The following is a 57372-nucleotide window of genomic DNA, read 5'->3' as shown; positions in this document are numbered from 1 at the left end:
GACGCCGCTGCCGCGCCGTGCCAGCGCCGGGTCCAGGCTCACGGACACCGTCTCCCGCAGGTCCACCGCCACGAACAGTGTCTCCAGCGGGTGGTAGCCGTCCGCGGTGGGGCTGCCCACGTGGAGGACGAGGTTCGTCTTGGCAGGTGCGCTCGCCGTGACGGTGGGGTGGGTCTCGGCGGCGGTTGCGGCGGCCCCGGTCATGCCCCTTCCTCTGGGTGCTCGTCGGACGTGAACGACGGGGTGGGGGCGTCCAGCGGCGCGGTGGAGGCGAGCGGTGCAGCGGTGCCTTCCGGCGCATCTTCGGGGACGGCGGCGTCGGCCTCGGCGATGCGCGCGAAGTCCGCGACGTCCAGCTTCTCTCCGCGCTCGGTGGGCTCCACCCCCGCTGCGCGCAGCACCCGCTCGGCCCGCGCACCGGAGCCCGCCCAGCCGCTCAGGGCCGCGCGAAGGGTCTTGCGGCGCTGGGCGAACGCGGCGTCGACCACGGCGAACGTGGGTACGCGCAGGCTCTCGTCGGCGGGAGGCTCCCGGCGGTCGAGGCGCACGAGCCCGGACGCGATCTTGGGCGCGGGCCAGAACACGTTCTTGCCGATCACCCCGGCCTTGCGCACGTCCGCGTACCAGGAGGCCTTCACGGACGGCACGCCGTACACGCGGGACCCGGGACCGGCGGCCAGACGGTCCGCGACCTCGTCCTGGACCATCACCAGCCCGTGGCGCACCGTGGGGAACGTCTCCAGGATGTGCAGCAGCACGGGCACGGCCACGTTGTAGGGCAGGTTCGCGACGAGCGCCGTGGGTTCCGGGCCGTCCCCCAGGTCCCGGACGCGGGCGGCATCGGCCTCCACCACCGTCAGACGGTCCGCGGCCTCCGGGAAGAACCGGGCCACGGTCGCGGGCAGCTGCCGGGCCAGGGGCGGGTCGATCTCCACTGCGGTCACGGACGACGCCGCCGCCAGCAGCCCCAGCGTCAGCGACCCCAGCCCGGGCCCCACCTCCAGGACGTGCTCCTCAGGTCCCAGGTGGGCGGCCGCCACGATGCGCCGGATGGTGTTCGGGTCGATCACGAAGTTCTGACCCAGGGTCTTGGTGGGGCGGATGCCCGCCTGCTCGGCGAGTTCCCTGATCTCCGCGGGCCCCAGGAGCGGTCCGTCTGTGCTGTGCTCGGTCACCGGACAATCCTACGGGCAGGGCGGGCGGGGGCGGATCGCGCACTCGGTGAATCTGAGGTGTAGACCTGACCGGATCCGGGCACGAAAAATGGTCAGGTCTACTCCTCAGGTTCCTAAAGGTGCATGCGTGCCCGGCAAGCCTGCTGCGTGCGGGCTCCCCATCCGGTTCCCGCCCGTTCGGGGGAGAGCGGGCGGCGCCTAGCGTGCGGGCATGCGCACTTCGCCCGGCCCTCTCCCGTCCCTTCCCCGACTGCTCACCACCGCCGAATCCGGTGGTCGCTCCGATGTGCTGCGGCGCACCCGAGGAGTCCACCACCTGGCCCTCGGCCTGTGGTGCGTCTGCGAGGAGCCGCCAACACACCTGCAGCAGGCCGTTCTCCTCCGGGAACACCTCTCCCGGGGGCGTCCCCCGCTGCGACTGACCGGTGTCACCGCTCTGCAGCTTCTGGACCTCCCCGTCCCACGCGGGCGCTCGTGGGTTACCGCGCTGCTGCGCGACAGGCCGGCACCACACGGGCCGGAACTGGTCCGTCATCTGGATTCGTTCATCCACCTCGCGTGGGACACGGCCCGGTTCCACTCGCGGCTGCCCCAGCTGCGGATCAGCAGGTCCCACGGGCTACCCACGGTGCTCGGCTCCTGGCTCGCCCACCTCGTGGATCCGGTCGAGGCGCTCGTCGTGGCCGCACCAATGTTGGATCCCTGGGCCATCACGGCAACCTTGGACGCCCTGCTCAGCCGCGGTCCCCTCCCCAGGGCCGTGGTCGCCACGCCGACGTCGACCGCTCCCCCGCCTTCTCGGGCGCCGGTCCACGGGGTGACACGGTCGAGCTCCGGGAACCTCTCGACAGGCGGTCCGTCGAATCCGGCGTCGGAGCGCGGGGAGAGTGCCCCACTGAGCCGACCGCGTCGCTCGGAACCGGTCGTTCCCGTGACGTACACGCCCGAGATCGTCCGCGCCCTGCTGGAGCCGCTGCCGCTCACCTCCCACGGGGTGCGTGCCGTGAGCAGGGCGCTCGGGCGGACCGCGCCCCGCACGTGGTCGCCCATGGAGACGCTGGTGCGCCTGATCGTCGTCGCGGCAGGGTTTCCCGCGCCGGTGATGAACGTCACCGTCCGCACCCCGTACGGCACGCGCCACCTGGACCTGGGGTGGGAGGAGGAGATGGTGGCCGTGGAGTTCAACGGACAGGTCCACTCCACCGACCACGCCGCGTACAAGGACGAGATGCACCGGCTGGAAGTGCTTCGCGACCTGGGCTGGGCGGTGCGGGTGCTCGTGTACGACGACCTCGTCGATCCTCGCCGCCGGGGCGAGTGGCTGACGTGGCTGTCCCGGAGACTCGGCCCACCCCGTCCTCGACGCACCCGCCGCAGCTCGTCACCCCGCGCCCGCACTCGGCCTTCCGCGCGCGATGAATCTGAGGCGTAGACCTGACCGGATCGGGGCATCGAAAATGGGTAGCTCTACACCTCAGATGTCACGGGTTGCCGCAGCCCCGCCGCCCCGCCCCTCAGAACTGCCCGTAGACCCGCTCCGAGTTGTCCCAGATCCGCCGGCACAGCGTCTCCAGGTCCGTCTCCAGCTGCGCGGCCATGCCCCGCACCGTGTAGTTGACCATGTAGGGGGCGTTCGGGCGGCCGCGGAACGGGTGGGGTGTGAGGAAGGGGGCGTCCGTCTCGCACAGCACCAGCGCCGGGTCCGCCACGCGCAGGGCCGCCTGCAGGGGTTTCGCGTTCTTGAACGTCACGGTCCCGGCGAAGGACATGTACCACCCGTTCTGATTGCACACCTCCGCGAGTTCGGGGTTCCCGGAGAAGCAGTGGAACACCGTGCGCTCCGGCGCCCCGGCATCGCGCAGGACGCGCAGCACGTCCGCGTGGGCGTCCCGGTCGTGGATCTGCATGGCCAGCCCGTGGCGCTTGGCGATCTCGATGTGCGCGCGGAAGGACTCCTCCTGCGCGGGGATGCCCTGCTCGGGTGTCTGGGCGCGATCCATGCCGGTCTCGCCGACCACCCGCACCCGGTCCTCGGCGGCCAGTGCGTCGATCTCCCGCAGCGCCTCCTCCAGGGTTCCCGCGAGCGCGAGCTCAGGTGCCTCGTTCGGGTGCAGCGCCACCCCGGCCAGCACCCCGGGCACGGCCTGGGCGGCGGCCACGGCGAAGCGGGAGGACTCGACGTCGCACCCCGCCTGCACCACCCCTGTCACGGAGGCGTCCCGCGCGGTGGCCACGGCGTCCGCCACGGAGACGCGCACGAGCCCGTCCTGCATGTCCAGGTGGGTGTGGTTGTCCACCACCGGGTGCGGCAGCGGCTCGGGCAGCGCCGGGAACACGAGGTTGCGGCGCTGGCCCTGCGGGTCCGTGTGCGCGCGCCGCTCGGTGCCCTCCCCGCTCGCGACGTCGTCCCCGGCGTCCAGCGCGTAGCGCTCCGGGCGGTAGGCCCATGGGGTCTCGCCGGCCACCGCCTCGCGGGGGGCGTCGGTTCGGAACACGGTCTCGGTCAGGGGCGTCTCGATCACCCTCCCACGATAGGCGACCACGCCGACGACGCCGCCCGCGCCCGCCGCGCCGCACTCCCCTCCGCGCGCCGTCACCGCGCCACCACGGAGCGCTGTCACCGCACGCCACATGCCCGGGCAATGCCGCCGAGTCCATGAATTCCTGAGAACATGGTGGAAACACCATCCCCCTGGTACCCCCATGCTCGTGAGACGAGGAAATATGGAGCAGTTCGCCGCCCACACGAAGGCCGTCCTGGACCGCATGAACGCGGTCATCGACGGCAAGTCCGCAGAGACCCGCACGGCCCTCACGGTCCTGCTGGCCGGAGGCCACCTGCTGGTGGAGGACGTCCCGGGTGTGGGCAAGACCATGCTGGCGCGGACGCTGGCGGGGGCGATCGGCGGCACGGTGAGCCGCATCCAGTTCACCCCGGACCTGCTGCCCACGGACATCACGGGCGTCTCGGTGTACGACCAGGTGCGCCGGGAGTTCGAGTTCAAGCCGGGCCCGGTTTTCGCGAACATCGTGATCGGTGACGAGATCAACCGTGCCTCCGCGAAGACGCAGTCCGCGCTGCTGGAGTCGATGGCGGAGGGCCAGGTCACCGCGGACGGCACCACGTACCGTCTGGCCACGCCGTTCATGGTGGTCGCCACGCAGAACCCCGTGGAGATGGACGGCACGTTCCCGCTTCCGGAGGCGCAGCGCGACCGCTTCACCGCCCGGATCTCCATGGGCTACCCGGACGCGGATGCAGAGGTCGCCATGCTCACCGACCACGGCTCCGGCTCCCCGCTGGAGGGCCTCGAGCCGGTGCTGGACATCGACCAGGCCCGCGCGCTCGTCCAGCACGTGGCCTCCCTGCATGTCTCCACCGCCGTGCGCCGCTACATGGTGGCGCTGTGCCAGGCCACCCGCTCGCACCCGCACCTGCGTCTCGGCGCGAGCCCCCGTGCGGCACTCCAGCTGCAGGCCGCGGCCCGCGCCCAGGCCGCGCTCGCGGGGCGCTCCCACGTGCTGCCGGACGACGTCAAGGACGTCGCCGTGGCCGTGCTCTCCCACCGCCTGATCCTCGAGCGCCGCTCCGGCGCGGACAGCGCCCAGGACATCGTCCGCACCATCCTCGACGACGTCCGCGTTCCCACCGAAGACGCGCCTCGCACCCGATGAGGGCCGCCGCTTCGAAGGCGCGGGTGGACTCCCGCGCCAAGTTCACGGTGCGCGGCTGGTGCTTCCTGGCGGCCGCTGTGCTGTGCCTGGCCCTGGCCACGTGGCTCGGGCGCAAGGACGTGCTCGCGCTGTCCCTGTTCCTGGGCATGGTCCCGCTGCTGTCCTCGCTCGCCATGTGGCTCGTGAAGCCACGGGTGCTGCTCAAGCGCTCCGTGGAGCCGCCCCTGGTCACCCTGGGGGACGCGGCGCAGGTCTCCCTGCGGGTGCGACGCCGCTCGGCCTTCCCCTCGCGTTCCCGCTCCTCGGCCGACGACGCCGCCGTCCCCGGCGCCGCCTCGGACGACACCGCGTCGAACGGCACCTCGTCGAACGGCACCTTGGGCGCCCGAGCTGACGGGCCCCTGTCCGCTGGTGCTCGCGCGGATGGCACTCGTGCTGACGGCTCCCTCTCCGATGGCACCTCGGCAGCTGGCACCGCACCGGGCAGCACGTCCGCGACCGGAGATCCCGCCAACGGTGCGGACGCCGCGGGGGGCACCCGTGCGGCGTCGTGGCGGCGCGCCGCATCCGCGGACCGCGCGGCGGTGGACGTCCACGAGAAGGTGGACCCGCTGCTGGGCCGGGACCAGGACTTCTCGGTCCCGGTCTCCGGGGTGCCGGTGGCGTACACGGTGCGGCCGCGGCGTCGCGGGATCCACGAGCTCGGACCCGCCACGGTGCGCGTGAGCGACCCGTTCGGCGTGGTCTCCGAGCTGCTGGACGTGGCCGAGCGGACGTCGCTGCACGTGGCGCCGGACCCGGAGGAGCTCACGGAGCACGGCGCAGCGCTGGCGCACGAGTCCGGCAGCGACCCGTCCCGCCGCGCCCAGCCGCAGCCGGGCCCGGACAACGTGACCACGCGCGAGTACCGCCACGGGGACCCCATGCGCCGGGTGCACTGGGCGGCCTCCGCGAAGCACGGGCAGCTCATGGTCCGCCAGGAGGACCCGCGCAGCACCCGCCGGACCGTGCTGGTCCTGGACACCGTGGAGCAGCACTGGCCCGGCGAGCGCGTGTGGGCCGGCGTGCTGGAGTCCACCGAGGAGTTCGAGTGGGCGGTGGGTGCCGCCGCCTCCGTCCTGGAGCACCTCACCCGCCGCGAGACCGTGGTGTACGCGCTCGACGACCAGGGGCGCGCCCTGCCCCGGGGCGAGTCCGAGACCGCCGAGCTGCGGGACACCGCCGTCACGGACGACACCGCCACCGAGGTGGTCCACGGGCTCTCGCGGGTGACGCTCGTGAAGCGCCCCGAGCCCGGGCTCGCCGAGGACCGGCTGGCCGCGCGGCTGGACCGCGAGGGACTCTCCCACCCCGTGCTGCTGTTCACGGGAAAGCTCTCCCCCGAGGGCGCGCAGCGCTACGTGCGTGCCACGGCGGGCAGCGCGTCGTGCTCCGTGGTGATGGTGGTGGACCCGCCCATTGCGCGCCCGCCAAGCGCGGACGTCTTCGAGGCCGCGGGCTGGTCCGTCGTGCTCGTGACGCGCTGGACGGACGTGGACGCCGCGTGGCTCGCCGTGGTGGGCGGCGGCTCCCTGATGGCACCGCCTCCCCCTGCGCCGGGTGAGCGGCACCTGAGCATGGACGAGATGATGGCGCGCACCCGAGGCAGGACCACCGCATGACACCCCCCGACTCCTCCCCCCGCTCGACGCCCCGTTCGACACCCCGTTCGTCTCCCTGGGGCGACGACGCCGCCGCGGCCGGCTCCCCCTCGGCGTCACCCGCCGCTGGGGGCGCCTCCTCACCCGCAGCGACGTCGGGCCCGCTGTCCCGTCCGCCCCGGCCCCGCGTCATGGAGCTGTGCCTGCTGCTGCTCGGGGCCGTCGCCCTGGGCTGCGTGGGGATGGGAGGCGCGCTCGACGGCGGCTGGTGGATCGCCCCCGTCGCGGCGACCGTGGTCACGGTGCTCGTCGTGACCGGTGCCGCGCGCTGGCTGCGCCTGCCCTCCGCCGTGGTGACGGTGCTGGGCCTGGCCGCTCTGCTGCTCGCGCTGACCGTGGTGCACCTGCACTCCTCGGCGCTGCTCGGCTTCATCCCCGTTCCCGGCACGCTGAGCGCCGCGTCCGAGCTGTGGGGCTCCTCCGGTGACTTCGTGGCCGGCACGGCCGCGCCGTACCCGTTCCACTCCGGCCTCTCGTTCGTGCTGTGCGCCCTGGTGGGACTCGTCACCGTGTTCATGGAGACCGTGCTTGTGGGTCTGCGCATGGCGGGGCTCGCGTGCCTGGGCATCGTCGCCCTGCTGGTGGTCCCGGCGCTGACCCTGCCCGGCAGCGTCACGCCCCTGGGGCTCGCCGCCGCGGTGCTCGCCGCGCTCGCGCTGCTGGCCGGGTCCCGCAGCCTGGGTGCAACACGCGCCCGCCGGATCGCCCCCACGCCCGGCGGCCTGCCCCGTGCGCTGCTGGTGGTCGCCGGTGTGCTGGCCGTGGTGCTCTTCGTGCCCTCGGTGATGCCCGGCTTCTTCAACGGTGCCTTCCCCCAGGGCAGCTCCCTCACCTCCGAGCGGGCCGCCGGCGTGGGCCCCCTGCGGGCCGTGGGCCAGGACCTGCGCTCGCAGGAGCACACGACGCGCTTCAGCTACACCGCCTCGGATGACCGCGCGCAGTACATGCGCCTGCTCACCCTCTCGGACTTCTCCTCGGACGAGTGGTTCCCCACGACGGACGGGCTGGACGAGGACCTCTCCGGGCTCTCGGACGCGTCCCGCAACCCGGTGCCCCGCGGCACCGAGGTCACCACCAAGGTCACCTTCGACCAGTACGACGAGCACTGGCTGCCCGCTCCCTACGCCCCCGTGGGCGTCGCCGGACTGGGCGACGAGGGCTGGGGCTGGAACCCGCAGGACCTCTCCGTCCACAGCGAGTCCACGGGCATGTCCGGGGCGAGCTACACCGTGACGTCGACGACGCCGCAGGCCACGCCCGCGACGCTGCGCCGCGCGTCGTCGGCCTCGTCCGACGACGCCCTGGCGGACTACCTGAAGCTGCCCCGGGACCGCCCGCAGGCCCTCGCCGACGCGGCGCGCGACTTTGCGCGGGGCGCGGGCACCGACTACGACCGCGCGCTGGCCCTCCAGAACCATCTGCGCCGCGACTTCCACTACGACCTCAACGCGCCCCTGGCCCAGGGCTACGACGCCGGCGGGATGGGCTCGCTCGAGAAGTTCATGCAGACGCGCACGGGCTACTCGGGCCACTTCGCCCCCGCCATGGCGCTCATGGCCCGGGAACTGGGCATCCCCGCCCGCGTGGCCGTGGGCTACCTCCCCACCGCCGCCACGGTGGACGCGAACGGCGGCAGCTCCTACACGGTGGGGACCGGGGACGCGCACGCCTGGCCGGAGCTGTACTTCGAGAACGTGGGATGGGTGCGCTTCGAGCCAACCCCCGGCGTGCCCAGCACCCCGGACTACGCACCGGACTCCGGGCAGGACGACTCCGCCGGATCCTCCCCCTCACCGGGCGAGTCCGCCGGAGCCGAACCCTCGGACGCGCAGCCCTCCGACGGTCATTCCCAGGGCTCACAGTCCGCGGACGAGCCGTCGCAGCAGCCCAGCACCCCGGGCGCCGACCAGCAGTCCCCGGACGCCCAGCCGTCCCAGGAGAGTGCGCCCGAGGAGCAGCGGCCCGCTGCGCTGACCATTCCGTGGTGGGTGCTGGCCGGAGGGGCCCTGGTCCTCGTGCTGCTCGTCCTCGCCGCGCTGCCCCGCTGGCTGCGGCGACGTCGTCGGCGTGCGCGGATCGCCGCGCTGCAGGACAAGAGCCTCCCTCCCCAGCGCCGCGCCAACGCCGCCTGGGACGAGTTCCGGGCGCTCGCCGCGGACCACGGCGTCACCGCCCGGCCCTCGGACACGCCCCGGGTGGCCGCGCGACGGCTCTCCGCCGGGATCCCGGCGGCGGCACCGGCCGTGGAAAAGCTGGTCGAGGACGTGGAGACGGCGGGCTACGGTGCTCCGGGCGCGGACTGGACGCCGCAGACCACGCCGGAGGACTTGGCCCGGATCCGGGACGAGTTCCGCCACCGTGCCACACGAGGCAAACGCCTGCGGGCCGCGTGGTGGCCCGCCTCGCTGCGCGGGGGCGCCCGCCGCTGAGTCCACCAGGCGCCCGAGCCCGCTGAGCCCCTCGACCCCACCGAGTTCACCACGCACGCGGGGCTCACCAGGCCACCGAGGCCACCACGCGCTCCGGGCTCACCTGGCCCGCCGAGCCCGGTGCGACGACGCCGCCCGCTCCCCCGCAGAACGCCAGGGAGCGGGCGGCGTCGTGCTCAGCCCTGCTCCGCGCGGGCGGCGATCACCGCGTCGTAGAGCCTGCGGGTGCTGACCCCGTGCTCGGTGGCCACCTGCCGTGCGGCGGCCTTGAGCTTGATGTCCGAGGTGGCCACGAGCTCCTCGACCGCCGCGGTCAGCTGCTCCGGCTCGGGCGCCTGTGCGGGGGCCGCCCCGTGGAGGACCACCACGATCTCCCCGCGGACCTGGTTGCCCTCGGCCCACGCGACGAGACCGTCAAGGTCGTCGCGCAGCACCTCCTCGTGCAGCTTGGTCAGCTCCCGGCACACCGCGGCGCGGCGCTCCCCACCCATGGCGTCCCGCAGCGCGGCGAGCATCTCGGCCAGGCGGTGCGGGGACTCGTAGAACACCATGGTCCGGGGCTCGGCGGCCAGGGCCGCGAGCTGCGCGGCCCGCTCACCCTTCTTGCGGGCCAGGAAGCCCTCGAACGTGAAGCGGTCCGTGGGCAGTCCGGACACGGCGAGCGCCGCGAGGACGGCCGATGGCCCCGGCAGCACGGTCACGGGCAGCCCGGCCTCTGCCGCCGCACGGACGAGGGGGAAGCCGGGGTCGGAGACGGTGGGCATCCCGGCGTCGGAGAGCACGGCCACCGTCTTCCCCGCGCGCACCTCGTCCAGCAGCTCGGCGCTGCGCGCGGACTCGTTGTGCTCGTGGTGGGTGACCACGCGCCCTGCCACACCCACGCCCAGACCGGAGGCCAGGCGGTGCAGCGTGCGCGTGTCCTCCACGGCGAGCACGTCCGCGCTCTGCAGGATCTCCCGCAGCCGAGGGGAGGCGTCGGAGAGGTTGCCGATGGGGGTGCCCACGATGACCAGCGCACCGTGGGCGGAGTCCTGGGCTGGGGCAGATGCTTGCGAAGTCACAGGACCACTGTACGAACCCCGTCCAGTCCGGCGCCCTACCATGGGGTCCGTGCCTTCGACCGCTGCCTCCCCCGCCGCCCGGCCGAGCGCCGGATCCCCCGCGCGCCCGCTGGACGAGCTCCTTCTCCCGGCCGTCACCCGCCTGCCCCGGTACTGGTGGGTCCCGCTCGCGCTCGTGACCCTGCTGGGCGGGGTGCTGCGCTTCACAAGCCTGTCCTCGCCGCACGCCGTGGTCTTCGACGAGACGTACTATCTCAAGGACTCGTACTCGCTGCTGCTGCACGGCACGGAGCAGCAGTGGCCCTCCGGCGCGGACGAGGGGTTCGTCTCCGGCAGCATCCCGGACGTCGAGGGCCACCCCTCCTTCGTGGTGCACCCGCCGCTGGGCAAGTGGCTGATCGCGGTGGGGCTGTGGCTCTTCGGCGGGGACGACCCGTTCGGCTGGCGCTTCTCCGCAGCGCTGATCGGCACGGCGTCGATCGCGCTGGTCTGGTTCGCGGGCTGGCTGCTGTTCCGCTCGGTGAGCCTGGCCACCGTGGCCGGGCTGCTGACCTCCCTGGACGGGCTGCACGTGGTGGAGTCCCGCCTGGCGCTGCTGGACGTCTTCCTGATGTTCTTCCTGCTGCTCGCCTTCGTCTTCGTGCTGCTGGACCGGGACGACGGACGACGCCGCCTGGTGGCGCGGTGCAACGGCTCCGCCCTGGGTCCGTGGCTGGGGGTGCGGTGGTGGCGGGTCGCGGCGGGTGTCGCGTGCGGTGCGGCCGCCGCGGTGAAGTGGAACGCGCTGTTCAGCATCGCGGCGCTCGGGGTGCTGGCCGTGCTGTGGGACATGAACGCCCGCCGGGTGGCGGGTGTCCGCCACTGGTTCACCGGGGCGCTGCTCAAGGACGGCCCGTGGGGCTTCCTCACGATGATCGGCGTGGGTCTGGTGACCTACGTGCTCACGTGGTCCGGATGGTTGCTCACGGACACCGGCTACGACCGCAACTGGGCGGAGCTGAACCCCGGGCAGGGCCCCCAGTGGCTGCCCGCGGCGCTGCGGTCCCTGTGGGAGTACCACGTGGCCGCGTACTCGTTCCACACCGGGCTGGACTCCCACCACACCTACATGGCCGGTCCGGCCAGCTGGCTGTTCATGGAGCGGCCCACGTCCTACTACTACGAGTCCCCCACGGCGGGCACGGACGGGTGCACCGTGGACTCGTGCAGCCAGGCGATCCTCAACCTGGGCAACCCCGCGATCTGGTGGGTGGGCGTCCTCGCGCTGGCGTTCGGGATCTGGCTGTGGGCGGTGCGCCGCGACTGGCGCTTCGGGGCCCTGGTGGGGATCTACGCGGCGGGATACCTGCCGTGGTTCCTGTACCCGGAGCGCACCATGTTCTTCTTCTACGCGCTGTCCTACTTCCCCGCGCTGGTGCTGCTGGTCACCGGCGCCATCGGGGTGCTCACCGGCCGGCTCGCGGTGCCGCGGGGCGGGGCGACGGCGGGCACGCCCGCGGCCGCGACGGACGAGCGGGTGGTGTCCCCCCGCTGGGCGCGGCGCTGGCGCACCGTGACGATCGTGTTCCTGGTGCTCGTGGTGGCGCTGGCCGTGTTCTTCTGGCCCGTGTGGACCGCCCAGACCATCCCGTACGAGCACTGGCGGTGGCGGATGTGGTTCAGGTCCTGGATCTGAGCCGACCCCGGCCGCCCGCCCAGGGAGCCGCCGAGGCAGCGGCCGCGCGGCGTCGTCGTCGGGTCGTGACGAGCATGACCGCGAAGGCACCCACGAGCGTGACCAGCGCGACCGCGATGGCGGCGTCGATCCAGAACTGCGTGGGGTAGAGCCGGATCAGCGTGTCCGAGATACTGAACGTCCACGTGCCGGAGCTGAAGAACAGCGAGTGGAACGCGGCGAAGAAGCTCTGCCACCCCAGCACGGCGGCCACGCACGCCGCCACGAGCAGCAGCACCGTGAGCCACGCGCCCGCGAACCAGGCCGCGGAGGCCGCCCCCGGCGCGCGGCGGTGCAGCCACCAGCCGGCGAGCACGCTCACCACCAGCAGCACGAACGCGCTCAGCAACCCCCACTGCATCACGTGCTGCACGTCGCTCATGTGGGAGACCTCGGCCGGGGTGAACGCCATGCCGCCCTCGGGGCTCACCAGACCGCCCAGGTACTCGGGCGGGGCCAGGTTCATGATGTAGTCCATCCCGTAGGAGCCGAACGTCATCCGCTCCTCGGTGCCCATCCCCCAGTGGTCCGCGGGGAAGCCGGGCCGGTGGTACTCGAGCCACAGGAACACGGGGGTTGCCACGAGACGCGCCCCCAGCCCCAGCAGCAGCACGGGCAGGGACACCACCAGGATGCTCTGCAGGATCCGCTGACCGACGGTGCGACGGGGCCGCGAGGATGCTGGGGTGCCTGCGGGGCGGTCGGCCGACGCAGCAGGTTCCGAGGGCGAGGGCACGGACCCGGAGGTGCTCACCAGTTGCCGTGCCAGTTCTCATCCGCGTAGTGTTGGAACGGGATGTTCCAGTCCCCGAGCCCGTCGTCCGGGTCCGCCTGCGGGTAGTTCGTGTTGACCACTTCCACCATGTCGCCCAGGCGGAACGTGTTGTAGATGTAGCTCGCACCCTCCGGGGGCATGCCCACGCAGCCGTGGGACACGTTCGCCACGCCCAGCACCGGGTACGCGGAGGGCAGCGCCTGGTGCACGAACTCGCCGCTCCACGTCAGCCGGGACACGTTGGACGCGTCGAACGGCGGGTAGTAGTGGGAGTCCCCCGGCTTCAGGTTCAGGGATCCCGCGTTGAACTTGTAGGACGCGGCCTGTTCCAGGATGACCTTCTTGCCCGTGGTGGAGGGCCACTCGGCGTCGCCCAGCGTGACCGGCCAGGTGCCCGTCTCCTTGCCGTCCACGTAGGCCACGAGCGTCTTGGCGTTGTTGTCCACGTAGGCGCGCTGCTCGGGGCCGGTTGTGAAGGACACCGTCTTGTTGCCGTTGCCGATCATGCCGTTGCCGAGGTCCGTGCCCAGGATGTTCGCGCTGACCTTCACGGTGGACCTGGGCGTCCAGGGCTCGCTCGGGCGGAAGCGCAGCTTCTGGTCCGAGTACCAGCGGAACGCGCCGTCCTTGTGCGCGCCCTCCACGGAGATGGCCTTCTCCACGGCGTCCTTGGCGCTCACCGGTTCGGAGAAGTTGAACTCCACGACCTGCCACACGCCGTAGGTCTGCCCGTCCTTGACGTTCATGCTCACGTCCGCCTCGTGGGCCGCGTCCACGGTGCTGAACACGCTCTGCCCGGTGGTGTCCCGGTCCCCGCTGCGCGCCGTGTAGTCCACGGTGTACGTCTCGTCGAACGCCAGCGGCTTCGCGGAGCGCCACTCGGTGCCGTCCTTGCCGATCGCGCCCTCGGCCTTCTCCCCCGAGCTCGACGCCGTCACGGTCACGTCCGTGAGCGTCCCCGCGTCCGTGGTGACCACCACGGGGTCCACGGGGTTGACCATCGAGGCGTCGGCCGTCGGGCTGACCGTCACACCGGGGGCCTTCGCCGACGACGACGCACCCGCGGATCCCGAGGCCTCGGCCCCGCCGTCGTCGCCGGAGTCCGCACCGCACGCGCTCAGGCCCACGGCAGCGAGCAGCCCCACGGAGCCCAGGGCGAGGCGACGGCGCGTCAGGCCGCGCGCGGCGCCGGCCCCGCCGGGCGTGGTGGCGGGGCTGTCAGAGGAGGCGGAGAAGGATGCGCCGGGGCGGGAACCCTCGGGGCTCGTTCCAGAAGAGTGGCGGGAAGCGGTCATGGGTACCTCACTGGGGTGGAACCGGGGGTGATGCCGCGGGACCGGTGCCGGGCGGCCCCGGGTGAGGGCCGGTTCCGGCGGGCGGTCCCGCTCACCCGTGGGTGGGCGGCTGCTACGGCCGCCGCAGGTGCGGGGCCCGCAGCGCCTCCGGGAGGGGCACGGAACGTCCGGACTCGGGCAGGCGCGTGTTTGCGTTCGCAACTGGGCGGGTGTGCCCAGAATACCCGTCCGTACGCGCTGCGGAAACACCGCGTTCGGCGGCACCGCGAGAACCGTCGGCGGCGCGCTGGCCGCCGCGAGCGGCGTCGTCGTCGGCGCCGCGAGGATCGTCGCCGCGTACACCGGGGCGGGAGGCGTCCTCGTCCGAGAGTTCGGGCCGGTAGGAGACGTCGCGGAGCACGCGGGCCCCGGGCGAGGCCGCGCCGGCGGGCCGCGCCGCACCGAGGGACGTGCCACGGGGGCCGCGGCGCACCGCGGGCTCCTCCTCCGGGCGGACGGCCTGGACCACGGCGTCGAGGTCGTCACGGCCCCAGCCGTCCGGGGACTCCAGGCGCACCACCCGCCAGCCACGGGGCGCGGTCAGGGCGTCCGCGTGCACGGGGCAGAGGTCGTAGGCGTGCGGCTCACGGCGCGCCGAGAGCGCACCGATCACCGCCGTCGAGTCGGCGTAGACGTAGGTCAGCGTGCACACGGCGTCGCGGCTGCACGTCTGCCGGGAACAGCTGCGGCGGGGAGCGGGGTCCTGGGCCACGCGACTCACCGGCCCCGGCGGCGCAGCCTGCGCCGCTCGCGCTCGGAGAGCCCGCCCCAGATGCCGAACTTCTCGTCGTTGGTCATGGCGTAGTCCAGGCACTGCCCGCTCACGGGGCAGGCCTCGCACACGCGCTTGGCGTCCCGCGTGGAGCCGCCCTTCTCCGGGAAGAACGCCTCGGGGTCCGTCTGGGCGCACAGGGCATCCGTCTGCCAGGCGAGCTCGCCCTCGGCGTCGCCCTCGCTCACGGAGTACACCCCGGCCACGGCCTGCCACACGGACGCGTCCACGCTCTGGACGTCGTGGACCTCCATGTCGTGCAGTTCCTGGGGGGTGTGGGCGGGGGGCTCGGGCTCGCGGGGCTTCTTGCGGTCGGAGCGCAGGAGCACGTCCCCGGCGACCTCGGGGTGGGCGGCCAGGAAGGCCGAGGCGAGGTCGTCCAGCGTGGTGACGCCGGCGGTGCCGCGGACCTGGTCCACGGGATCCACGAACCAGTCGACGGGAACGGCGCCGTCCGTGGAACCGGAGTCCGAGTCCTCGCATCCGTCGTGGCGGCGGCGTGCGGCCTCTCCCATGTCTGTCCTTCCGTCCCGCGCATTCGTCGTCTCTGTGCCCTCAACCAGCCCGGTTGTCCCGGCCGAGAGCGGGTTCGCGTGACGGGGCGCACCCCTGTCTGCCAGGTGGACCCCCTAATTACACGCGTATAAGTCCCGGGTAGTCAAGCCGAGTATCCTGGGCTTCCCCGGTTCACCGGCGCGCCGCCCGCGCCCCCGGGGCCCGGTCACTTACCCTAAGGAGTTTCTGCGTGGGACGCACACCGAACGATCTCGCGGGGGCCCTCGCAGCGGTCTCCGAGCGGCCCACACCGGCCCTGGTCTGGCGCGACGGCCCCGAGCGCGTGGAGCTCTCGGGGCGCGTCCTCGTCAACTGGGTGGAGAAGTCCGCGGGGCTGCTTGTGGACGAGCTGGATGTCGCCTCCGGGGACACCGTGCGCATCTCCCCCGCACCCCACTGGCGGCTGGTGGTCCTGAGCCTCGCCGCACTTCGCGTGGGTGCGCGCATCGAGTTCGCCGCGGACGCTGACGCCGTCCTGCACGCCCGCCTGGAAGGCCACGACGACGACGCCGTGGCCGGCACAGAGCTCGTCGTCGCCACCCCGGCGCTGGCCTTTGCGTGCTCCGACCCCCTGCCTGGGGACGCCGTGGACTTCTGCGCCGAGGTGCGCGCCCAGCCGGACACCTACACCGGGTTCGAGGAACCGGACCCCTCCGCCGGGGCGCTGCCCTCCGGCGCGACCCACGGGCAGCTGCTGAGCAGGGCCCTGGAAACCGCCTCTCCGGAAGCCGTCGGCACCGTGTTCCTCCCGCTGGACGACGGCTGGGGAGAGACCACGCTGCTGAGCACGCTGGGGATCGTGGCTCGCGGCGGGGCCGTGCTGCTGGCCGCCGGGCCGCAGGATGCCACCGAGGACGTCCTCACCCAGGAACGCGCCACCCAGCTCTGACGGTCCAATGCTGGCTGGTGGCCCCGCAACGGCTCCGTGGCGGGCCGACGCGCCCGGACGCGCAGACGTCCTGTCTGCCTGTCAGCGCGCGGCCGGAGCCGTCACTCAGGAGGCGCGGCGGGCGTCGTCGTCGGGCTCGGAGTCCGTGTCGTCGATGTTCCCGGTGCCCGCCCCGTGCACGGAACCACCGGACGAGCTGCCCTCGTGGGAGCCGCCGCCGTGGCGGGGACGCTGCTGCGTGTCGTGGTCGTGGCGGTGGACCACCGGGATCTGACCGGTGATGAAGGCGAACTCCTGGTCCGGGCTGTCCGCGAAGTCCGGGTCCTGGTCGAGCTTGGTGCTGAACACCCAAAAACGGTAGGCGAAGTAGCGGAAGACGGTGCCCAGGATGGTGCCGATGATCGTGCCGGAGATGAACGAGGCCGTTGCGGAGGTCAGGCCCAGGACGTAGTAGCTCACGCCCAGACAGCCGAGTTCGATGGCCATGCCGATCCCGTTGGCCACCAGGAACTGCACGAGTTCCTTCTTCTTGTCGTCCTGGCGCTTGTCACGGAAAGTCCACAGCCGGTTGGCGACCCACGAGAAGACGATGGCCACCACGGTGGCCACCACCTTGGCCTTGATGTGGCTGTCCGCGAAGTAGGGCGTGTGCATGAGCAGCCACACGAGCGTGGCGTTGATGGCGAACGCAGCGGCCCCCACCAGTCCGAACTTCGCGAGCTCTTTGACGAACAGTTCCCACAGCGCGTGCGCGCGCTCAACCACGGTGTTCAAGGGTTCGGTCTCACTCTGCTCATCGGGGACGGAGGAAGGTTGGGGGGACCGTCTCGTGCGTGCGTCCCACCCGGACGGATGTCGTCGCGCCCGGGACTCACCGTGGGCGCCGGATGAATGAGTGCATCGTACTCCGACATGACTGGACGTCAGCTGTGGCGATAGCCTGGGAGGGTGAATTCTCCTGAGACAGGTCCTGTCATCGGCGTCGTGGGCGGCGGGCAGCTCGCCCGCATGATGGCCCCCGCCGCCACCGCCCTCGGAGTGGAGCTGCGCGTGCTCGCGGAGAGCCCCGAGGTGAGCGCGGTGGCGGCCGTCCGCACCGCTCCCGCGGGCGACTACACCGATCTCGACACCCTGTGCCGCTTCGCCGCGGAGGTGGACGTGCTCACCTTCGACCACGAGCACGTGCCCACTGAGCACCTGAAGGCCCTGGAGGCCCAGGGGGTCGCCGTTCGCCCCGGGCCCGCCGCGCTCGTGCACGCGCAGGACAAGCTCGTGATGCGCCGCGCCGTGGCCGATCTGGGCCTGCCCAACCCCGAGTGGGCGGAGGTCCACACCGCCGAGGACCTCGTGGCCTTCGGCGATCGCGTCGGCTGGCCCGTGATCCTGAAGACCCCGCGCGGCGGCTACGACGGCAAGGGCGTGCTGCGGGTCGAGCGTGCGGAGCAGGCCACGAGCGGCACCGCTGCCGAGTGGTTCGAGCGCTCGGCCGCCGCGGACTCCGAGGAGGGGCTGCTCGCGGAGGAGGCCGTGGCGTTCAGCCGTGAGCTCTCCGCAATGGTCGCCCGCAGGCCGTCCGGCGAAACCGTGGCGTGGCCCGTCGTCGAGTCCATCCAGGTGGCCGGTGTGTGCGACGAGGTGATCGCCCCCGCTCCCGGGCTGGACCCGGAGGTGGCCAGTGCCGCGCAGGCCGCCGCCGTGAAGCTCGCCCATGACCTCGCAGTGACCGGCGTGATGGCCGTGGAGCTCTTCGAGACGCCGGGCACGGAGACCGGGTTCGCCGTGAACGAGCTGGCCATGCGCCCCCACAACTCCGGGCACTGGAGCATGGACGGCTCCGTCACGGGCCAGTTCGAGCAGCACCTGCGGGCCGTGCTCGACTGGCCGCTGGGTGCCACGGACGTGGTGGCCGAGGCAGCCGTGATGAAGAATTTCCTGGGTGGGGACAACCAGGACCTCTTCGCGGCCTACCCCGCCGCGATGAGCGCCGAGCCCCGCGCAAAGATCCACAACTACGGCAAGTCGGTGCGCCCGGGCCGCAAGATCGGCCACGTCAACGTGGTCGGGGACGCCCACGAGCTCACGGCGCTGCGCGAGATCGCCACGCACGCGGCGAGCATCCTGCGCGACGGCGAGGACCGCCACGCCCGGCCCACCGCCGTGGACAGCGGGGGGACGACGACGTGGGGCGCGGTCCCGGCCGCCCAGACTGGCGTACCCCTGGTGGGGCTCGTGATGGGTTCGGACTCGGACTGGGCCACCATGCGCGCGGCCGCCCAGGCCCTCGAGGAACTGGGCGTACCCTACGAGGCGGACGTGGTCTCGGCCCACCGGATGCCGTCCGAGATGCTCGAGTACGGCCGCACCGCCCACGAGCGCGGCCTGCGGGTCATCATTGCCGGTGCCGGCGGTGCCGCCCACCTGCCCGGCATGCTCGCCTCCGTGACCCCCCTGCCGGTGATCGGCGTCCCCGTGGCTCTGAAGACGCTGGACGGCATGGACTCCCTGCTCTCGATCGTGCAGATGCCCGCGGGCGTGCCCGTGGCCACCGTGTCGATCAACGGTGCGCGCAACGCCGGTCTGCTCGCCGCGCGGGTGCTGGGCTCGGCGTCGAGCACCTCCGCGCAGCAGCTGCGGGACCGGTTGCAGCACGTCGCCGCGGAGCTCTCCGAAGCCGCGCACCGCAAGGGCTCCGCCCTCCGGGAGGCCGTGGCCCGCGGCGCGAGCTCCAAGGACTGAGCCGGCGCCGCCGCACCGGGGTGGGCTGTCGGCCCGGATCCAGGTGAGCGGGGCACAATGAGCCACTCGTGTCCCCTCCTCGGCGGGGCCACGGACCGGTGGGCCGCAGCGTCGGCTCCCCGCAACACCGACTTCCCCTTCAGCACGGAGTTGCACGTGAACGGATCAACCGACCACCCGGAGGACGGCCGTCCCCTCCCCTCGGCCACACGCGCCTACGACGAGGTGCCCCCGGCCCGCGGCGCCCACCTCGACGGCGCGCACGTCGGTGGCGCACACCCGGACGGTGCGTTCCCCGACGACGCCGCGCAGGACCTCCCTGCCGAGGGTGCCTCGGCCGTCCGCGATCCCGAGGACGGTCCGCGCCGCGCCCGCACCCGGGTGGGCGAGCCCCTGCGCAGTCCGCGTTTCGCCGCACCCGCCACCCGCACGAAGCGGGCCTGGTGGCTGCTCGGTGCCACGCTGCTGGTGCCCGGCTCCGCCCAGCTCGTGGCGGGCAAGCGGCTGATCGGACGGATCGCCGTAAGGATCACCGCGGTGGTCTGGGCGCTGGTCGTGCTCGCCGTGCTGCTGTGGTTCGTGTGGCGCACCGCCCTGGTGTGGCTGCTGACCAATTCCGTGACCTCTGCCCTGCTGATGTACGGGCTCGTGGCACTGGCAGTCGGCTGGGTGCTGCTGTGGTTCGACACACTGCGCACCATCCGCCCCGGGCTGCTGGGGGACAGTGCCCGGCGCGGCGTCGTCGTCACCACTGTGCTGGCCATGGTCGTCACCGGCGGCGGGCTCGGATACGCGGCTCACCTGGTCTCGGTGGCCCGCGGCGCCGTCTCGGACATCTTCGGCGGGGGCATGCCGTTCTCCGCGTCGGACGGGCGCTACAACATCCTGCTCATGGGCGGGGACGCCGGCGAGGACCGCGAGGGGCGGCGCCCGGACTCCATGACGGTGCTCAGCATCGACGCGTCCTCCGGTGAGACCGTCACCATCTCTTTGCCCCGCAACCTGCAGAACGTCCCCTTCCCGGAGGACTCCCCCCTGCACGGGATCTACCCGGAGGGCTTCAACTGCGGGGACGAGTGCATCATGAACGCCGTCTACACGGACGTGATGCAGAACCACGAGGACCTCTACCCGGACGTCGCCGACCCCGGGGCGCAGGCCACCAAGGAGGCCGCCGAGGGTGTCACGGGCCTGAAGATCCAGGCGTACGCGCTGATCGACATGGACGGCTTCGCGTCCCTCGTGGACGCGCTCGGGGGCATCGACCTCAACGTGGGCGGACGCGTGCCCATGGGCGGCGGCACCAACCTGGACACCGGTGAGAAGAACCCCATCCTGGGGTGGATCGAGCCCGGCGTGCAGCACATGGACGGCTACCACGCCCTCTGGTACGCCCGCTCCCGCGAGGGCGCCACCGACTACGACCGCCAGGCCCGCCAGCGCTGCGTCCAGGCCGCGATGCTCTCGCAGCTGAACCCGGTCACCGTGGCCACCAAGTTCGACGAGCTCGCCAGCTCCGGGCAGCGGATCCTCGAGACGGACATCCCGCAGTCCTCGATCGGCTCCATGGTCACCGTGGCCACCAAGGCCAAGGACCACGAGCTGCAGGCCTACGCGGCCGGCCCGCCCTACTACGACCAGTCCTTCCCCACCTACCCGGACTACGACCAGTTCCGCGCGGACCTCGCTCAGGTCCTCACGAAGGCCAACGGCGACGGCGCCCAGGCGGCTCCGGCGGCCGGCGGCGCGGCGTCGTCGTCCTCCGGGGAGACGAACACCGCAGCGGCGGGCTCCACCGCGGGCGGGGTGTCCGTCGTCGGTGGCGGATCTGTGATCGGTGGAGGTGTTGGGATCGGGACCGCCGCGGTGGTCCCGGCCGCGCTGAAGGTCTCCACCGAGGAGACGCTGTCCCCGAACGGCACGTGCTCCGTCCCCTGACCGGCAGCCCTCACGGGGGCCCGGCCCCCGGGGCCGTCGACTGCGCAGGAAACCGCCCCGGCACGGCGGGCGCGCTCCACCGCGCCCGTGGGCGAGGGAAGGACCGGTGCAGCAGGATCCGTCCGGGGGCATCGGCACAGCAGCATCGGTACAGCGGCATCGGTACAGTGGAGCCGTGGCAAACATCCTGCAGTCCCCCGAGTGGGCCCAGTTCCAGCAGAGCATCGGACACCGCGTGATCCAGGCCGAGGGCCCCGGATGGCGCTACCTGGCGACCGTGGAGGGCGGCCGGACGGGCCGCTACCTCTACTGCCCGTACGGCCCGGAGGCGGACTCCCCCGAAGCCTTCGACCGTGCCCTCGCGGACCTCACCGCCCAGGCGCGGGCCAACCGCTGCTGGTTCGTGCGCGTGGAGCCGATCAACGGGCACACCGTGGACGGCCTGGAGACCGCGGAGGCCTCGCTGCGCCGTCGTGGGATGAAGCGTGCGCCGCGCCAGGTGCAGCCGGGGCACACCCAGCTGATCGACCTGCGCAAGGACACCAAGGACCTGCTCAAGGACATGAAGTCCACCAACCGCAACCTGTACCGCAACATCCACAAGAAGGGCGTGAGCATCGAGCGCTCGCAGGACCCCGCGGACGTGGAGCACCTGCTGCGGTTCCTGGACGACACCGCAAAGCGCCGGAACTTCAACCGGCAGCAGGACGACTACCTGCGCGCCGTCGTCGCCTCCCTGATGCCGGTGGACGCGGCGAGCCTCTACCTGGCGAAGCTCGACGGCGAGCCGATCGCGGCGTCGCTCGTGTACGACTCCGCGGACACCCGCACCTACGCGCACGCCGCGATGGACCAGGAGCACCGCAAGCTCTCCGCGGGCATCCCCCTGGTGGTCACCATGGTCATGGACGCCAAGGAGAAGGGCCTCACGTGGTTCGACCTCTTCGGCACCGCACCGGAGGACGCCGGGCCCGAGCACGAGTGGTACGGGTTCACGTCCTTCAAGAAGTCCTTCGGCGGCGAGCCGGTCTCCTACCCGGGCACCTGGGACCTCCCCGTCTCCCGCGCCGGGTACACGGCGTACAGCGGGGTGCGGGCGGCCCGCGAGGGACTCGGCTCGCTCACGGGCGCGCTGCGCGAACGGGCCGGGAGCCTGCGCGAGCGCTCCGGTGGTCTGCGCCAGCGCGTCGCGGGCCTGGGCAGCCGGGCGACGACGCCGCGCGGGAAGAAGGACGACGTATGACCCGCACGGCGCTGATCACGGGTGCCACCGGAGGGATCGGCCGGGCGTTCACTCGGGCCCTGCACGAGCGCGGGTACGCGCTGATCCTCACCGGGCGCAGCACCGAGAAGCTCGCGGAGCTGTCCCAGGAGGCCACCGGCGGTGCCGCGCAGATCGTCGCGGCGGACCTCGGCACGCAGGACGGCATCGACACCCTCGTGGACGTCCTCGAGTGCAACCCCGTGCACCTGCTGGTCAACAACGCGGGCTTCGGGACGCACGGCGAGTTCGCCGCCCTGGACCTGGACCGTGAGCTGGAGGAGCTCACCGTGAACGTGCGGGCGCTGATGACGCTCACGCACACCGCGCTTCAGTCCATGACGGTCGCCGGCAGCGGTGCCATCGTCAATGTGGCCTCGGTGGCGAGCTTCCAGCCACTGCCGTCCATGGCCACGTACAGCGCGTCCAAGGCGTTCGTGGACCGGTTCTCCCTGGCCGTGGGCGTGGAGGCCCGCAAGCACGGCGTGCAGGTGCTGAGCGTGAACCCGGGACCCGTGGACACGGACTTCTTCCGGGTGGCGAACGCCTCCGCAATCGACCTCGGGCGCTCCGCGAAACCGGAGGACCTCGTGGCCGCCACGCTCACCGCGCTGGAGAAGAAACGGCCCCGCGTCGTCTTTCCCCGGGCCTACCACGGCCTCGAACGAATCACCGGTCTGCTGCCGCAGTCCGTCACGGCTCGCGTCGCCAACCTCGTCTCCGGCAGGGCCTAGCCCCCGCCGGAGTTCACCAGCGGGCGGCGTCCCTGACAGCCGCCCGGCCCTCCGCGAGGGCCCGGCGCAGCAGACCGTCCGCCGCGCGCTGAGTCTCGGGCGCCGTGGTGTCGGTCGTCCCGGCAGCCGGCCCCGTGGCACCGGACTCGGGCTGTCCCCGCCGCTTGCCTCGCCTGGTGCGCTTCGCAGCCTGTACTGGCGCAACCTTTTTGACCGATCTGGTGTGCTTCTTCGCCGCCCTGCTCTCGGCTTTCGCTGCCTTGGCGGCCTTGCGCGACGGGGCGGCACCCGGCTCGGCGACGTCGACGGCGTCGTTCCCGGGCGCAGCTCCGGTGCCAGCGGCCCCGCCATCGGCGAACCCGGCGTCAACGGCCCCGGTCTCAGCGGCCTCGGCCACGGCGTCGTCGCGATCGGCACCAGCAGCGTCGTCGCGTCCCGCGCGCACGGCCTCTTCCTCGGAAGCTGCGGGGGGCGCCGGAATGGACTCGTCCGCGGAACTCGCGGCCTCCGGGAGAATCTCCTCGCGCCGGGCCCGCCGCGAGCGCCGGCCGAGCACGCGGCGTCGCGTCTTCTCGGCGCGGCCCGCGATCTGGAACTCCCCCACCAGGGGGTACTCCCACGTGCCGAGGACCTCGACGTCCTCGGTCGCGAGCTCGCGCAGCACCATGGGCTGGCCGGGCTGGTCCGGATCCCCGGCGAGCACCTTGTGCACGAGCCGCTGCTGGAGCTGGACGAGACCGGTGAGCAGCAGGGCGTCGTCCACCCCGAGCTCCCGGGCACGGTCCGTGAAGCCGAGGCGGTAGATCATGGCGGACTCGCCGGTGTGCACGAACCACAGGTAGCCCAGGGCCTTCTCCGGCCCGTCCTCGGGGCGCTCGGTGGCCACCAGGAACACGGAGTTCTCCCCCACGGCCCTCAGCAGCTCGCGGATGTGCTGGGTGCGCAGACCCACGTGGGAGAGGTCCCGGTCCGAGGCGTTCACGCGCCGGACCCGCACCCCGGAGTCCCGCAGCCCCGCGCGGCAGCGCTGCAGGGTCTCGCTCGACAGCCGCTTGGACAGCTCACCCTCGGTCTCCCCGAGGCGCACCACCAGGTGGCGGGGGCCGGCCTCGCCGCGCCGGGGCTTGTCACGACGTCGGTAGCCCGCCTCCGCGAGCTCGTCGGCAAGTTCCGTGGTGGCGTGGGTGTCGGGGCTGACGCGCAGCACGGCGGCGTCGTGCACCGTGCGGGAGTGCTCCTGGAGCGCGGCCAGCACGGCCACGAGGTCCCGCGGGTTCTTCACGTGCAGGGACTTGGCGTCCACCACCGTGTGGCGGTCCTCCGGGTAGACCAGCAGCTGGCCGTACCCCACGGTCTGGTTGCCGCGGTCCACGGCCACCCGCTGCACGCGGACGTCGTCGCGCGTGAGGGCCTCGGCCTCGCCGATGCCCCACAGGAGGTCCGGGTGCCCGCCCGTGACCCGCACGCGGGCGTCCCAGCTCTGACGGTTCCCGCTGGGGGTCACGTTCAACGTCACGGTGTCTGTCCTCTCCTCATGCCCATGAACACCGCGCCCCAGCTTAGCCGGGTGCGGGCCCCGCCCCGGACGCGCATGCGAACGGCGCGCCCACCCGGAAAGGGCGGACGCGCCGTCGTCGTCGTGGGACGCAGAGGTCACTTCTGGTGGCGCTCGTACTTCTCCCACTTCTTGGCAAGGTGCTCGGCCTCGACCATGCGCACCGTGCCGGAGCGGGAGCGCATCACGATGGACTGGGTGGTGATGGTGCGCCCGCGGTAGCGCACGCCGCGCAGCAGGTCGCCGTCCGTGATGCCGGTGGCGGCGAAGAAGCAGTTGTCGGAGGTGACGAGCTCGTCCGTGGTGAGGATCCGGTCCACGTCCAGCCCGGCGGCGGCGGCCTTCTCGCGCTCCGCCTCGTCCGTGGGCGCCAGGCGGCCCTGGATCACGCCGCCGGTGGCCTTCACGGCGCACGCAGTGACGATGCCCTCCGGGGTGCCGCCGATGCCCATCATGATGTCCACGCCGGTGCCCTCGCGGCACGCGGCGATCGCGCCGGCCACGTCACCGTCCAGGATCATGCGGGTGCGGGCACCTGTCGCGCGGATCTCCTCCACGAGGCCCTGGTGCCGGGGGCGGTCCAGGACGCACACGGTGACCTGGTTGGGCTTCACGCCCTTGGCCTTGGCCACCAGGTGGATGTTCTGCTTCACGGGCAGGCGCAGGTCCACCATGTCCGCGGCCTCCGGGCCCACCACGAGCTTGTCCATGTAGAACACGGCCGAGGGGTCGAACATGGAGCCGCCGTCCGCCACGGCGATCACCGCGAGCGCGTTGTTCATGCCGAGCGCGGTCAGGCGCGTGCCGTCGATGGGGTCCACCGCGACGTCCGAGGCCGGGCCCCTGCCGTCGCCCACCTGTTCGCCGTTGAACAGCATGGGGGCCTCGTCCTTCTCCCCCTCGCCGATCACCACGGTGCCGTTGAAGTCCACGGTGGAGAGGAAGGAGCGCATGGCGTCCACCGCCGCACCGTCCGCGCTGTTCTTGTCACCGGCACCCACCCAGTGGCCGCCCGCGATCGCCGCGGCCTCCGTGACGCGCACCAGTTCGAGCGCCAAGTTGCGGTCCGCTGCATTTCCCGAGCTGCCGTGCTGGGTGTTCTCTGCCACGTTGTTCCTCACCTTCGAGTTTCGGTGCGCCCCGCCACCACCTGGGCCCGGGCGCCACCACGGGTGCCCCCAGCATATCCCCGGGCCTGTCCTGTTGGGCGGGTCCGCGCGGGCACGGCACAATGGAGGACGTGAGTTCTTCTGCTTCCGGGCCCTCCCGCGATCCCCGCCCCGCGCCGTCGACGCCCCCTTCCGGCGCAGCCCCCGACGACGACGCCGCGGCAGCCGGGGCGCAGACGTCCGGCACCGGCGCTGCCGGGGACGCGGGCACCACGGCCGATGCGACGGCGGGCGGCGCCGCCGCGACGGACGACGCGGGCACGAAGGCCACGGACACCCCGGAGGCCGAGCAGCCCACCCCGCAGCTCACCACCAAGCAGGCCTCGCGGATCAACGCCCCGGTGCGCGGCATGGTGATCTCGATGATCGTGCTGCTGCTCCTGCTGCTGCCGTTCCTGTGGTTGCAGCCCCGCCCGGACGCCCAGCCCTACCGGGCGCAGGTGGACGTGGCACAGGAGGCCACCTTCGCCGCGGACCAGGCGTCCTTCACCCCGGCCGCACCGGACCTCGGGGACGGCTGGAGCGCCAACTACGCGCGCTGGGACGAGAAGTCCCAGGACGGTGTGCCGCTGTGGAACGTGGGCTTCCTCTCCCCCGGCTACCACCTGGTGGACATGGCCCAGACCGCCGAGTCCAACCCCACGTGGCTCGCCCAGCGCACCGAGCTGGTGCCCGTGACGGACGAGAAGGAGGTCGCGGGCGTCACCTGGCAGATCCACCACCGGGACGCCTCCGGCAAGCAGGACGCGTTCACCGCGTGGGTGGGCACTCTCAAGGACTCCACGGTGGTGCTCAGCGGCGACGCCCCGGACGCGGACTTCCAGCTCGTGGCGGAAGCACTCTCCCGCTCCTGAGCGCACGGGCCCACTCCGGCCCCGGCACGCCGTCGCCCGGCACGTCGCCCCCACCCCAGCTCCCGTCTCCCCGGTACGCCCCCGCTCCGGCGGGGCTACTCTGTAACTGCGGCGCGCAGTCCCGCGCCGCGTCACCCCTCCTCGAGTCATGGAGTCCCACCGTGAGCACTGAGACAACCAGCGTGGACCACGCACCCCGCACCCCGTCCGAGGCCTGGCGGGCCCTGCAGGAGGGAAACGCCCGGTTCATCTCCGGGGACAAGCTGCACCCCCACCAGGACGCGCAGCGCCGCGAGAGCCTCGCCGAGTCGCAGAAACCGTTCGCCGTGATCTTCGGCTGCTCGGACTCCCGGCTCGCCGCGGAGATCATCTTCGACCTGGGCCTCGGGGACGCGTTCGTGATCCGCACCGCGGGCCAGGTCATCGACAACGCCGTGCTCGGTTCCCTCGAGTTCGCGATCGACGTGCTCGGCACACCGCTGATCATGGTGCTCGGCCACGACTCGTGCGGCGCGGTGACCGCCACAAAGAACTCCGTGGAGTCCGGTGAGCTTCCCACCGGTTTCCAGAGGGACCTGGTGGAGCGCATCACCCCGTCCGTCCTGCAGGCACAGCGCTCCGGGAACGCGGACCTGCAGGACATGGTCGTCGAGCACACCAAGCAGACCGCGGCACGCATGCTGGACCAGTCCACCGTGATCTCCGGTGCTGTCTCCCGCGGTGAGGCCGCCGTCATCGGCGTGTTCTACCACCTTGCGGACGGCAAGGCCGAGCTGGTCTACAGCGACGATCCCCAGATCAGCTAGTCGCCCAGGCGTTCGACGAGCAGGGAATCCCTGCTCGTCGCCGTTGTCCTGAGTACCAGGACCTGCTGCACACGGACCAGACCCGCGAGGACACGTGGCGGCGCGGCGTCGTCCACCTCCCTCCGACCTCACCGGGCGCGGCAGCGCCAGGACTCCGGTCCCGAGGTCGTGCCCGGCCGACGTCGCGGGTCTGACCACGACGTCGTCGCGAGCCCGGATCGCGGGGCGCTTCGTCGGGCGCCGAGGGGCGCGGTGGCCGTAAACTGGCGACATGGCTGAAAACACTGAGTACCGCATCGAGCACGACACCATGGGCGAGGTCCGCGTTCCCAAGAACGCCCTCTACCGCGCGCAGACGCAGCGCGCCGTGGAGAACTTCCCCATCTCGGGCAACACGTTGGAGCGCGAGCACATCAAGGCGCTCGCGCAGGTGAAGAAGGCCGCCGCGACCGCCAACGAGGAGTTGGGTGTGCTGGACGCGCAGCGCGCCCAGGCCATCCGCGACGCCGCGGACGCCGTGGCCGCAGGGGAGCACGACGGCGAGTTCCCCATCGACGTGTTCCAGACCGGTTCGGGCACCTCCTCGAACATGAACACCAACGAGGTCCTGGCCACGCTGGCCTCCCGCGCGCTCGAGTCCGCCGGAGTGGAGGTCCACCCGAACGACCACGTCAACGCGTCGCAGTCCTCCAACGACGTCTTCCCCACCTCCGTGCACGTGGCCGTGACGAACGCGCTGATCAACGACCTCAAGCCGGCCATGGACGTCCTCGCCACCTCCCTGGAGAAGAAGGCGGAGGAGTTCAAGACCGTGGTGAAGTCCGGTCGCACGCACCTCATGGACGCGACCCCTGTGACCCTGGGCCAGGAGTTCAGCGGCTACGCGGCCCAGGTGCGCTACGGCATCGAACGCATCGACGCCTCCCTGCCCCGCGTGGCGGAGGTCCCCCTGGGCGGCACCGCCGTGGGCACCGGCATCAACACCCCGGACGGCTTCTCGGCGCGCGTGATCGAGCTGCTGTCCGCGGAGACCGGCCTTCCGCTGACCGAGGCGCGCAACCACTTCGAGGCGCAGGCCAACCGTGACGGCCTGGTGGAGGCCTCCGGGCAGCTGCGCAACATTGCGTACTCCTACATGAAGTTCATGAACGACATCCGCTGGATGGGCTCCGGGCCCAACACCGGTCTCGGTGAGCTGCACATCCCGGACCTGCAGCCCGGCTCCTCGATCATGCCCGGCAAGGTCAACCCGGTGATCTGCGAGGCGACCATCCAGGTGGCCGCGCAGGTGATTGGCAACGACACCACCGTGGCTCTGTCCTCCACCAACGGTGCGTTCGAGCTGAACGTGGGCATTCCCGTGATGGCCGCGAACCTGTTGGAGTCCATCCGCCTGCTCGCCAACGTGTCCCGCGTGGCCGCGGAGAAGATGGTGGACGGGTTGCAGGCCAACGTGGAGCGCTGCACGTTCCTGGCCGAGGCGTCCCCCTCGATCGTGACCCCGCTGAACAAGGCGATCGGCTACGAGGCCGCCGCAAAGATCGCCAAGCACGCCGTCGCGAACAAGATGACGGTGCGCGAGGCCACCATCGAGCTCGGCTACGTGGACGGCGAGAAGCTCACCGAGGAGCAGCTGGACAAAGCGCTGGACGTCACCACGATGACCGGCAACTACTGAGCTGATCCCGGGCGGCCCGCCGGGCTCGCACGGACCCGGTCCTGAGACGCAGAACTCGGCCACCCGATGTTTCGGGTGGCCGAGTTCCGTTCTGTGATGCTGCGGCCCGGTGGTGATGTGGTCCTGCGGTCCGGGGACCGCGTCGGCGGAGGGTTGTCAGGTCTTCCACCGGGACCACGCCGCCTGGCGCGAGGTGCCGGCGGCACCGGCCACGGCGGACCACGAGGCCGCCTCCGCCACGGAGCGGGCACTAACCCCCAGGTGCTCACCCGCCGCCGCGCTGATCCGCAGCAGGGCCTGGAACGCTTCGGGATCCCCGCGGCCGCTCAGCTGCGCGAGGGCCCGCAGCGCCGCGTCCTCGAGGTCGGACACGGAGGGTTCGGGGCCGGACGGGGCGGGTGTGTGGCTGCTCACGGATCCCATCATGGCACCACCCGCCCCGATCTCGGGAACCGGGGCGAGTGCCGGACTCACCGTCCCTCGAGCACGAGTTCAAGGGTGTCGTCCGGGTCGTCGAAGCCACGGGTCCACGAGACACCGGGCCACACGTACTCGACCGTGCCCAGGTCCGGGCGGTAGTGGGCGGTGAACAGCGTGCCGAACCCGGCCGAGTAGTGGTCCTGGTGCAGGGGATCCCGCAGGAAGCTGTCCCGCGCCTCGGCGGCGCTCACCCCCTGCTCGGCGGATGCGTCCAGGAACTCCAGGCGCTCCACCGAGTGGAACTGCGCGGCCTTCTGCGGGTACTCCGGGGTCTTGCCGCGGTGGTTGGTCGCGGTGCACGCGTCGAAGAACTCGGTGTCCTGCCCCGGGGCCACGAAGGCGGTGAAGCGCTCACCGCTGACGTCCACCACGGTGATGTTGTAGGACATGGACACGGGCAGCCCGCGCAGCAGCTTCCTCGCCTGGGCAGCGGTCTCCGCGACCTCCAGCAGGTAGCGGACCACCAGGGGGATCGCGAAGCCGGGCCCGGAGCCGGGACGCCCGCCGAACGTGAGGGACACGGCCAGACCGGCGTCGTTCATCCCGTCCAGCAGCCCCCACAGGCAGTCGCCCGTGCCGATCACCTTGCGTCCGGTGAACTCGCTCGAGTACACCGTGGCCTCCCACAGCTCCGGCACGTAGTCGTAGTTGCGGGTCAGGGACGTCTCCTCCCCCACCGTCGCCAGCTGCGAGCACGCCGGTGCGAAGGCGGGAAGGTTCCACATGGTCAGGAAGCGCGCTGCGTCGCCGTCACCGCCGGTCTGCGCCACGAGCTCGCGCCATGTGGGCACCAGCTCGGGCATGTGCTCCTCGAGCCTGCCACGGGCTTCCTCGAGGCTCGGGCGGGTGCCGGGACCCGTGAGGTACCACGAGCGGTACGCGGGCCAGGTGGCGTCGAAGAGCGCCTTCCAGCGCGGGCCGGGCGTGGCCTCGTGGATCCCGTAGACCGTCACCGGGTAGGCGCGGGCCGGGGCCTGCCACGTGCTCCAGTCGGTCTCGAACGCCTCGGTTCCATGGTCTTCGGCGCCGCCGACGTCGCCCGCGGCGGGCGTTCGACGGCGCGCACCCCGGGTGGGCAGATCGCCCCAGGCTCCTGGGCTGCCGGTCGCGAGTCGCGCGGAGGCGCGCACCCAGTCCACACGGGCCCAGTCGATGGCAGCCCAGTCGACCCCCGCCCATGCGGTCGGAACGGCGGTGGTGGTTCCCGCGGAGCGGGCGGAGCCGTTGTTGCGGGAGACGTTCTTTGCGGATTCTGTCATGCGTCAAGCAAACATTGACGCCCCGCCCTGCGTCAACCCCGACTTGACGGTGCGCTGCCCCACCAGGGCCTGTCTCGTTCGCCACATAGGTTCCGGGAGCCCCCGGGAACGGGACTAAGCTGGCGGGCAGCGACTTTTTCCACTCCCGCCGCACGGCACGGCCGCGGCGGCCCGCCTCCTGAGGAGAACGCGTGAAACTTGCAGACCAGATCATCCAGCAACTCATCGCCGCGGGCGTCGAGCGCATCTACGGCGTGGTGGGCGACAGCCTGAACCCGATCGTGGATGCGGTCCGCCGCTCGGGGGGCTCCGCCAAGGGCGGCATCGACTGGGTCCACGTGCGCCACGAGGAGGCCGCCGCTTTCGCCGCGAGCGCCGAGGCGCAGGTGACCGGCAAGCTCGCCGTGTGCGCGGGCTCGTGCGGTCCCGGCAACCTGCATCTGATCAACGGCCTCTACGACGCCAACCGCTCCGGTGCCCCTGTGCTGGCGATCGCCTCCCACATCCCCTCCCAGTACATCGGCTCGGGGTACTTCCAGGAGACGCACCCGGACCGGATCTTTACCGAGTGCTCCGTCTACTCGGAGCTCGTGAGCACGGCCAAGCAGTCGCCCTCCGTGGTGGCCTCCGCGATCCAGTTCGCCGTCACGAGCCCGGGCGTGTCTGTGGTGACGCTGCCCGGTGACCTCGCGGACTCGGACATGGCCGCCGACGCCCGTCCCTACTCCGTTCCCGCCCCCAGCTCGATCGTGCCCTCCGACGAGACGATCGCCCGCATGGCCGAGGCCCTGAACTCCGCCAAGAAGGTTGCGATCTTCGCGGGCATCGGCGTGTCTGGCGCGCACGACGAGGTCATCGCGCTCGCGGACACGCTCAACGCTCCCATCGGCCACTCGCTGCGCGGCAAGGACCAGATCCAGTTCGACAACCCGTTCGACGTCGGCATGACCGGGCTGCTGGGCTACGGCGCCGCGGCCGAGGGGCTGCACGACGCGGACGTCATGGTCATGCTGGGCACGGACTTCCCGTACGACCAGTTCCTCCCGGACGTCACCACCATCCAGGTGGACACCAACCCCGCAGTGATTGGACGCCGCACGGGCGTGACCGTGCCGGTGTACGGGGACGTGAAGTCCACGATCCTCAAGCTGCTGCCCGAGCTGCAGCCCAAGAAGGACCGCTCCTTCCTGGACAAGACCCTCGCCAAGCACGACAAGCTGATGAACAAGGCCGTGGGAGCCTACACCCGCAAGGTCGAGAAGATCACCCCCATCCACCCCGAGTACGCCGCGTCCGTGCTGGACCAGGTGGCCGCCCGGGACGCCGTGTTCACTGCTGACACCGGCATGTGCAACGTGTGGACCGCGCGCTACATCAACCCGCTCGGCACCCGCCGCGTCCTGGGCTCCTACCTGCACGGCTCCATGGCCAACGCCCTGCCCCACGCGATCGGCGCGTCCATGGCGGAGCCGGGCCGCCAGGTGATCTCGGTCTCGGGCGACGGCGGGCTGTCCATGCTCATGGGCGAGCTGCTCACGCTCGCCGCGTACGACCTGCCGGTCACCGTGGTGGTCTTCAACAACTCCACGCTCGGCATGGTCAAGCTGGAAATGCTCGTGGACGGGCTGCAGGACTACGGCGTGGACGTCCCCCAGACCGACTACGCGGCGATCGCCCGCGCCGCCGGGCTGCAGGGCATCCGCGTGGAGAAGCCCAAGGATCTCGAGTCGGCGTTCACCACCGCGCTCTCGCACCGTGGCCCGTCGCTCGTGGAGGTCATCACCGACCCCAACGCGCTGTCCATCCCCCCGAAGATCAAGAGCGAGCAGGTCTTCGGCTTCGCCACGGCCATGTCTCGCATCGTGCTCAACCGCGGTGCCGGCGAGGCCGTGTCGATGGCCCGCTCCAACCTGCGCAACATCCCGCGCGGCTGAGCCCGACGCCGTCGCCCGCGCGACGGCTGCGCACCCACGGGGACCCGGTGGCACGACGCCGCCGGGTCCCCGTTGCCGTTGCCGCCCGGGCCGGGGCGCGGGGACCGGGCGCCGCCCACGACCCGGGGCGGTGTGACGCCGGCCATGTAGGATCGCTGGGACAGCGCCCCTGCTCACCCCTGTCAGGACCGGAAGGCGGTACCGCATGACCGTCAAGGACTCCTGGCCTCCCACGGACCCCGAACGGCGGCAGCGCCTCATGGCGCACCTCGCCCACGGCTACTTCGTGGACGGCGTCTCCAAGGTGGGCCTCGGCAAGAAGGCCAACCTCTCCCGCTTCCAGGTGGCCGCCCTGCTGCAGGAGGCACAGGACACAGGGATCGTGCGGATCGAGATCGCCGTCCCCCTCGAGAGCACGGATGCGCAGCTCGCCCGAGCGGCCGGGCTGCAGCGCCTCGTCACGGTGGGAACCACCGAGTGGCCCGCCGACCGGGACGCTCTGGGCCGCGCCGTCGCCCGGGAGATCACACGGGTGCTCCAGGACGGCGACACCCTCGGGATCTCCTGGTCCCGCACCCTCCAGCACGCGGTCAAGCACCTCCCCGAGCTGCCTCACAACGACGTCGTCCAGCTCGCGGGTGCCCTGCGCACCGACGACACCACGGAGGACGAGTCCCCGCGACTGTTCGAGGAGCTCCGCAGCCGCACCGCGTGGCCCCTGTGGGCTCCCCTGGTGGTCGACCAGGCCGCGGCGCTGAAGAAGTCTCTCGAGGTCGACGTCGCCCTGAGACGCGCGGACGCGCTCGACGTCGCGGTGCTGGCCATCGGCGAGTGGTCCCCGGACGGCTCGACCGTGTGGCCGCGGGTCAGTGAGGACCTCGCCCGCGCCGCCCGGGACGCCGGGGCCGTGGCCGAGGTCTCCGGGCACCTGCTGGACGAGGCTGGCCACGAGGTGGACACGCCCGTGGCGGACATGGTCGTCTCGGCCAGTGTGGCGCAGCTGCGCGCGGCCCGCCACAGGATCGGGGTGGCCTCCGGAGCGGAGCGCGCACCGGCCGTTCTGGCCGCCGCGCGGGGCGGGCTGGTGGACCACCTGGTGTGCGACACGGCTCTGCGCGACGAGCTGGGGCGGCTCCTCCACGGCGGTGCACCTCCCCGCGAGCAGTGACCCGCCCCGCGCGGTGATCCGCCCCGGGACTCCCGGTGCCGCACCTCAGCTCGCCCTCCCGGCGTCGCACGGCACCGGTCCTGTCCACGCCAACGAAAGGACGTCATGACCCCCACGGTCGTCGGCATCGACTCCTCCACGCAGTCCTGCAAGGTCCTGGTGGTGGACGCGACCACCGGCCACGCCCTGGCCTCCGGCAGCGCCCCTCACCCGGACGGCACGAGCGTGGACCCCGCGCACTGGCTCAGCGCGCTGCGCACCGCGTGGCGGCGGGCGGGCGTCCCGGAGCGTGACGACGTCCTCGCCGTCTCCGTGGCCGGTCAGCAGCACGGGATGGTGGCGCTGGACGCCGAGGGCGCCCCGGTGCACGACGCGCTGCTGTGGAACGACGTCCGCAGCGCGCCCCAGGCCACCCGCATGCTCGAGGAGCACGGGCCCCGGTGGTGGACGGAACGGGTGGGCATGTCACCCGTCCCGTCCATGACGCTGTCCAAGCTCACGTGGCTCGCGGAGAACGAGCCGGAGGCCGCCTCCCGCGTGGCGCGCGTCATGCTCCCCCACGACTGGCTGACCCTGCAGCTGTGCGGGGAGTGCGTCACAGACCGCTCGGACGCCTCAGGAACGGGCTACTTCGACCCGTCGACCCATCGCTACCGCCCCGAGCTGCTGGAGGAGTACTTCGGTGCGGTGCCCGAGCTGCCCCGGGTGCTCGGTCCCGGTGAGGCCGCGGGCACGCTCGGGGAGCAGTGGGGGTGCGGCGGCGACGTCGTCGTGGGCCCGGGCGCGGGGGACAACGCGGCCGCCGCGCTCGGCCTGGGCCTGCGCGAGGCGGAGGTGGCGGTGTCCGTGGGAACCTCCGGAACCGTGTTCGCGTGCAGCCCCGAGCCGCCGCAGGACCCGACGTCCGTGACCGCCGGCTTCGCGGACGCCACGGGCCGGTTCCTGCCGCTGCTGTGCACGATCAACGCCGCGCGCGTCATGACCACCACCGCAGATCTGCTGGGGGTGGACCTGGAGGAGTTCACCCGCCTCGCGCGGTCCGGTCCCTCGGACGCGGGCGGGCTGACGCTGCTGCCCTACTTCGACGGCGAGCGCACGCCCAATCTGCCCACAGCCACCGGACACCTGGGCGGGATGACCGCGCCTCGCTGACCCGGGAGAACCTCGCCCGGGCGGCCGTGCTCTCCGTGGCCAACTCCCTCGCGGACTGCCTGGACATCCTGCGCGAGGCGCACGTGGCGGTGGATCGTGTGCTGCTCATCGGCGGCGGCGCCCGGTCCGAGGCGCTGTGCGAGGTCCTGCCGGACACGCTCGGCATGCCGGTCACGGTGCCGGAGGCGGGTGAGTACGTGGCGCTGGGTGCCGCGCGGCAGGCGGCCTGGGCGGCCACGGAGGAGCTGCCCGAGTGGTCCCGCTCCGTGAGCCGGGAGCTGTTTCCCGCGGGCGACGTCGGCGTGCAGGAGTTCCGCCGCCGCTACGCCCTCGCCCGGCAGGAAACACAGGCGCAGCTCGGCTGAGCACCCAGAGCACGTCGCTCACCGGTTCACCGGCTCGTCGATTCCTCGGCTCGTCGTTTCCCCGGTGCGTTGATTCCCGGGTTCGTCGGTTACCCGGCCCACGTGTTCGTCGGCTCCCGCGAACCCCTCAGCTCTCGAAGCCCGTGCGCCCCGTGAACTCCAGCGCGGCCCGCAGCCGCTCGGCCTGGTGCTCCGGCATGGGAGGCAGCTCGTCCACCGGGTACCAGTCCACGGCGAGGGACTCGTCGTCCGCGACCCGCGCGTCCCCGGAGAGGTAGCTGCACAGGAACGTGTGGTCCAGGAACTGGCAGCGGTCTCCGTTGGGGAACTGCACCTCCCCGCCGGCCTTGACCCGCACGAGCGCGTCCACGGTGATCTCCACCCCAGTCTCCTCCAGGCACTCGCGCCGGGTGGCCACACCGGGGTCCTCCCCCGGTTCCACGATGCCGGTGATCAGGCCCCAGTTCCCGTTGTCCGCGCGGCGCCCGAGCAGCACACGGCCCTCGTGCAGCACCACGGCGGTGCACCCCGGCAGCCAGAGCAGGTCGTGGCCGATCGAGCGGCGCAGGTGCTGGATGAACTCGGGTGTGGCCACGGGGTGGTCCTCCTGGTCGGTGACGGCGGGGTGCTACAGCCACGCGGAGAGGTTTCCTCCCCCACGGAGAGGACCCTCCCCACGGGGTGGTCGCTCCCCAGGGTACGTGCCCGCCCGTCACGGAAACCCCTCACGGGAAACCCGTCACAGGAACGTGAGGACCCCCAGGCTGCCCACGATCATGAACGGTCCCAGCGGGATCCGGCTGCCCGCCCCGGCCCGCCGGGTGAGCATGAGCACCGCGCAGAAGATCCCTGCAGAGACGAAGGTGACGGCGAGTGCAAGCACGGTGTGGCCCACCGAGGCGAACCCCGTGGCCAGGCCCAGCACCCCCGCGAGCCGCACGTCTCCCATGCCCATGCCGGAGGGATTGATCAGCCGCAACGCCAGGAAGAGTCCGCCCATGAGCACGAGTCCCCACAGCATCCACCACAGCCGCACGGTGTCGTGGACGAGCAGCGCCGAACCCGCCAGCAGCACGGCGGTCACGGGGTAGAGGGGACGCACCACGGCACCGGGCAGGCGGTGTTCGCGGATGTCCGTGGCGGCGAGCCACACTCCTGAGCAGGCGAGCACCAGGACGGCCAGGGCACAGGCCACCGCGGCCAGCTGCGCGCTGGGCGACGTGTCCTTCAGGTGCTCCCCCACGAACCCCCCGATGCCCGACGCAGCGGTCAGCATCATGCGCCCATCCTAGGCACAGCCCCCGCCCCACCGGGAGAGCGCGGCGCAGGCCTGTGGAGAACCACTTCGTAGACTGGGGCCATGAGCACGCCCAGGCAGACCGGAGCCCGCTGGCAGGAGGAAACACCCTGGCAGGAGGAAGCACCCTGGCAGGGTGGAGCGTCCTCGCGCAGCGGGGCACCGTGGCAGCGCGGGGCACCCCCGCACGAGGGGTCCCCCTGGTCCGGGGCACCCGAGGACACGGCCGTGCACGAGGAGTCCTTCGCCGCCCTGTGCCGCTCCTCCCCGTGGCGGTGGGAGACCCTGCGTTTCTCCCTGCACTGGGTGCCGGGCGCGCAGGACCGCCCCGCCCAGCCGGTGCGAGCCTGGCTGCGCCGGCCCTCGGACCTGCGGGTCGAGACGCTGCGGGGCCACGCGCTGTACACGAGCACGTCCCTGGAGCGCTCCCGGGACGACTTCTACGTGGCGGACACCCCGCGCTCCTGGCTGCTCCCGCCGGGTCTCGTGACCCCCGTGTACGACGACGACGGCCTGGTCACCCGCCGTCCCGAGGCCGCCTACGGGGACCCCGTGTTCGGCGGCGGCCGGTGGCAGGCGATCCTCGACCCCGTGGAGCTCGTGGGCCCGGCCCCGGTCCCGCCGTACCTGCCGGAGCAGCGACCCGCGCGGCTGCGCTCGCTGGCGGCCGGGGCGTTCGCGAAGCGCCGGGTGTGGTGCGCCACCGTGGAGCCCACCGTGCGCTACCGCCCGGTGACGGCGGCCCACCCGCTCGCACCGGGGCCCACCCGGATCGCCGTGGACACGGCCACCGGCGTGTGCGTGTACTCCCATGTGCTGAGCGGCCCGTACGCCGGCCAGGGGCACCGGCTCGTGGTCGAGGGGGTGGACGAGTACCAGCTGGACGACCTCTTCACCCGCGAGGACTTCGACCTCACGGACGTCTCCCACCACCTCCCGTGGCGGGTCCCCGGCCACTGACGCGCCGCGGAGACCTCACTGGGGCACGCCCCCGAGGGGCCGTTGAAGGGCCGCTGAGGCGCCGCGGTTCCGTGCGCCCCCACCCGGGGAACGACGTCGCCGCCGGCCTTCGCGGCGTCCCCGCCCCGCTCTCCCCAGGCCGAATGCCGATCGGACGTCGGCCTGGTGGCGGCAGCGCACAGGTCTGGCGCCGCCGGGCTCAGCCGCCGAAGCGGCGCTGCCGGCGGGCGTAGTCGCGCAGGGCGCGCAGGAAGTCGACGCGCCGGAAGTCCGGCCACAACGCCTCGCAGAAGTAGAACTCGCTGTACGCGGACTGCCACATCAGGAATCCCGAGAGCCGCTGCTCCCCGGAGGTGCGGATCAGCAGGTCCGGGTCCGGCTGGCCGCGGGTGTAGAGGTGCGCGGAGACGTCCTCGATGCTCAGGGCCTGCGCGGTGGCCTCGAGGGACTCCCCGCGGGACGCGGCGTCCGTGAAGACCTCGCGCACGGCGTCGACGATCTCCTGGCGGCCCCCGTAGCCCACAGCGATGTTCAGGTGCGGGCCGGGGTTCCCCGCGGTGCGCTGGACGCTGCTGGCCAGCTGCTCCTGCAGCTCCGGGGGCAGGGTGGCCAGCGCCCCGACCGCCTGCATCCGGCAGATCCCCTCCTCCTGCAGCTGCCGGGTGAGGTTCGTGATGATCTCCAGCAGCGCGGTGAGCTCCTCCGGCGGCCGGTTGAGGTTTTCGGTGGAGAGCACGTAGAGGGTGACCACCTGGATGTCGAGCTCGTTGCACCACCGCAGAAACTCCACGATCTTGCGCGCCCCGGCCCGATGGCCCTCCTCCGTGGAGGTGCCGAACTGCCGGGCCCACCGGCGGTTGCCGTCCACGAGGACTCCCACGTGGTGGGGCAGCTCCTCCTGCGAGAGGGTGCGCGCCAGGCGGTGCTCGTAGAACGAGTACATGACTCGGGGGAGCCTCATGACGGTCGTGCCCCCTGACTCTGCTCGGGCCTGTGCGGATTCACATCCACTAAACTACCCGTAGCGCCCGCCCAACACGGCAGCGCCCCACGACCGCCGTGCCGGTGGGAACAGTCACGGAAGGCAGTGTGATCCCCCATGCGAGACGACCGCGCCGGAGGCCGTGACCCGTACGATCCCCCCACGGTGGTGCGCCAGACACGCAACGGGCCGGTGACCGTGGAGCGCAAGCCCTCGTGGCGCGGCTGGATCCACGCGGGGTTCAGCCCCGTGGCCACCGCACTGGGGATCATCGCGGTGGTCGTTGCTCCCACCGTGCAGCTGCGCCTGGCTTGCGTGGTCTACGCCGTCACGGCCGTGCTGCTCTTCGGCACCTCCGCCGTCTACCACCGCTTCTACTGGAGCGCACGCATGAACGCGATCCTTCGGCGCATGGACCACTCGAACATCGCGCTCATCATTGCGGGCACGTACACCCCCCTGGCAGTGAGCTTCCTGCCCGGACGCAGCGCAGCGGTCCTGCTCGCGGTGATCTGGTCCCTCGGGGCCCTGCTGATCACCTTCCGGGTGTTCTGGCTCGGCGCCCCGCGCTGGCTCTACACGCCGCTGTACGTAGTCATGGGCTGCCTCTCCCTGGTCTACCTCCCGGCGTTCTTCGCGGTGAACGTGCCTGCCACGGTCATGCTCATCGTGGGCGGCGCGCTCTACATCGGCGGCGCCGTCTGCTACGCCCTCAAGCGGCCGCGGCTGCGTCCCGCCACGTTCAGCTTCCACGAGGTCTTCCACGCGTGCACGATCGGCGGCTTCGTGTGCCACTACATCTCCATCATGCTCGCCATGTTCGCGGGCTGAGCCCCCGGCGGTCACGACGACGCCGCCCGCACCCCGGGTGCGCCCGGGCCACCTCACGCGCCTGGTCGCCCCGGGCAACCTGGCACCCGCGGCAGACAGATCACCTCGGCCACCCGTTCTTCCCGACCGCCCAGCCACAGGTCACCCCAGCAGGCGTGCGACCTCCTGCGGACCGTGCACCGGGAGCTCGCAGCGCCCGTCGCGGCACAGCCACACCGTGAACCCGGCGCCGGGATGCTGCGGGGTCTGCGAGGTTTCCGACGTCTGCGTGGTGGCTGCGCTCCCTGACTTCTCCGGTGTCTCCGGGACCCCGTACGGTGCCACCGCGGCGTCCAGCACGAGCACGTCCAGCACGCGCCGGTCCCCCACGGTGTCCAGGAGCGCGCGGAACTGCGCGGGATCCGACGTCGAGGCCACCAGCAGCGCGGGCGGGTCCTCCCGGCCCAGCACCGCCGAGACCATTCCACCGGCGGCGGTGGGGGCCTTCAGCACCACACCCGTGGCCTGGGCGGTCAGACGCCCCACGAGTTCACTGGTCTCACGTCCTGCGGTGCGGGGCCGAGAGAGGTCCGTGAGCCACCGGGCGAGGACGGCCGGGGTGGACGGGGCGACGTCGTCGAACGGCTCGGCACGGCCCGTCGCCCCGGCCGTCACGAGGGTGGGGTCCAGGCGCGCAGACTCAAGGACGGCGTCGTCGCGCACGAAGCGCTCCACGGTGACTTCCGCAAGCGCGCGGCTGCGCTCGTACCAGACCCCGTCCCCGGTCGCGCGGTACAGAGCAAGCTGCCCCGCCCCCAGCCACGCGTAGTCCTCGAGCTGGCCCTCGTGCGGGTCCACCGCATCGCCGCGGGAGGTCCGCGCGAGCCGCCCTGTCGCCGCGTCCCGGTGGTGCTCCCACAGGAACTCCGCGGCCGCGCCCGCGAGGTCGAGCCACTCGGGGGCGTCCAGGAGCACGGCGGCGTCGGCGAGGCCCGCGATCATCATGCCGTTCCACGCCGTGACCACCTTGTCGTCCCGGTGTGGCGCTGTACGCTCGAGCCTGCGCTGCCACAGCGCGGCACGGAGGGACTCGTCCAGGATCCCCGTGACACGCCCCCCCTCACCCCACGCGGCGGTGACCGGTTCGGGGCGGACGCCCCCACTGCTGGAAAGGCCCTCGTCGACGCGGCTGAAGGTGTAGTACGCACCCTCGCGCTCCGCGTGCGGTTCGTCCGGGGACGGGTCACTGTCCGCGTCGAGGGACGCCGCGAACGCACCCTGGGGGGTCACCATCTCCCGGTGAAGCCAGTGCACGAGCGCGGTGGCGGCGTGACGGTACCGCGCCGCACGGTTCGGGTCCGTCCCCTCACGCTCCAGGATCACCACGGTGCGGGCGAGCACCCGCAGCAGCTGGGCGTTGTCGTAGAGCATCTTCTCGTAGTGCGGCAGGGACCAGTCCGGCGTCACGGAGTAGCGGAAGAACCCGCCTCCCACGTGGTCCTGGAGGGCTCCGAGCACGATTGCGTCCAGCGTCCTGCTCAGCAGCTCGCGTGCCGCTCGCCGCTGCTCCGGGATGAGCCACGAGGACGCCGTGCCCTCGTGGGCCTGGAAGGGTGACCGCGCAATCGTCGTCAGGGCCTCGAGCACCGGGGACGGCGGGAACTTCGCGCCCCCGCCGAAGCCCTCGTGGGCCGCGTCTCGGGCGAGTTCGAGGCCGTTGAGCCACTCACCCGCGAGCTCACCGGACGGTTCCCGCGCGCCGTCCCCCGCAGGCTCGGCCACCGCGGAGGGGCCGGCGTCCGCGAGCATCCTGTCGACGAGCTCCGGGTGCTGTTCCAGGGCCTCCGTCAGCTGCTCCGCGGAGCGTTCGACCTCGTCCCGTCGCACGGTCCAGGCCTCGGTGACGGCCACCATGACCTGCATGAAGGAGGGTCTGCCGTGCGCCGGCCGCGGTGGGTAGTAGGTGCCGGCGTGGAACGCGCGGCCCTCCGGCGTCAGGAACACGGTCATGGGCCAGCCGCCCTGACCGGTGAGCAGCTGGGTGGCCGCCATGTACACCGAGTCCACGTCCGGGCGCTGCTCACGGTCCACCTTCACGGGAACGAAGTGCGCGTTGACGTAGTCGCCCGTCTCCGGGTCCTCGAAGGACTCGTGGGCCATCACGTGGCACCAGTGGCACGCCGCGTAGCCCACGGAGAGCAGCACCGGCACGTCGCGCGTCTGCGCCTCCGCGAAGGCCTCGGGACTGAACTGCCACCAGTCCACGGGGTTCTCCGCGTGCTGGAGCAGGTAGGGACTCGTGGCACCGGCCAGACGATTCGGCATGGCACCACCGTCTCACAGTGCGGCCGGCGCCGTCAGGACCGGCTGGAGCCGTCCCGCCCGTCGGGTGCGCGGCCCGTGTGCGGTGACCGGACGGCGTCGCTACCGCTCGACGTCGCTCTCAGCACCGGTGCGGCGGGCGGCGTCGTTACCCGCTGTGCGGCCCTCGGCCGACGTCGTGCCCTCCGGGAGCGCACCGGTGGCGGCCCGTTCCTCGGCCGCGCGCCGCTCGGCGTACTCCGCCCGGTAGCGCAGCCGCCGGTTGCGACGGTTGAAGTCGATCACCAGCAGCACCACGGCGACCGCCAGCACGAAGGTCATCAGGAACCCGACCAGCCCCGGGGAGACCTGGCTCGGGTCGAGACCGGGGCGCAGCGTGTTCTCGGGGCTCGGCGCGGGCGTGGCCGCGTTCAGGACGCTCAGCAGCGTGGGCACGCGGGATCACTCGCTTCCGGGGTTCGAGGGCGCGTCCGCGACGCCCGCGAACAGGTCCGTCTCGGGCAGCTGCGCGTCCACGCGGGACTCCGCGAGCGTGTAGTCCTCCCACGGCCACACCTCCGCCTGCGTCTCCGCGGAGACCGCGAAGAACATGCCGTTCGGGTCCACCTGGGTGCGGTGGCTGCGCAGTGCCTCGTCCCGGGCCTCGAAACGGTCCGCGCACTCGATCCTGGTGGTCGTCTCGTGGCGCGGCACCGGCGGGCGGTGGCCCTCCGGATCGGACTCCTGAATGGCGGCGATCCGCTCGGCGTAGGGCGACTGCAGCCCGCGCGCCTCGAGCGCCTCGTGCAGGGCGACGAAGCGCTCCACGTTGAAGGCGCGGTCGTAGTACAGCTTGGACGGGGCCCAGGCCTCGCCCGTGCCGGGGTACGCGTCCGGATCCCCCGCGCGCAGGTACGCCTCCATGGCCACGTTGTGGGTCTGGATGTGGTCCGGGTGCGGATAGCCGCCGTTCTCGTCGTAGGTCAGGATCACGTGGGGCCGGAACTCCCGCACCAGCTGCACCACGGGCGCCGCGGCACGCTCCAGCGGCTGCAGTGCGAAGCACCCCCACGGCAGCGGGGGAAGCGGGTCCCCCTCGGGCAGACCGGAGTCCATGAAGCCGATCCAGCGGTGCTCCACGCCGAGTGCACGCACGGCAGCGGCCATTTCGTGGCGGCGCAGGCCGGCGAGGTCCCGTTCGGCCGCGACATCCCCCTCCATCTCGGGGTTAAGAATCGAGCCGCGCTCGCCGCCGGTGCACGTGGCCACCATGACGCGGGCGCCCAGGCCCGCGTAGTGGGCCATCGTTGCGGCTCCCTTGCTGGACTCGTCGTCGGGGTGGGCGTGGATCGCCAACAGGCGCAACTGTGAATAGTCCGTCACCGAACGAATGCCTCCAAGACCTCATCGCGGAAAACCGCCGTAAAAATGCAATCCCCGGTATCCTACGCCGCACCCGAATGCCGTGCGGCGCGTGCGTCACGCCACTTCACGACCGACGACGCCTCCCGTACCGGCCGCGCGGCGGCGTCGTCCGCCGCTGGGTACCCAGTCTTCGCCCACCGGCCCTCGGTAGAGTGGGGGCATGAGTTCTGCGATCCCCCAGCCGCCCGGTGGCGCGCCCGCACCCGGAACGGACCGCGTGCTCGCCCAGCGCTACGGCGGCGGGCACCGCCGCGTCAACCGGCCACGGCGGCGGGGGCCCTCCACACGCGGCTGGATCGTGATCGCGGCCGCTGCCACCCTTCTGGCCTCCCTGTTCGTCGTGTGGATCGTGTGGGGGAACTCCCAGCGGCCGGTGGCCAAGGACGTCAGCTTCCAGATCACGGACGCCGGTCACGTCTACGCGGACTTCGACCTCACAAAAGACCCGGACCAGACGGTCACGTGCGCGGTGCAGGCCCTCAACGAGCAGTACGCCGTGGTGGGCTGGCGCGAGGTCACGGTCGGGCACGTGGCGGACGAGGAGCTCAACGGCCGCACGAGCACGCACCGCGTCACGCTGCGCACCACGGGAATCGCCACGACTGCCGGCGTGGACACCTGCTGGGACGACGCCGGCTGACCCGCCCCCCCCTGCGACTGCGGTCGTGGAACGCGACACGTTGGGCTGGGCGCGCGGCCTCCACTAGACTTGCCGCGAGATCACATCCCCGACCCGGACACGCTGGGCCACGCGGCTCGCACCGGGGCGGGGTTTTTCACACGTGCTCACCAGGGCGGTGAGCACCGGAGAAACGGAGGCACAGTGCCTACTCACGAGGGAGCCTGGCTCACCCAGGAAGCGTACGACCGGCTCAAGAAGGAACTCGACTACATCGCCGGTCCCTACCGGCAGGAGATCGTCGACCGGATCGAACAGGCCCGCTCCGAGGGTGACCTCAAGGAGAACGGCGGCTACCACGCCGCACGCGAGGAGCAGGGCAAGAACGAGGGACGCATCGTCCAGCTGACCCAGCTCCTCGAGAACGCCCAGGTGGGCGAGGCCCCGGCGGACGACGGCGTCATCGAGGCCGGCATGGTGGTCACCGCGGAGATCGCCGGCGACGAGATGACCTTCCTCATGGGCAGCCGTGAGGTCGCCGAGGACCTCACCGGGGGCGAGGACCTCGAGGTATTCTCCGAGCGTTCCCCCATGGGTGCCGCGATCAACGGCCACAAGGTGGGCGACACCGTGAGCTACCAGGCCCCCAACGGCAAGGACATCACAGTCAAGATCCTGAAGGCCAAGCCCTTCAGCCGCTGACCCCCGAACTGAGGGCCACGCCGCAGCCGCGGTGTGGCCCTCAGCCGTTTCCTACGCCGTCACAGCACAACGTGGCGGCTCCCGTTGCCTCCCCGACAGGAGAACCCCTCGTGGTCACCCACTGGAACCGCACCCCGAACCGCTGGAGCGGGCCCCTACTCGTGCTCACCGCGCTGCTGGCCGTGGCCGCGGTGGTCGTGCACTTCGTGGGCCAGAGTCACCCCGCACTGAACTCGACCGGCGGTCTGCGCAACATCCTGTGGTTCGCCACGTTCGTCATGGCGTTCGTCACCTACGTGACGGCCCGCGGGGCACGACGCCGCTGAGCGGGCGCTGCGGCGACGTCGTCGCGTCCTCGTGGTCGTAGCGTCGTCCTCATTGCAGCGTCGTCCTTGCGACGTGGCTTCCGCAGCGGCACAGGCCCCAAGGCCCCGGGCCTGAGAGTCCAGGGATCAGTGCGCGATCACGGGGTGGAAGCCGTGCGCCTCCAGCTCGGCGATCACCTGGTCGCAGTGCTCGTGGCCCTTGGTCTCCATGTCGATGGTGATGGACACGTCCCCCATGGACAGGGAACCGCCGATGCGGGTGTGGTCCACACCCGTGACGTTGGCGTCCAGGTCCGCGATGATCTGCGAGATCTGAGCGAGCTCGCCGGGGCGGTCGGTCAGCATCATCCTGACCGTCATGTAGCGTCCCGCTGCGCTGAGACCACGCTGGATGACCTTGAGCATCAGCATGGGGTCGATGTTGCCGCCGGAGAGCAGCACCACCGTGTTGCCGAGGTCCGGGTGGCTCTCCTTGAGGTCGCCTTCGAGGATTGCGGCCACGCCCACCGCGCCGGCGGGCTCCACGACCATCTTGTTGCGCTCAAGCATGAAGATCAGCGCCTGGGCGAGCGAGTCCTCGGAGACCGTCACGACGTCGTCCGCGAGCTCCCGGATCACGGTGAAGGGCAGCTGCCCCGGGCGGCCCACCGCGATGCCGTCCGCGATCGTGGAGACCCGGGACAGCGTCACGATGGCATCACCGGCGAGCGACGGCGGGTAGGCGGCGGCGTTCTCCGCCTGTACGCCGATCACGCGGATGTCCCGGCCCTGTTCACGGGCCTTCGCCTTGATGGCCACCGAGACGCCGGCGAGCAGCCCGCCTCCACCCACTCCCGCGATCACGGTGTCCACGGTGGGCAGCTGGTCGAAGATCTCCAGGCCGATCGTGCCCTGCCCGGCAATGATGTCCACGTGGTCGAAGGGGTGCACGAACACCGCACCGGTCTGGTCCGAGAAGCGCTGAGCCTCCGCGAGCGCCTCGTCCACGGTGGAGCCGTGCAGCACCACTTCCGCGCCGTGGTCCTGGGTGGCCGCGATCTTGGGCAGCGCCGCACCGAGCGGCATGTAGATCCGCGCCTCGATGCCGAGCTTGGCGGCAGCGAGGGCCACGCCCTGGGCGTGGTTGCCGGCCGAGGCCGCCACCACTCCCCTGGCCTTCTCCTCGTCCGAGAGCTGCGACATCCGCACGTACGCGCCGCGCACCTTGAAGGAGCCCGCGCGCTGGAGGTTCTCGCACTTGAGGTAGACCTCCGAACCGAGCGCGCGCGACAGCGCCCGGGAGTGGGCCAGCGGCGTCCGCTCGGTCACCCCCTCCAGCAGCGTGGCGGCACGGCGGACGTCCTCCACCGTTACGGGCAGATCTGGGTGGGCCACAGAGAACTTCCTTCGTCGTAGCCGGTTGCTTGGTCCGCCGCGGGGTGCCGGGCCCGGTGGATCGCGACCGGGACTGCGGGGCGGGGACAACAGAACGCGGCGCCCGTGGGTGGGGGCGCCGCGCTCCATGCTATTACCTCGCGAGAGGTCTCAGCGCCGGGAGTCGTCCGTGCTCAGGACGTCCTCCTCGATGCTCGCGTTGTGCTTCGTCTGCTTGCGGTGCTTCTCGTCACGCCTGTGCTCCTCGGCCTCGCGCTCCTTGTGGCGCTTGCCGCGGAAGCGCTGGAGCAGCGCCATGACCTGGTCGCGGTCCAGGTCCTTCTTCTTGGCCGTCTTCTTGATCTCGCGGGGGTACATCAGCGGCTCCCACGCGATCTCGTCGTCGTGCTCCCAGGCACGGCTGGCCAGGTAGCGAACGATCGTGTTGAGCACGGCCATCAGCGGCACGGAGAACAGGGCACCGGCAATGCCGAAGAGCACGCTGCCGGAGGCCACCGCCAGGAACACGGCCACCGGGTGCAGGGAGACGGCCTTTCCCATGATCAGGGGCTGCAGCACGTTGGACTCGAGCTGCTGCACGAGCAGCACCACGCCCAGCATGGCCAGGGCGATCCACGGGCTCACGGCCACGAGGGCGACCAGCACGGCCACCGCACCGGTGGCCACGGCGCCCACGATCGGAATGAAGGACGCCAGGAACACCAGCACGCCGATGGGCAGGGCGAGCGGGACGCCCAGGAAGAATGCGCCCACGCCGATGCCCACGGCGTCCACGAACGCCACGAAGACCTGGATCCGCACGTACTGGGCCAGGGAGATCCAGCCACGGCGACCGGATCCGTTGACTGCGGAACGAGCGCGGCGGGGGAAGAGCTTGACCACGAACAGCCAGATGTTCTCGCCGTCCATGAGGAAGAAGAGCAGCACGAACAGCATGATGATCGTGCCGGTGACGATGTTGCCCGCAGTGGAGCCGAAGGTCATGGCCCCGGAGAGGACCTTGTCCGAATTCTGCTGCAGCGTGTTGCCGAGGTCCGCGATCCACTGGTTGATGTCGTCCGTGGAGAGGTTCAGCGGGCTGTCCTCCAGCATGCCGATCAGCTGCTGGAAGCCCGCCACGGCGTTGTCCGAGAGCTGGGCGAAGCCCACGATCATCTGCTGCCCCGCCAGGGTGAGGAGCCCCAGGACCAGCACGATCAGGCCGAGCTCCACGGTGATGGAGGCGAGCGCGGCGGGGAATCCCCTGGAGCGCAGCCAGCGCACGGCGGGGAACAGCAACCCGGCGAGCAGGGCGGCGAGCAGTACCGGGATCAGAACGGTGGTGACGAGCGAGAGCAGCCACCCGACCACCCCCACCCCGGCGATGATGAGCAGGATGCGCCAGGACCACGCCGCGGCGATCCGCACGGGAGCCGTGACCGTGTCCTGGGCGTCGAGGGCGGGAGCGTCGCTCGACCGCGGGGCGTCCGGCACGCGGTCCGGGGACGTGCTCGCGGGAGACGTGGAGATGCTGGAAGACATGGGCACCATGATCGCATCATTGCGCGCAATGTTGTTACCGGGCCGCCGCCCGCGGGATGACAAAATGGCTGCCATGTCCACCACACTGCTGCGCATCCTGGCCCAACGCCGTCCCGCGAGCCTGCTGAGCCAGGAGGCACCCCGCCAGGAGGAGCTCGAGGCCGTCCTGCGTGCCGCCGCCGGTGCGAAGTACGACGAGCGGCCCACCGGCTGGCGTGCCGTGGTGACCACCCGCCCCTCAGCCCCCCTGCTGGCCGCCGCCATGGCCGGGCTGGCCTCGGTGCCCAACCTCACGGGCCCGGTCCCCCGCCTGAAGGGCAAGAAGATCCGGGTTCTCGCCGCCTACCGCGGTTCCCTTTCGTGGGCCTCCCGCGGCGGCGCCGCCATCGCGATCGTCTTCCGCCACCACCCGGAGCTCGAGGAGTCCAAGAAGGTCCAGCGTGGGGAGGTCTCCGCGGCACGCGGTGTCCTGGAGGCCGCGTTCTACGCGCAGGGCTGGGCCACCATCTGGTCCCAGCGCGAGCCCTACGACCGGGAGATTCTCCGCTCGTTCTACGACCTCGACGAGCACGAGGAGGTCCTCGGCTGGCTCTTCGTGGGCCGCGCCGCTCCTGACAGTGTGCCCTCCCGTGCGATCAACCTGCCACCTCGCGACCTCGGGATCAGCTACATCTGAGCGGGCACCGGGCGCGACGACGCTGCGCGGCCCCGGTGACGCGGCGTGCCGCACGTCCGCTGCGCAGCGCCGTTGTCGGCCCCGGTACCTAGCGGCGCCGCGCCTCGTCCACCGCCCTGGGACAGACAGAGCGACGGCCCGGTGTGCGTGCACCGGGCCGTCGCTGTCGGGACGTTTCAGTCCAGGAGGAGTCAGTCGCTCATCGACCGGATGATCGTCAGCAGACGCAGGATCTCCACGTAGGTCCAGATCAGGGTCACGGTCAGGCCGAACGCCGCAGACCAGGCAGCCTTCTGGGGGATGCCGCGCCTCACGCCGTCGCTGATGTTCTCGAAGTCCAGTACGAAGCTGTAGACGGCCAGCAGGATCGCGATGGCACCCACGAAGAGCCCCAGCGGAATGCCGAAGACGGAGACGTCGGTGCGCAGGTTGAAGCCGCCCAGCAGCGAGGTGCCCAGGTTCACGAGGGCGAAGATGGCGTAGGCCATCATGGCCACGAAAAAGAACTTGGTCACTCGCGGGGTCGCGCGCAGCACGCCCGTCTTGTAGAGCACGAGGACCGAGACGAAGACCGCCAGGGTGCCGATGACCGCCTGCACCACCACGCCCGGGTAGGTGCTCTCGAACATGCCCGAGATGCCGCCGAGGAACAGGCCCTCCGCGAGCGCGTACAGGATGATGAGCACGGGGCTGGGTTCCCGCTTGAACGAGTTCACCAGACCGAGGACGAGGCCCACGATGGCACCGGGAACCGCGAGGACGGGCACAAACCAGCCCGCGAAGGCGGCCACGACCACGCAGCCGAGCACGAGCGAAGTGCGCATTACGACGTCGTCGTAGCTCATGCGCCCGGTCTGGGCGGGCCCGGCGGCGGGCGCGTTGTACATCCGCTCGAGCTGCTCGGGCGAGTACTGGGCACCCTGGGGTGATGCGGGTACGGTGGTGGCGTTCTTCTTGTTGAAGTCTCGCAGGAGGGGGTTGCCGCCGGCCATGGGACGTCCTTTCTGGGCGTGGGCGAGCTGAGATCCCAGGTTAGCACCGGAACCTGCACGCCAGCCTGGAGTCCGTGGACGGCGAACAGACCCGCGGGGGTCGGTTCACGAGTGCCGGGCGGCGGGATCGGTGCTGCGTCGGGGGTGCCCCCAGTGGGATTCGAACCCACACTGAGCGGATTTTAAGTCCGCTGCCTCTGCCGGTTGGGCTATGGGGGCGGGTACGACGACGGTGGGGCCGCCCGCAGGCGGCCCCACCGTCGTCGACGTGCAGGCTACAGGCTGGCCTTGGCGTCCGAGACCTTCACGCCGGCGGCTTTCTCGAAGGCCCGGCGCGGATCGTGCAGGTGGCGCAGCGGCTGGGTGTCCCGCCCGAAGACCATGTTCAGGCCCCACTGGGTGAACACGCGTGCCTTGCGGTCCACCGTGGGGATCGCATAGCCGTGGTACAGACGGTGCATGAGCCACGCAGGCAGTCCGCCGAGGTCGATGTTGCGCACCGTGGCGGCACCCTTGTACAAGCCCAGTCCGGCCACGGAGCCGAGGCCCTCGTGATAGTAGTCCTGCAGGGGCTCGCCCTGGTGGGCGGCCATGATGTTCTTGGCCATCCTGGCTGCCTGGCGGACCGCGTGCTGGGCGTTCGGCACGCAGAAGCCACCCGGGCCGGCACCGGTGAGGTCCGGGACGGCGGCGATGTCGCCGGCGGCCCAGGCGCCGTCGAAGGGCCCGTCGTCGCCGGTGACGCGCAGGTCTGCGCCCACGCGCAGGCGGCCGCGCTCGTCGATGGGGAGATCGCTGTTCTTGATGAAGGACGCGGCGGCCACGCCGGCGCACCAGATCAGGGTGTCCGTGGCGAGCTCGCCGGCGGGCGACTTGTCACCCATGTTGATGAGCTTGACGACGTCCCCGTCTACCTCGGACACGGACGTGTTCAGGAGCACCTCGACGCCGCGGGAGCGCAGCTCGGCCACGACCTTCTCAGCGCGGTCCTTGGAGACCTCGGGCATGATCCGTCCCATGGCCTCGATCATCACGAAGCGCAGGTCCGAGACCTTCAGGCGGTCGTTGCGCTCCACAGCGGTACGTGCCATGTCCTCGAGCTCGGCAATGGTCTCGATGCCGGCGAAGCCGCCGCCCACGACCACGAACGTCAGCGCCTGGCGCTTGGCGTCCTCGTCGTCGGTGAGGGACGCCACCTCGATGCGCTCGAGCATCCAGTTGCGCACGGAGACGGCCTCTTCGATCGTCTTCATGCCGATGGCCTTCTCCGCGAGCCCCGGGATGGGGAACGTGCGGGTGTTGGAGCCGCCGGCCACCACGATCTCGTCGTAGGGCAGCTCGAACTCGGGACCCTCGTCGATGCCGCGGATGGTGACCTTGCGGTTGGCGTGGTCGATGTTCTCCACGCGGCCGGCGATCAACTCGCAGTCCCGCAGGTTCTGGCGGTGGGGAACCGTGGCGGAGCGCGCCTCAATGTTCCCGGCCGCGACCTCGGGGAGGAAGGGAAGGTAGGTCATGTACGGGTTGGGGTCCACCACGGTGACCACGCCGCCGGACTCCTTGATACGGGTCTGCAGCTTCTGCGCGACGGTGAAACCGACGTACCCGCCACCCACGATGAGAAGGCGCGGACGGTCCTTGGCAAGTTGATTGAAAGACATGCCTGGAAGTTTACTCATCACCGGGAACTTTTGCTCACGCCCTGCCGTACGGTGACGGCCTTGCAGGGTGCTCCGGAGGGTGCTCCACGCGGGTGGCGCACCGGCGTCTCAGCGCGAGAGTCGCCGGATGTGCAGGATCGCCGCCACGGTCAGGCCGCTGACGACCACCGCGAAGGAGGCGAGGATCACCACGGGCAACGCACCGGTCTCGTTCAGGGGCTTCTGCGCCACGGGCGGGGTGGCCTCCTGCGTCACGTGCTCGGTGTCCCCCTCGTCCGCGCTCGCCGAGGCGCTCGCGCCGGGCGAGGCGGTGTGCGGCCGGTTCTGCTCGATCCAGTGCTGCACGCTGCCCAGCGGGTTCTCCTCGGTGGTCTCGACGTCGTCCTCCACCGCCGCGCGGACGTCCAGGATCCCATAGCCGTAGAACGGGTCCTTGCCCTTCTCCCCCGCGTCGTGGGCCGTCTTGACGATCCGTTGCGCGATCTGCGCACCCGTGAGCTCCGGGTGCCTCTGCTTGATGAGCGCCGCCGTCCCGGAGACCAGCGGAACGGTCGCGGAGGTCCCGGACCACTCGGCGTAGCCGTTGCCCGGCATCGCCCCCACCATGTCCTCGCTGGGCCCCGCCACCCCGATCGAGATGCCCTGGGAGGAGGAGTCCCAGCTGGCCTGACGCTGGCGGTCCACCCCGCCCACGGACAGCACGCCCGGGATCGTCGCGGGGGCACCCACCTGGGTCAGTCCGCTGCCCCTGTTGCCCGCGGCAGCCACCACCAGCACGTTCTTCTCCTCGGCGTACGCGAACGCGGAGTCCCAGGACTGCGGCCACGCGGTGGCGTTGGAGCCCACAGACATGTTGATGACGTCAGCGCCGTGGTCCACGGCCCACCGGACGGCGTCCGGGATCTGCTCGTTGACGTCCTTCACACCCGGCTGCTCGGCGCCCAGCCACATCGACACCGGGAGAATCTCGGCGTCCGGGGCGACCCCCAGGATGCCCTGCTGTTTCCCGGGGCCGCCCGAGCGGTCCTCCCCGTGGCCGTGGCCCGCCGCGAGGGAGGCCACCAGCGTGCCGTGCTCCGGCTCCTCGCCGAGGCCCTGCTGCCCGTCCGCCCGCCCCTTGCCGGAGACGTCCGTGCCCTCCCCCACGGAGCCCGTGAGGTCCTGGTGGGAGCCGTCCACACCGGTGTCGATCACGGCGATCTTCACGCCCTTGCCGGTCGCGGACTTCCACGCGTCCCGCACGCCGTAGTCGTCCAGCCAGTACTCGCGCTGCTGGATGTCCGAGCCCTCCACGGCGGCCTTGCCGTTGGTGGGAGCGGGGGCGATGGGCGACTCCACGGGCACCGACGGCGCCGGGGCGGGCACCGCGGGCTGCTGTCCGAGCGCGGGGACCGCCGTCATCCCGACGAGCAGCGCGCCCGCCGCAGTGGCCGCGAGCAGGGCCCGAGTCCTCGTGCGTCCGATCATGACCCCTCTGTTCTGCCTCGCGGTGCGGCGCACCGCGCCCGTTCGTGCTCGTGGTGGACCGGGGCCCGCGTCAGGAGACCAGGGACAGTGCGATGCCGTCCAAAATATCGTGCTCACTCGCCGTCACGGCGCTGACCCGCCCGTCCGTGGCGGCCGAGACGCGCTCGAGCACCCGACGCCACACGAGAGCCCCGGCACCGATCACGTCCACGCGGCCCTCGTGCATGAAACCGAGCGCGGCACGCTGGTCCCGGGTCATCTGCGTCAGCTCACGGCAGGCGCGCACGACATCCGGGATGGACAGCTCGGTGCCGTTGATCCGCTGCGGGTCGTACTCCGTGAGGCGAAGTGCTGCCGCGGTGACCGTGGTGACCGTCCCTGCCACGCCCACGATCTTGGTGGTCTGCTCCAGCGGCACGGTCCGGGCGACCACGTCCATGGCCTCGTCCACATCCCGCAGCGCGAGCTCCTGCTGGGCCGCGGTGGGAGGGTTGCCGCCCAGGTGACGCTCGGTGAGGCGCACACAGCCGATGTCCACACTCTTCGCGGCCAGCACCTCCGTGGGCGTGCCGAGCACGCACTCCGTCGAACCGCCACCCAGGTCCACCACGAGCACGCGGTCCCGCGAGTCCAGGGACGACGCCGCATTGAGGGCACCGCGGAAGGACAACGCCGCCTCCTCCTCACCACTCACGACCTCCGGCTCGACTCCCAGGCGGGAGCGGATGCCCGCCACGAAGACGTCCCGGTTGCCTGCGTCGCGGGTCGCGGACGTGGCCACGAAGCGCACGCGCTGCGCCCCGTGCTGCGCGATCAGCGCCGCGTATTCGTCCGCTGCGGCGAAGGTGCGCTCCAGCGCGGCCTCCGCGAGCCAGCCGGTGGCGTCCACGCCCTGTCCCAGCCGGACGATGCGCATCTCCCGCACCACGTCCGTGAGCGTGGACCGCGGCCCGTCGGTGGCATCCGCGATGAGCAGACGGATGGAGTTGGTACCGCAGTCGATGGCAGCGACGCGCATGGCAGCAAGGGTCCTCTGGTCGTGGGGTGGGGAGTCGGAGTCGCTCGGCGCGGGGGCCGCTCAGGCCTCGCGCCAGGCGGGGTCGCACGCGCAGCGCTGCGGCGTCCACGTGGCGGAGATGCTCTCCAGCGTCTCGTCCCCCAGGGGGTTCACCCCGGGGCCCGCGGCCAGGCTGTGTCCCACGAGCACGTGGAGGCACTTCACGCGGGTGGGCATCCCCCCGGCGGATATCCCCTCGATCTCGGGCACCTCGCCGGTGCCGGCGAGCTCCCCGATACGACGGCGCTGGGCCAGGTAGTGCTCGTGAGCCTCCCGGTAGCGCTCGGTGAGCTCGGGATCCTCGGCCACGCGCTCCGACATGGCGTACATGGCACCCTCCGCTTCCAGCCGGGAGACAGCCGCGGTCACCACGGGGTGGGTCAGGTAGAAGACCGTGGGGAAGGGTGTCCCGTTGCCCAGCCGGGGTGCGGTGGCGACGACGAGCGGGTTGCCGCACACGCAGCGCGCGGCAATCTCCACCACGTCCCGTGCGGGCCGTCCCAGCTGGTGGCCCACGACCGTGAGGTCCTGGTCCGTGACGGTGCGGTCCTGCTCTCGTGCGGCGTCGCTCACTTGTCGCTGCTCTCCTGGGGTCGTGGTTCGAGGGTGACGTCCTGCTGCGGGTAAGCGGAGTCGACGACCGATTGCCAGAGCCCGTCACCCCACGCGGGCTTGCCCGCCTCGACCTGCTCGGCGGAGGACTCCACGCCCTGGTGGACGTCCGGCTGGGCTCCGACCACCACGTAGGCGCTCTCCCCCGGCATCACGTAGGACATCCGCTCCCGGGCCTGCTGCTCCACGTAGGAGTCGTCCCCCCACAGCTGCTCCTCGCGCTTGAGCTGCTGCTGCTGGTCCTGCTCCTCGGCGATGCTGCTGCGCAGCTCGGAGATCTGCGTGTGCTGGTCGATAAAGATCTTGGCCGTGGGCGCGGCCAGGAAGACGATGAGGGTGGCCACCACGATCAGCGCCACCAGACGACCGTTGAACGAGTGCGCCGGGGTGGGCGCCGCGAGGGTGTGGGAACCGCCGGGAGGTGCCGGAGTCTCGTCGCCATCGTCGCGCAGGGATCCCGGCCGGGGAATCCGCGGGCCTGGACCGACCATGCGGTCACCTCCGGGGGAAGACGTGGTGGGGCTCTTCGTGCTGGCCCAGTCTACCCGCAGCGCAGCGCCGCCCGGTCCCCTGGGAACGTGGACCGGGCGGCGCGTCGGTGGGCACCGGCAACGTCACGGGTGCGACGCCGCTGCGCGGCTCACTTCGCGGTGAAGCGCGGGAAGGCGGAGGCGCCCGCGTAGGTGGCGGACTCGCCCAGCTCCTCCTCGATGCGCAGCAGCTGGTTGTACTTGGCCACGCGCTCGGACCGGGCGGGAGCGCCGGTCTTGATCTGCCCCGCGTTCACGGCCACGGCGATGTCCGCGATGGTCGTGTCCTCGGTCTCGCCCGAGCGGTGGGAGATCATGCAACGATAGCCGTTGCGCTGGGCCAGCTCCACGGCGTCGAACGTCTCGGTGAGCGAGCCAATCTGGTTGACCTTCACGAGCAGGGCGTTGGCCACGTGCTGGTCGATGCCGCGCGCCAGGCGCTCGGGGTTGGTCACGAAGAGGTCGTCGCCCACGAGCTGGACCTTCTCTCCGATGTGCTCGGTCAGGGTGGCCCAGCCCTCCCAGTCGTTCTCGTCCAGGGGGTCCTCGATGGAGACCAGCGGGTACTTCTCGACGAGGTCCGCGTAGTACGCGGACATCTGCTCGGCCGAGCGCTTCTGGCCCTCGAAGGAGTAGGAGCCCTTCTCGAAGAACTCGGAGGACGCCACGTCCAGCGCGAGCGCAATGTCCTTGCCCGGCGTGTAGCCAGCCTTCGTGACGGCCTCGAGGATCAGATCCAGCGCGGCGGCGTTGGACTCGAGGTTCGGCGCGAAGCCGCCCTCGTCGCCCAGACCGGTGGACAGGCCGCGGTCCTTCAGCACGGACTTGAGGCTGTGGTAGACCTCCACACCCCAGCGCAGGGCCTCGGAGAACGTGGGCGCACCGATCGGCGCAATCATGAACTCCTGGATGTCCACGTTGGAGTCCGCGTGGGAGCCGCCGTTGAGGATGTTCATCATGGGCACGGGCAGCACGTGGGCGTTGGGCCCGCCCAGATACTTGTAGAGCTCGAGGTCGGCGGAGCTCGCGGCGGCGCGGGCAATGGCCATGGAGGCGCCCAGGATCGCGTTGGCGCCCAGCTTGGCCTTGTTGTCGGTGCCGTCGAGCTCCAGCATGGCCTGGTCCACGGCCCGCTGGTCCGAGGCGTCCAGGCCCACGACCGCCTGCTCCAGCTCCTCGTCCACGGCGTGGACGGCGTCCAGCACGCCCTTGCCCTGGTAGACCTTCTTGTCCCCGTCACGGCGTTCGACGGCCTCAAACTCGCCGGTCGAGGCACCGGACGGAACGGCCGCGCGTCCGAAGCTGCCGTCCTCGAGCAACGCCTCCACCTCGACCGTGGGGTTGCCGCGGGAATCCAGGATCTGGCGTGCTTGCAGCGCAATGATCATTGCCATGAAAATCTCCTTGTCGGTCGTCGACCCGTGGGACGGTCTGCGCCCCACCCTCCAGCCTACCGAGGGCACCGGGTCAGTGCGATCCGGCGGGGCACCGGTTCTCGGCCCGCCCTCTCAGCGAGCCACGGGCCCGTCGTTCTCACCCACGAAGCGGCGCACCGCCGTGCGCAGCGCGCGCTCGGCGTCGAGCCCGCGCGCTGAGCTCGTCTCCACCAGCGCAAGCAACTGGTCTCCGAGCTCCCGCTCCTCGGCCTCCCGCTGCTCGGCCGTGGGCTCGGCCTGCACCGGCACCACCGCGGGCACGCCGTGGCGCCGCGCCTTGGAGAACGCCTTCTCGCCGTAGGCCAGCGCGGGCAGCGCCGGCGGGATGCCGTCGAAGATCCGGGTACGGTGCGGCTTCTCGTTGCGCTTCACCGCGTCCCAGCGCGCGGCCAGCTCCGCGGTGTCCGGGGCCGACTCGAGGGAGTCCGCCGTGTCAGAGGTCGCACCGTCGGGGGATTCCCCGGCAGCGGGCGCGGCGTCAGAGCTCGCGTCGTCGGTGCCTGCGGGGGACGACGACGCGGCCGCGCCGTTCGTGGGGGACGTTGCCTCGGCCACGGAGGACATCGCCGTCGCGGCTCCCGCGGGCTCCCGGGCGGCGTCGTCGTCCCCGGGGAAGACGTGGGGGTGGCGGCGGATGAGCTTGGCGGTCACCGCATCGATCACGTCCGAGACGTCGAAGCGCTCCTCGCCGGTGTGCTCCTGGCCGATCCGCGCGTGGAAGACCACCTGCAGCAGCACGTCCCCGAGCTCCTCGACGAGCTCGTCACGACGCCGCCGGGAGGGCTCCAGGGTCTCGACCGCCTCGACGACCTCGTACGCCTCCTCCACGAGGTAGCGCAGCAGGGACTCGTGCGTCTGGGCGGCGTCCCACGGGCAGCCCCCCGGGGACCGCAGCCGGTCCATGACCTCCAGCAGCCGCTCGAACTGCGGCCCGGGTGCTGTCCCGTCCTCGCCGTTCACGCCCGCTCCCCCGTGACCTGCTCCTCGAGCCACAACTGGTACTCGCGGGACACGAACGCCGCGCGGGCCGCGTTGCGCTGGACCGCCACGACGTCCTCGTCGGACCAGCCCGCACGGGTGCGCAGCTGCTCGAGCTCGTGGCCGACCGACGTGTCGCTCATCAGCCGGTTGTCCGGGGAGATCGTGACCGCGAAACCGCCCCGCAGCAGCCGTGTGACCGGGTGCTCGGCAATGCCTTCACCCCATGCGCGGCTCGCGCCGGTCTGCAGGTTGGAGCACGGGCACACCTCCAGGGCGACCCGCCGGTCCCGGATCCAGGTCGCCAGCGGGGACGTGCCCTCCGGGTCCTCGTCCAGCAGCCGCACGCCGTGGCCCAGGCGCAGCGCGCGCCCGGTGAGCAGGGCGTCGGCCATGGACGCCGCACCGTCCGCCTCGCCCGCGTGCAGCGTCACCGGGATCCTGTGCGCGGCCAGCAGGTCGAGGGCCTCGCGGTGGG

Annotated in this window: 53 protein-coding genes, 1 tRNA gene and 1 pseudogene (1 of these 55 only partly in view); 24 read left to right on the top strand and 31 right to left on the bottom strand. The window is 71.8% G+C overall.

The genetic code is table 11. From position 1 onward, the window contains the following. Window positions 1-204, bottom strand: partial view of a 4-(cytidine 5'-diphospho)-2-C-methyl-D-erythritol kinase gene (locus tag D8M39_RS07920; RefSeq protein WP_094393586.1) — the 5' end (the start) only. Its footprint begins 870 nt before the window's first position; 204 of the gene's 1074 nt are visible here — the first part of the coding sequence; its start codon is at window positions 202-204; its stop codon lies beyond the left edge, outside the window. After that, complete coding sequence (rsmA, locus tag D8M39_RS07915; RefSeq protein WP_238694015.1) at window positions 201-1175, bottom strand: 16S rRNA (adenine(1518)-N(6)/adenine(1519)-N(6))-dimethyltransferase RsmA; 975 nt, start codon at window positions 1173-1175, stop codon at window positions 201-203. Before rsmA ends, D8M39_RS07920 begins: the two co-directional genes overlap by 4 nt. Before the next feature lie 931 nt (window positions 1176-2106). On the opposite strand from rsmA, the gene D8M39_RS07910 reads away from it, so the two are divergent. Beyond that, window positions 2107-2607 carry a hypothetical protein gene (locus D8M39_RS07910; RefSeq protein WP_055082069.1) on the top strand — a complete coding sequence of 167 codons (501 nt, stop codon included), beginning with the start codon at window positions 2107-2109 and terminating at the stop codon, window positions 2605-2607. Window positions 2608-2689: 82 nt separating this feature from the next. Here the strand turns inward: D8M39_RS07910 and D8M39_RS07905 are convergent, their stop codons facing one another. Next, window positions 2690-3694: a TatD family hydrolase gene (locus tag D8M39_RS07905; RefSeq protein WP_371413769.1), complete on the bottom strand. Its 1005-nt coding sequence runs from the start codon at window positions 3692-3694 to the stop codon at window positions 2690-2692. Window positions 3695-3899: 205 nt separating this feature from the next. Between D8M39_RS07905 and D8M39_RS07900 the strand changes: the two genes are divergently transcribed. The 3 genes from D8M39_RS07900 to D8M39_RS07885 are packed head-to-tail and all read left to right on the top strand — an operon-like array spanning window position 3900 to window position 8979. Then, window positions 3900-4850, top strand: coding sequence for a MoxR family ATPase (locus D8M39_RS07900; protein ID WP_055082071.1), 951 nt, complete (start codon window positions 3900-3902; stop codon window positions 4848-4850). Further along, window positions 4847-6511, top strand: coding sequence for a DUF58 domain-containing protein (locus D8M39_RS07890; protein WP_232300165.1), 1665 nt, complete (start codon window positions 4847-4849; stop codon window positions 6509-6511). The genes D8M39_RS07900 and D8M39_RS07890 overlap by 4 nt, the downstream gene beginning before the upstream one ends. After that, the gene (locus tag D8M39_RS07885; RefSeq protein ID WP_238694014.1) at window positions 6508-8979 is read left to right on the top strand and encodes a DUF3488 and transglutaminase-like domain-containing protein; all 2472 of its coding nucleotides are present in this window, start codon (window positions 6508-6510) and stop codon (window positions 8977-8979) included. The genes D8M39_RS07890 and D8M39_RS07885 overlap by 4 nt, the downstream gene beginning before the upstream one ends. Window positions 8980-9155: 176 nt before the next feature. Here D8M39_RS07885 and rsmI read toward each other — a convergent pair whose 3' ends face one another. After that, on the bottom strand, window positions 9156-10040 hold the full coding sequence (gene rsmI / locus D8M39_RS07880) for a 16S rRNA (cytidine(1402)-2'-O)-methyltransferase (protein WP_238694013.1): 885 nt from the start codon (window positions 10038-10040) through the stop codon (window positions 9156-9158). 40 nt (window positions 10041-10080) lie between these two features. Between rsmI and D8M39_RS07875 the strand changes: the two genes are divergently transcribed. Next, window positions 10081-11715, top strand: coding sequence for a dolichyl-phosphate-mannose--protein mannosyltransferase (locus D8M39_RS07875; RefSeq protein ID WP_094393581.1), 1635 nt, complete (start codon window positions 10081-10083; stop codon window positions 11713-11715). On the opposite strand, the gene D8M39_RS07870 is transcribed toward D8M39_RS07875, so the two are convergent. From D8M39_RS07870 to D8M39_RS13145, 4 genes are all read right to left on the bottom strand, one after another. Then, on the bottom strand, window positions 11699-12508 hold the full coding sequence (locus D8M39_RS07870; RefSeq protein WP_238694012.1) for a TIGR01906 family membrane protein: 810 nt from the start codon (window positions 12506-12508) through the stop codon (window positions 11699-11701). The two genes, D8M39_RS07875 and D8M39_RS07870, sit on opposite strands and share 17 nt — an antisense overlap. After that, the gene (locus tag D8M39_RS07865) at window positions 12505-13824 is read right to left on the bottom strand and encodes an Ig-like domain-containing protein (RefSeq protein WP_126874782.1); all 1320 of its coding nucleotides are present in this window, start codon (window positions 13822-13824) and stop codon (window positions 12505-12507) included. The genes D8M39_RS07870 and D8M39_RS07865 overlap by 4 nt, the downstream gene beginning before the upstream one ends. 112 nt (window positions 13825-13936) lie before the next feature. Further along, window positions 13937-14575, bottom strand: a complete 639-nt coding sequence (locus tag D8M39_RS07860; RefSeq protein ID WP_094393579.1) for a DUF3499 family protein — start codon at window positions 14573-14575, stop codon at window positions 13937-13939. A gap of 5 nt (window positions 14576-14580) precedes the next feature. Further along, window positions 14581-15150 carry a WhiB family transcriptional regulator gene (locus D8M39_RS13145; protein WP_094393578.1) on the bottom strand — a complete coding sequence of 190 codons (570 nt, stop codon included), beginning with the start codon at window positions 15148-15150 and terminating at the stop codon, window positions 14581-14583. 230 nt (window positions 15151-15380) lie between these two features. On the opposite strand from D8M39_RS13145, the gene D8M39_RS07850 reads away from it, so the two are divergent. Continuing rightward, window positions 15381-16079 (top strand): TIGR03089 family protein, encoded by a 699-nt coding sequence (locus D8M39_RS07850; protein ID WP_126874781.1) that lies wholly within the window; start codon window positions 15381-15383, stop codon window positions 16077-16079. 105 nt (window positions 16080-16184) lie between these two features. Here D8M39_RS07850 and D8M39_RS07845 read toward each other — a convergent pair whose 3' ends face one another. Then, complete coding sequence (locus D8M39_RS07845; protein ID WP_313960149.1) at window positions 16185-16844, bottom strand: GtrA family protein; 660 nt, start codon at window positions 16842-16844, stop codon at window positions 16185-16187. Window positions 16845-17027: 183 nt separating this feature from the next. On the opposite strand from D8M39_RS07845, the pseudogene D8M39_RS07840 reads away from it, so the two are divergent. From D8M39_RS07840 to D8M39_RS07825, 5 genes and pseudogenes are all read left to right on the top strand, one after another. Beyond that, a pseudogene (locus D8M39_RS07840) lies at window positions 17028-18209 on the top strand (5-(carboxyamino)imidazole ribonucleotide synthase); the annotation flags it as partial. 102 nt (window positions 18210-18311) lie between these two features. Further along, entirely contained in the window at window positions 18312-18815 is a 504-nt protein-coding gene (gene purE / locus D8M39_RS13210) for a 5-(carboxyamino)imidazole ribonucleotide mutase (protein WP_371413768.1), read from the top strand. 156 nt (window positions 18816-18971) lie between these two features. Next, window positions 18972-20753 carry an LCP family protein gene (locus tag D8M39_RS07835; RefSeq protein ID WP_126874778.1) on the top strand — a complete coding sequence of 594 codons (1782 nt, stop codon included), beginning with the start codon at window positions 18972-18974 and terminating at the stop codon, window positions 20751-20753. 130 nt (window positions 20754-20883) lie between these two features. Beyond that, window positions 20884-21996: a peptidoglycan bridge formation glycyltransferase FemA/FemB family protein gene (locus tag D8M39_RS07830; RefSeq protein WP_126874786.1), complete on the top strand. Its 1113-nt coding sequence runs from the start codon at window positions 20884-20886 to the stop codon at window positions 21994-21996. Next, a complete protein-coding gene (locus D8M39_RS07825) occupies window positions 21993-22748 on the top strand; it encodes an SDR family oxidoreductase (protein ID WP_055082114.1) in 756 nt (251 codons plus the stop codon). Before D8M39_RS07830 ends, D8M39_RS07825 begins: the two co-directional genes overlap by 4 nt. Window positions 22749-22761: 13 nt before the next feature. Here D8M39_RS07825 and D8M39_RS07820 read toward each other — a convergent pair whose 3' ends face one another. Together D8M39_RS07820 and glpX are read right to left on the bottom strand one after the other, a co-directional pair. Continuing rightward, on the bottom strand, window positions 22762-24264 hold the full coding sequence (locus tag D8M39_RS07820) for a hypothetical protein (protein WP_055082112.1): 1503 nt from the start codon (window positions 24262-24264) through the stop codon (window positions 22762-22764). A gap of 137 nt (window positions 24265-24401) precedes the next feature. Continuing rightward, window positions 24402-25412 (bottom strand): class II fructose-bisphosphatase, encoded by a 1011-nt coding sequence (glpX, locus tag D8M39_RS07815; protein WP_055082110.1) that lies wholly within the window; start codon window positions 25410-25412, stop codon window positions 24402-24404. 131 nt (window positions 25413-25543) lie between these two features. Between glpX and D8M39_RS07810 the strand changes: the two genes are divergently transcribed. The 3 genes from D8M39_RS07810 to D8M39_RS07800 all read left to right on the top strand — a co-directional run bounded on the left by D8M39_RS07810 (window position 25544) and on the right by D8M39_RS07800 (window position 28810). Beyond that, window positions 25544-26326 carry a DUF4245 domain-containing protein gene (locus D8M39_RS07810; RefSeq protein WP_238694011.1) on the top strand — a complete coding sequence of 261 codons (783 nt, stop codon included), beginning with the start codon at window positions 25544-25546 and terminating at the stop codon, window positions 26324-26326. A 161-nt stretch (window positions 26327-26487) separates the two neighbouring features. Further along, the gene (locus D8M39_RS07805; RefSeq protein ID WP_174233430.1) at window positions 26488-27132 is read left to right on the top strand and encodes a carbonic anhydrase; all 645 of its coding nucleotides are present in this window, start codon (window positions 26488-26490) and stop codon (window positions 27130-27132) included. Window positions 27133-27403: 271 nt separating this feature from the next. Continuing rightward, window positions 27404-28810 (top strand): class II fumarate hydratase, encoded by a 1407-nt coding sequence (locus D8M39_RS07800; RefSeq protein WP_126874777.1) that lies wholly within the window; start codon window positions 27404-27406, stop codon window positions 28808-28810. A gap of 156 nt (window positions 28811-28966) precedes the next feature. Here D8M39_RS07800 and D8M39_RS07795 read toward each other — a convergent pair whose 3' ends face one another. Further along, window positions 28967-29224 (bottom strand): hypothetical protein, encoded by a 258-nt coding sequence (locus D8M39_RS07795; RefSeq protein WP_126874776.1) that lies wholly within the window; start codon window positions 29222-29224, stop codon window positions 28967-28969. A gap of 56 nt (window positions 29225-29280) precedes the next feature. After that, entirely contained in the window at window positions 29281-30549 is a 1269-nt protein-coding gene (locus tag D8M39_RS07790; RefSeq protein WP_126874775.1) for a C45 family autoproteolytic acyltransferase/hydolase, read from the bottom strand. A gap of 191 nt (window positions 30550-30740) precedes the next feature. On the opposite strand from D8M39_RS07790, the gene D8M39_RS07785 reads away from it, so the two are divergent. From D8M39_RS07785 to D8M39_RS13000, 4 genes are all read left to right on the top strand, one after another. Then, window positions 30741-32483 (top strand): pyruvate dehydrogenase, encoded by a 1743-nt coding sequence (locus tag D8M39_RS07785; RefSeq protein ID WP_055082607.1) that lies wholly within the window; start codon window positions 30741-30743, stop codon window positions 32481-32483. Between the two features lie 205 nt (window positions 32484-32688). Continuing rightward, window positions 32689-33651 carry a sugar-binding transcriptional regulator gene (locus D8M39_RS07780; RefSeq protein WP_055082605.1) on the top strand — a complete coding sequence of 321 codons (963 nt, stop codon included), beginning with the start codon at window positions 32689-32691 and terminating at the stop codon, window positions 33649-33651. Window positions 33652-33756: 105 nt separating this feature from the next. After that, on the top strand, window positions 33757-34803 hold the full coding sequence (locus D8M39_RS07775) for an FGGY family carbohydrate kinase (RefSeq protein WP_238694010.1): 1047 nt from the start codon (window positions 33757-33759) through the stop codon (window positions 34801-34803). A gap of 35 nt (window positions 34804-34838) precedes the next feature. Next, a complete protein-coding gene (locus tag D8M39_RS13000; RefSeq protein WP_238694009.1) occupies window positions 34839-35168 on the top strand; it encodes an FGGY-family carbohydrate kinase in 330 nt (109 codons plus the stop codon). A 127-nt stretch (window positions 35169-35295) separates the two neighbouring features. Here D8M39_RS13000 and D8M39_RS07770 read toward each other — a convergent pair whose 3' ends face one another. Continuing rightward, window positions 35296-35763 (bottom strand): NUDIX domain-containing protein, encoded by a 468-nt coding sequence (locus D8M39_RS07770; RefSeq protein ID WP_094393572.1) that lies wholly within the window; start codon window positions 35761-35763, stop codon window positions 35296-35298. 144 nt (window positions 35764-35907) lie between these two features. After that, window positions 35908-36447, bottom strand: a complete 540-nt coding sequence (locus D8M39_RS07765) for an A24 family peptidase (protein WP_055082601.1) — start codon at window positions 36445-36447, stop codon at window positions 35908-35910. Between the two features lie 81 nt (window positions 36448-36528). Here D8M39_RS07765 and D8M39_RS07760 point away from each other — a divergent pair, with 81 nt between their 5' ends. Then, a complete protein-coding gene (locus tag D8M39_RS07760; protein ID WP_232300193.1) occupies window positions 36529-37425 on the top strand; it encodes a hypothetical protein in 897 nt (298 codons plus the stop codon). Between the two features lie 199 nt (window positions 37426-37624). On the opposite strand, the gene D8M39_RS07755 is transcribed toward D8M39_RS07760, so the two are convergent. Next, window positions 37625-38386 carry an isoprenyl transferase gene (locus tag D8M39_RS07755; protein ID WP_055082597.1) on the bottom strand — a complete coding sequence of 254 codons (762 nt, stop codon included), beginning with the start codon at window positions 38384-38386 and terminating at the stop codon, window positions 37625-37627. Between the two features lie 138 nt (window positions 38387-38524). Between D8M39_RS07755 and D8M39_RS07750 the strand changes: the two genes are divergently transcribed. Then, window positions 38525-39238, top strand: coding sequence for a hemolysin III family protein (locus D8M39_RS07750; protein ID WP_126874774.1), 714 nt, complete (start codon window positions 38525-38527; stop codon window positions 39236-39238). A 141-nt stretch (window positions 39239-39379) separates the two neighbouring features. Here D8M39_RS07750 and D8M39_RS07745 read toward each other — a convergent pair whose 3' ends face one another. The 3 genes from D8M39_RS07745 to mca form a co-directional block, all read right to left on the bottom strand. After that, window positions 39380-41542, bottom strand: a complete 2163-nt coding sequence (locus D8M39_RS07745) for a thioredoxin domain-containing protein (protein WP_126874773.1) — start codon at window positions 41540-41542, stop codon at window positions 39380-39382. A gap of 99 nt (window positions 41543-41641) precedes the next feature. After that, entirely contained in the window at window positions 41642-41974 is a 333-nt protein-coding gene (locus tag D8M39_RS07740) for a hypothetical protein (RefSeq protein ID WP_083482306.1), read from the bottom strand. A gap of 6 nt (window positions 41975-41980) precedes the next feature. Then, a complete protein-coding gene (mca, locus tag D8M39_RS07735; RefSeq protein WP_126874772.1) occupies window positions 41981-42901 on the bottom strand; it encodes a mycothiol conjugate amidase Mca in 921 nt (306 codons plus the stop codon). A 202-nt stretch (window positions 42902-43103) separates the two neighbouring features. On the opposite strand from mca, the gene D8M39_RS07730 reads away from it, so the two are divergent. The 3 genes from D8M39_RS07730 (at window position 43104) to D8M39_RS07720 (ending at window position 44590) form a co-directional block, all read left to right on the top strand. Continuing rightward, window positions 43104-43583 carry a DUF4307 domain-containing protein gene (locus tag D8M39_RS07730; RefSeq protein ID WP_126874771.1) on the top strand — a complete coding sequence of 160 codons (480 nt, stop codon included), beginning with the start codon at window positions 43104-43106 and terminating at the stop codon, window positions 43581-43583. A gap of 183 nt (window positions 43584-43766) precedes the next feature. Further along, complete coding sequence (gene greA / locus D8M39_RS07725; protein WP_055082587.1) at window positions 43767-44264, top strand: transcription elongation factor GreA; 498 nt, start codon at window positions 43767-43769, stop codon at window positions 44262-44264. Window positions 44265-44374: 110 nt separating this feature from the next. Then, window positions 44375-44590 carry a hypothetical protein gene (locus D8M39_RS07720; RefSeq protein ID WP_055082585.1) on the top strand — a complete coding sequence of 72 codons (216 nt, stop codon included), beginning with the start codon at window positions 44375-44377 and terminating at the stop codon, window positions 44588-44590. Window positions 44591-44716: 126 nt separating this feature from the next. On the opposite strand, the gene ilvA is transcribed toward D8M39_RS07720, so the two are convergent. Together ilvA and D8M39_RS07710 are read right to left on the bottom strand one after the other, a co-directional pair. Beyond that, window positions 44717-45964, bottom strand: coding sequence for a threonine ammonia-lyase (gene ilvA, locus D8M39_RS07715; RefSeq protein ID WP_094393567.1), 1248 nt, complete (start codon window positions 45962-45964; stop codon window positions 44717-44719). 150 nt (window positions 45965-46114) lie between these two features. Continuing rightward, on the bottom strand, window positions 46115-47485 hold the full coding sequence (locus D8M39_RS07710) for an AI-2E family transporter (RefSeq protein ID WP_126874770.1): 1371 nt from the start codon (window positions 47483-47485) through the stop codon (window positions 46115-46117). Between the two features lie 73 nt (window positions 47486-47558). On the opposite strand from D8M39_RS07710, the gene D8M39_RS07705 reads away from it, so the two are divergent. Beyond that, entirely contained in the window at window positions 47559-48161 is a 603-nt protein-coding gene (locus tag D8M39_RS07705) for a hypothetical protein (protein ID WP_232300192.1), read from the top strand. A gap of 191 nt (window positions 48162-48352) precedes the next feature. On the opposite strand, the gene D8M39_RS07700 is transcribed toward D8M39_RS07705, so the two are convergent. The 10 genes from D8M39_RS07700 to D8M39_RS07655 all read right to left on the bottom strand — a co-directional run. After that, a complete protein-coding gene (locus tag D8M39_RS07700) occupies window positions 48353-49153 on the bottom strand; it encodes a Bax inhibitor-1/YccA family protein (protein WP_055082577.1) in 801 nt (266 codons plus the stop codon). A gap of 145 nt (window positions 49154-49298) precedes the next feature. Next, window positions 49299-49372 (bottom strand) — tRNA-Leu (locus D8M39_RS07695). Between the two features lie 56 nt (window positions 49373-49428). Beyond that, a complete protein-coding gene (locus tag D8M39_RS07690) occupies window positions 49429-50814 on the bottom strand; it encodes an NAD(P)/FAD-dependent oxidoreductase (RefSeq protein WP_126874769.1) in 1386 nt (461 codons plus the stop codon). Window positions 50815-50922: 108 nt separating this feature from the next. After that, window positions 50923-52281 carry a S8 family serine peptidase gene (locus D8M39_RS07685; RefSeq protein ID WP_126874768.1) on the bottom strand — a complete coding sequence of 453 codons (1359 nt, stop codon included), beginning with the start codon at window positions 52279-52281 and terminating at the stop codon, window positions 50923-50925. Window positions 52282-52351: 70 nt separating this feature from the next. Next, on the bottom strand, window positions 52352-53299 hold the full coding sequence (locus D8M39_RS07680) for a Ppx/GppA phosphatase family protein (protein WP_126874767.1): 948 nt from the start codon (window positions 53297-53299) through the stop codon (window positions 52352-52354). Between the two features lie 60 nt (window positions 53300-53359). After that, window positions 53360-53911 carry a DUF501 domain-containing protein gene (locus tag D8M39_RS07675; RefSeq protein ID WP_126874766.1) on the bottom strand — a complete coding sequence of 184 codons (552 nt, stop codon included), beginning with the start codon at window positions 53909-53911 and terminating at the stop codon, window positions 53360-53362. Beyond that, window positions 53908-54441, bottom strand: a complete 534-nt coding sequence (locus D8M39_RS07670; RefSeq protein WP_126874765.1) for a septum formation initiator family protein — start codon at window positions 54439-54441, stop codon at window positions 53908-53910. The genes D8M39_RS07675 and D8M39_RS07670 overlap by 4 nt, the downstream gene beginning before the upstream one ends. Before the next feature lie 149 nt (window positions 54442-54590). After that, window positions 54591-55874, bottom strand: coding sequence for a phosphopyruvate hydratase (gene eno, locus D8M39_RS07665; RefSeq protein ID WP_126874764.1), 1284 nt, complete (start codon window positions 55872-55874; stop codon window positions 54591-54593). A gap of 114 nt (window positions 55875-55988) precedes the next feature. Further along, window positions 55989-56876: a MazG nucleotide pyrophosphohydrolase domain-containing protein gene (locus D8M39_RS07660; protein WP_055083519.1), complete on the bottom strand. Its 888-nt coding sequence runs from the start codon at window positions 56874-56876 to the stop codon at window positions 55989-55991. Continuing rightward, on the bottom strand, window positions 56873-57372 hold a 500-nt coding region (locus D8M39_RS07655; RefSeq protein WP_371413767.1), incomplete at its 5' end, for an adenosine deaminase. The genes D8M39_RS07655 and D8M39_RS07660, both read right to left, overlap by 4 nt.

Source organism: Kocuria sp. HSID17590 (assembly GCF_003989485.1).
Lineage (GTDB): Bacteria > Actinomycetota > Actinomycetes > Actinomycetales > Micrococcaceae > Kocuria > Kocuria salsicia.
This window is presented reverse-complemented; position numbering and strand designations above follow the sequence as displayed.

Excerpts from the sequence above, each read along its gene's own strand:
- D8M39_RS07900 (WP_055082071.1), top strand. The coding sequence starts at position 3,900 with ATGGAGCAGTTCGCCGCCCACACGAAGGCCGTCCTGGACCGCATGAAC.
- D8M39_RS07890 (WP_232300165.1), top strand. The coding sequence starts at position 4,847 with ATGAGGGCCGCCGCTTCGAAGGCGCGGGTGGACTCCCGCGCCAAGTTC.
- D8M39_RS07885 (WP_238694014.1), top strand. The coding sequence starts at position 6,508 with ATGACACCCCCCGACTCCTCCCCCCGCTCGACGCCCCGTTCGACACCC.
- D8M39_RS07875 (WP_094393581.1), top strand. The coding sequence starts at position 10,081 with ATGGGGTCCGTGCCTTCGACCGCTGCCTCCCCCGCCGCCCGGCCGAGC.
- D8M39_RS07865 (WP_126874782.1), bottom strand. The coding sequence starts at position 13,824 with ATGACCGCTTCCCGCCACTCTTCTGGAACGAGCCCCGAGGGTTCCCGC.
- D8M39_RS13145 (WP_094393578.1), bottom strand. The coding sequence starts at position 15,150 with ATGGGAGAGGCCGCACGCCGCCGCCACGACGGATGCGAGGACTCGGAC.
- purE (WP_371413768.1), top strand. The coding sequence starts at position 18,312 with ATGGGTTCGGACTCGGACTGGGCCACCATGCGCGCGGCCGCCCAGGCC.
- D8M39_RS07825 (WP_055082114.1), top strand. The coding sequence starts at position 21,993 with ATGACCCGCACGGCGCTGATCACGGGTGCCACCGGAGGGATCGGCCGG.
- D8M39_RS07800 (WP_126874777.1), top strand. The coding sequence starts at position 27,404 with ATGGCTGAAAACACTGAGTACCGCATCGAGCACGACACCATGGGCGAG.
- D8M39_RS07790 (WP_126874775.1), bottom strand. The coding sequence starts at position 30,549 with ATGACAGAATCCGCAAAGAACGTCTCCCGCAACAACGGCTCCGCCCGC.
- D8M39_RS07780 (WP_055082605.1), top strand. The coding sequence starts at position 32,689 with ATGACCGTCAAGGACTCCTGGCCTCCCACGGACCCCGAACGGCGGCAG.
- D8M39_RS07775 (WP_238694010.1), top strand. The coding sequence starts at position 33,757 with ATGACCCCCACGGTCGTCGGCATCGACTCCTCCACGCAGTCCTGCAAG.
- D8M39_RS07765 (WP_055082601.1), bottom strand. The coding sequence starts at position 36,447 with ATGATGCTGACCGCTGCGTCGGGCATCGGGGGGTTCGTGGGGGAGCAC.
- D8M39_RS07760 (WP_232300193.1), top strand. The coding sequence starts at position 36,529 with ATGAGCACGCCCAGGCAGACCGGAGCCCGCTGGCAGGAGGAAACACCC.
- D8M39_RS07755 (WP_055082597.1), bottom strand. The coding sequence starts at position 38,386 with ATGAGGCTCCCCCGAGTCATGTACTCGTTCTACGAGCACCGCCTGGCG.
- D8M39_RS07750 (WP_126874774.1), top strand. The coding sequence starts at position 38,525 with ATGCGAGACGACCGCGCCGGAGGCCGTGACCCGTACGATCCCCCCACG.
- D8M39_RS07745 (WP_126874773.1), bottom strand. The coding sequence starts at position 41,542 with ATGCCGAATCGTCTGGCCGGTGCCACGAGTCCCTACCTGCTCCAGCAC.
- D8M39_RS07730 (WP_126874771.1), top strand. The coding sequence starts at position 43,104 with ATGAGTTCTGCGATCCCCCAGCCGCCCGGTGGCGCGCCCGCACCCGGA.
- D8M39_RS07710 (WP_126874770.1), bottom strand. The coding sequence starts at position 47,485 with ATGTCTTCCAGCATCTCCACGTCTCCCGCGAGCACGTCCCCGGACCGC.
- D8M39_RS07705 (WP_232300192.1), top strand. The coding sequence starts at position 47,559 with ATGTCCACCACACTGCTGCGCATCCTGGCCCAACGCCGTCCCGCGAGC.
- D8M39_RS07700 (WP_055082577.1), bottom strand. The coding sequence starts at position 49,153 with ATGGCCGGCGGCAACCCCCTCCTGCGAGACTTCAACAAGAAGAACGCC.
- D8M39_RS07690 (WP_126874769.1), bottom strand. The coding sequence starts at position 50,814 with ATGTCTTTCAATCAACTTGCCAAGGACCGTCCGCGCCTTCTCATCGTG.
- D8M39_RS07685 (WP_126874768.1), bottom strand. The coding sequence starts at position 52,281 with ATGATCGGACGCACGAGGACTCGGGCCCTGCTCGCGGCCACTGCGGCG.
- D8M39_RS07680 (WP_126874767.1), bottom strand. The coding sequence starts at position 53,299 with ATGCGCGTCGCTGCCATCGACTGCGGTACCAACTCCATCCGTCTGCTC.
- D8M39_RS07670 (WP_126874765.1), bottom strand. The coding sequence starts at position 54,441 with ATGGTCGGTCCAGGCCCGCGGATTCCCCGGCCGGGATCCCTGCGCGAC.
- eno (WP_126874764.1), bottom strand. The coding sequence starts at position 55,874 with ATGGCAATGATCATTGCGCTGCAAGCACGCCAGATCCTGGATTCCCGC.